The sequence below is a fragment of the Gluconobacter cerinus genome (genome assembly GCF_002723935.1).
Classification (GTDB): Bacteria; Pseudomonadota; Alphaproteobacteria; order Acetobacterales; family Acetobacteraceae; genus Gluconobacter; species Gluconobacter cerinus.
The window spans coordinates 288,358-346,028 of record NZ_BEWM01000004.1; the positions used below are offsets into that span (position 1 = coordinate 288,358).

44 protein-coding genes and 1 tRNA gene (2 of these 45 only partly in view) are annotated in these 57,671 nt (G+C 52.9%); 17 read left to right on the forward strand and 28 right to left on the reverse strand.

Features of this window, described 5'->3' with window-relative positions:
• Positions 1–642, reverse strand: the beginning of a protein-coding gene (locus GCE01_RS11125) for a phosphocholine-specific phospholipase C (protein ID WP_099212914.1). It extends 1,437 nt beyond the left edge of the window; the window shows 642 of its 2,079 coding nt (coding positions 1–642); its start codon is at positions 640–642; its stop codon lies beyond the left edge, outside the window.
• Positions 643–885: 243 nt separating this feature from the next.
• Between GCE01_RS11125 and petA the strand changes: the two genes are divergently transcribed.
• Genes petA through GCE01_RS11140 form a run of 3 tightly spaced genes read left to right on the forward strand, consistent with a single transcriptional unit; the run spans position 886 to position 3,430 of the window.
• Positions 886–1,542: a ubiquinol-cytochrome c reductase iron-sulfur subunit gene (gene petA, locus GCE01_RS11130; protein WP_046901850.1), complete on the forward strand. Its 657-nt coding sequence runs from the start codon at positions 886–888 to the stop codon at positions 1,540–1,542.
• 8 nt (positions 1,543–1,550) lie between these two features.
• A complete protein-coding gene (locus GCE01_RS11135; protein WP_099212915.1) occupies positions 1,551–2,747 on the forward strand; it encodes a cytochrome b in 1,197 nt (398 codons plus the stop codon).
• Positions 2,744–3,430, forward strand: coding sequence for a cytochrome c1 (locus GCE01_RS11140; protein WP_099212916.1), 687 nt, complete (start codon positions 2,744–2,746; stop codon positions 3,428–3,430). The genes GCE01_RS11135 and GCE01_RS11140 overlap by 4 nt, the downstream gene beginning before the upstream one ends.
• A 70-nt stretch (positions 3,431–3,500) precedes the next feature.
• On the opposite strand, the gene GCE01_RS11145 is transcribed toward GCE01_RS11140, so the two are convergent.
• The 4 genes from GCE01_RS11145 to ypfJ all read right to left on the reverse strand — a co-directional run bounded on the left by GCE01_RS11145 (position 3,501) and on the right by ypfJ (position 6,538).
• Positions 3,501–3,959 (reverse strand): c-type cytochrome, encoded by a 459-nt coding sequence (locus GCE01_RS11145; protein ID WP_099212917.1) that lies wholly within the window; start codon positions 3,957–3,959, stop codon positions 3,501–3,503.
• Between the two features lie 151 nt (positions 3,960–4,110).
• A complete protein-coding gene (locus GCE01_RS11150; RefSeq protein WP_099212918.1) occupies positions 4,111–5,007 on the reverse strand; it encodes a cytochrome-c peroxidase in 897 nt (298 codons plus the stop codon).
• A complete protein-coding gene (locus GCE01_RS11155) occupies positions 5,007–5,525 on the reverse strand; it encodes a hypothetical protein (RefSeq protein ID WP_099212919.1) in 519 nt (172 codons plus the stop codon). The genes GCE01_RS11150 and GCE01_RS11155 overlap by 1 nt, the downstream gene beginning before the upstream one ends.
• Positions 5,526–5,680: 155 nt before the next feature.
• Positions 5,681–6,538: a KPN_02809 family neutral zinc metallopeptidase gene (gene ypfJ, locus GCE01_RS11160; RefSeq protein ID WP_099212920.1), complete on the reverse strand. Its 858-nt coding sequence runs from the start codon at positions 6,536–6,538 to the stop codon at positions 5,681–5,683.
• A gap of 168 nt (positions 6,539–6,706) precedes the next feature.
• Here ypfJ and GCE01_RS11165 point away from each other — a divergent pair, with 168 nt between their 5' ends.
• The 3 genes from GCE01_RS11165 to GCE01_RS11175 all read left to right on the forward strand — a co-directional run bounded on the left by GCE01_RS11165 (position 6,707) and on the right by GCE01_RS11175 (position 8,611).
• Entirely contained in the window at positions 6,707–7,489 is a 783-nt protein-coding gene (locus tag GCE01_RS11165; RefSeq protein ID WP_099212921.1) for a class I SAM-dependent methyltransferase, read from the forward strand.
• Positions 7,490–7,594: 105 nt separating this feature from the next.
• Positions 7,595–7,679, forward strand: a tRNA-Leu gene (locus GCE01_RS11170).
• A 65-nt stretch (positions 7,680–7,744) separates the two neighbouring features.
• Positions 7,745–8,611, forward strand: coding sequence for a DNA/RNA non-specific endonuclease (locus GCE01_RS11175; RefSeq protein WP_086633889.1), 867 nt, complete (start codon positions 7,745–7,747; stop codon positions 8,609–8,611).
• 25 nt (positions 8,612–8,636) lie between these two features.
• Here the strand turns inward: GCE01_RS11175 and purU are convergent, their stop codons facing one another.
• Positions 8,637–9,515 (reverse strand): formyltetrahydrofolate deformylase, encoded by an 879-nt coding sequence (gene purU / locus GCE01_RS11180; RefSeq protein ID WP_086633890.1) that lies wholly within the window; start codon positions 9,513–9,515, stop codon positions 8,637–8,639.
• 105 nt (positions 9,516–9,620) lie between these two features.
• Here purU and GCE01_RS11185 point away from each other — a divergent pair, with 105 nt between their 5' ends.
• Complete coding sequence (locus tag GCE01_RS11185) at positions 9,621–10,079, forward strand: hypothetical protein (RefSeq protein WP_099212922.1); 459 nt, start codon at positions 9,621–9,623, stop codon at positions 10,077–10,079.
• A gap of 9 nt (positions 10,080–10,088) precedes the next feature.
• Here GCE01_RS11185 and GCE01_RS11190 read toward each other — a convergent pair whose 3' ends face one another.
• The 3 genes from GCE01_RS11190 to rfaE1 form a co-directional block, all read right to left on the reverse strand.
• The gene (locus GCE01_RS11190) at positions 10,089–11,492 is read right to left on the reverse strand and encodes a DUF2252 domain-containing protein (protein ID WP_099212923.1); all 1,404 of its coding nucleotides are present in this window, start codon (positions 11,490–11,492) and stop codon (positions 10,089–10,091) included.
• Positions 11,493–11,583: 91 nt separating this feature from the next.
• Positions 11,584–12,405, reverse strand: a complete 822-nt coding sequence (locus GCE01_RS11195) for an SDR family NAD(P)-dependent oxidoreductase (protein WP_099212924.1) — start codon at positions 12,403–12,405, stop codon at positions 11,584–11,586.
• 222 nt (positions 12,406–12,627) lie between these two features.
• The gene (rfaE1, locus tag GCE01_RS11200) at positions 12,628–14,058 is read right to left on the reverse strand and encodes a D-glycero-beta-D-manno-heptose-7-phosphate kinase (RefSeq protein ID WP_099212925.1); all 1,431 of its coding nucleotides are present in this window, start codon (positions 14,056–14,058) and stop codon (positions 12,628–12,630) included.
• Positions 14,059–14,453: 395 nt separating this feature from the next.
• On the opposite strand from rfaE1, the gene GCE01_RS11205 reads away from it, so the two are divergent.
• On the forward strand, positions 14,454–15,725 hold the full coding sequence (locus GCE01_RS11205) for an MFS transporter (RefSeq protein WP_099212926.1): 1,272 nt from the start codon (positions 14,454–14,456) through the stop codon (positions 15,723–15,725).
• A gap of 280 nt (positions 15,726–16,005) precedes the next feature.
• Here GCE01_RS11205 and GCE01_RS11215 read toward each other — a convergent pair whose 3' ends face one another.
• The 3 genes from GCE01_RS11215 to GCE01_RS11225 all read right to left on the reverse strand — a co-directional run bounded on the left by GCE01_RS11215 (position 16,006) and on the right by GCE01_RS11225 (position 18,857).
• Positions 16,006–17,472, reverse strand: a complete 1,467-nt coding sequence (locus GCE01_RS11215; RefSeq protein ID WP_099212928.1) for a PepSY-associated TM helix domain-containing protein — start codon at positions 17,470–17,472, stop codon at positions 16,006–16,008.
• Positions 17,472–17,771 carry a hypothetical protein gene (locus tag GCE01_RS11220; RefSeq protein ID WP_244591184.1) on the reverse strand — a complete coding sequence of 100 codons (300 nt, stop codon included), beginning with the start codon at positions 17,769–17,771 and terminating at the stop codon, positions 17,472–17,474. The genes GCE01_RS11215 and GCE01_RS11220 overlap by 1 nt, the downstream gene beginning before the upstream one ends.
• 189 nt (positions 17,772–17,960) lie before the next feature.
• Positions 17,961–18,857 carry a LysR family transcriptional regulator gene (locus GCE01_RS11225; protein ID WP_099212929.1) on the reverse strand — a complete coding sequence of 299 codons (897 nt, stop codon included), beginning with the start codon at positions 18,855–18,857 and terminating at the stop codon, positions 17,961–17,963.
• 99 nt (positions 18,858–18,956) lie between these two features.
• Between GCE01_RS11225 and GCE01_RS11230 the strand changes: the two genes are divergently transcribed.
• A complete protein-coding gene (locus GCE01_RS11230; protein WP_099212930.1) occupies positions 18,957–20,648 on the forward strand; it encodes an alpha-keto acid decarboxylase family protein in 1,692 nt (563 codons plus the stop codon).
• Positions 20,649–20,733: 85 nt separating this feature from the next.
• Here the strand turns inward: GCE01_RS11230 and GCE01_RS11235 are convergent, their stop codons facing one another.
• From GCE01_RS11235 to GCE01_RS11260, 6 genes are read right to left on the reverse strand one after another with little or no spacing between them, the layout of a single operon-like run.
• Positions 20,734–21,396, reverse strand: a complete 663-nt coding sequence (locus tag GCE01_RS11235; protein ID WP_099212931.1) for a phosphoribosyltransferase — start codon at positions 21,394–21,396, stop codon at positions 20,734–20,736.
• Positions 21,393–22,655, reverse strand: a complete 1,263-nt coding sequence (locus GCE01_RS11240) for an amidohydrolase (protein ID WP_099212932.1) — start codon at positions 22,653–22,655, stop codon at positions 21,393–21,395. Before GCE01_RS11240 ends, GCE01_RS11235 begins: the two co-directional genes overlap by 4 nt.
• Positions 22,655–24,430, reverse strand: a complete 1,776-nt coding sequence (locus tag GCE01_RS11245) for an adenine deaminase (RefSeq protein ID WP_099212933.1) — start codon at positions 24,428–24,430, stop codon at positions 22,655–22,657. Before GCE01_RS11245 ends, GCE01_RS11240 begins: the two co-directional genes overlap by 1 nt.
• A complete protein-coding gene (locus GCE01_RS11250; RefSeq protein ID WP_099212934.1) occupies positions 24,423–25,499 on the reverse strand; it encodes a nucleoside hydrolase in 1,077 nt (358 codons plus the stop codon). Before GCE01_RS11250 ends, GCE01_RS11245 begins: the two co-directional genes overlap by 8 nt.
• Before the next feature lie 13 nt (positions 25,500–25,512).
• On the reverse strand, positions 25,513–26,865 hold the full coding sequence (locus GCE01_RS11255; RefSeq protein WP_099213047.1) for an NCS2 family permease: 1,353 nt from the start codon (positions 26,863–26,865) through the stop codon (positions 25,513–25,515).
• Positions 26,866–26,869: 4 nt separating this feature from the next.
• Entirely contained in the window at positions 26,870–29,221 is a 2,352-nt protein-coding gene (locus tag GCE01_RS11260) for a TonB-dependent receptor (RefSeq protein ID WP_099212935.1), read from the reverse strand.
• Positions 29,222–29,397: 176 nt separating this feature from the next.
• Between GCE01_RS11260 and GCE01_RS11265 the strand changes: the two genes are divergently transcribed.
• On the forward strand, positions 29,398–30,162 hold the full coding sequence (locus GCE01_RS11265; protein ID WP_099212936.1) for a GntR family transcriptional regulator: 765 nt from the start codon (positions 29,398–29,400) through the stop codon (positions 30,160–30,162).
• Positions 30,163–30,232: 70 nt separating this feature from the next.
• A complete protein-coding gene (locus GCE01_RS11270; protein WP_099212937.1) occupies positions 30,233–30,877 on the forward strand; it encodes an SCO family protein in 645 nt (214 codons plus the stop codon).
• Here GCE01_RS11270 and GCE01_RS11275 read toward each other — a convergent pair.
• From GCE01_RS11275 to GCE01_RS11290, 3 genes are all read right to left on the reverse strand, one after another.
• A complete protein-coding gene (locus GCE01_RS11275) occupies positions 30,857–32,212 on the reverse strand; it encodes a PepSY-associated TM helix domain-containing protein (RefSeq protein ID WP_099212938.1) in 1,356 nt (451 codons plus the stop codon). The genes GCE01_RS11270 and GCE01_RS11275 overlap by 21 nt on opposite strands.
• Entirely contained in the window at positions 32,212–34,551 is a 2,340-nt protein-coding gene (locus tag GCE01_RS11280; RefSeq protein ID WP_174694835.1) for a TonB-dependent receptor family protein, read from the reverse strand. Before GCE01_RS11280 ends, GCE01_RS11275 begins: the two co-directional genes overlap by 1 nt.
• 513 nt (positions 34,552–35,064) lie before the next feature.
• The gene (locus GCE01_RS11290; protein ID WP_099212940.1) at positions 35,065–36,393 is read right to left on the reverse strand and encodes a lipopolysaccharide biosynthesis protein; all 1,329 of its coding nucleotides are present in this window, start codon (positions 36,391–36,393) and stop codon (positions 35,065–35,067) included.
• Between the two features lie 51 nt (positions 36,394–36,444).
• Here GCE01_RS11290 and GCE01_RS11295 point away from each other — a divergent pair, with 51 nt between their 5' ends.
• Positions 36,445–37,557 (forward strand): CDP-glycerol glycerophosphotransferase family protein, encoded by a 1,113-nt coding sequence (locus GCE01_RS11295; protein ID WP_099212941.1) that lies wholly within the window; start codon positions 36,445–36,447, stop codon positions 37,555–37,557.
• A gap of 9 nt (positions 37,558–37,566) precedes the next feature.
• On the opposite strand, the gene GCE01_RS11300 is transcribed toward GCE01_RS11295, so the two are convergent.
• Positions 37,567–38,859 carry an NAD(P)/FAD-dependent oxidoreductase gene (locus tag GCE01_RS11300; protein ID WP_099212942.1) on the reverse strand — a complete coding sequence of 431 codons (1,293 nt, stop codon included), beginning with the start codon at positions 38,857–38,859 and terminating at the stop codon, positions 37,567–37,569.
• A 912-nt stretch (positions 38,860–39,771) separates the two neighbouring features.
• Here GCE01_RS11300 and GCE01_RS11305 point away from each other — a divergent pair.
• Entirely contained in the window at positions 39,772–41,988 is a 2,217-nt protein-coding gene (locus tag GCE01_RS11305) for a beta-N-acetylhexosaminidase (RefSeq protein ID WP_099212943.1), read from the forward strand.
• 126 nt (positions 41,989–42,114) lie between these two features.
• Here GCE01_RS11305 and nagB read toward each other — a convergent pair whose 3' ends face one another.
• From nagB to GCE01_RS11325, 4 genes are all read right to left on the reverse strand, one after another.
• Positions 42,115–42,912: a glucosamine-6-phosphate deaminase gene (gene nagB, locus GCE01_RS11310; RefSeq protein ID WP_099212944.1), complete on the reverse strand. Its 798-nt coding sequence runs from the start codon at positions 42,910–42,912 to the stop codon at positions 42,115–42,117.
• Positions 42,909–44,159: a glucose/galactose MFS transporter gene (gene gluP, locus GCE01_RS11315; RefSeq protein WP_099212945.1), complete on the reverse strand. Its 1,251-nt coding sequence runs from the start codon at positions 44,157–44,159 to the stop codon at positions 42,909–42,911. Before gluP ends, nagB begins: the two co-directional genes overlap by 4 nt.
• Before the next feature lie 122 nt (positions 44,160–44,281).
• Positions 44,282–46,702 (reverse strand): TonB-dependent receptor, encoded by a 2,421-nt coding sequence (locus GCE01_RS11320; protein WP_099212946.1) that lies wholly within the window; start codon positions 46,700–46,702, stop codon positions 44,282–44,284.
• Positions 46,703–46,908: 206 nt separating this feature from the next.
• Positions 46,909–48,048, reverse strand: a complete 1,140-nt coding sequence (locus tag GCE01_RS11325) for an ROK family transcriptional regulator (protein ID WP_099212947.1) — start codon at positions 48,046–48,048, stop codon at positions 46,909–46,911.
• A gap of 216 nt (positions 48,049–48,264) precedes the next feature.
• Here GCE01_RS11325 and GCE01_RS11330 point away from each other — a divergent pair, with 216 nt between their 5' ends.
• The 4 genes from GCE01_RS11330 (at position 48,265) to GCE01_RS11345 (ending at position 53,487) form a co-directional block, all read left to right on the forward strand.
• A complete protein-coding gene (locus GCE01_RS11330) occupies positions 48,265–49,173 on the forward strand; it encodes an ROK family protein (RefSeq protein WP_099212948.1) in 909 nt (302 codons plus the stop codon).
• 312 nt (positions 49,174–49,485) lie between these two features.
• The gene (locus GCE01_RS11335; protein WP_099212949.1) at positions 49,486–50,430 is read left to right on the forward strand and encodes a sugar phosphate isomerase/epimerase family protein; all 945 of its coding nucleotides are present in this window, start codon (positions 49,486–49,488) and stop codon (positions 50,428–50,430) included.
• A complete protein-coding gene (locus tag GCE01_RS11340) occupies positions 50,427–52,094 on the forward strand; it encodes an FAD-dependent oxidoreductase (RefSeq protein ID WP_099212950.1) in 1,668 nt (555 codons plus the stop codon). Before GCE01_RS11335 ends, GCE01_RS11340 begins: the two co-directional genes overlap by 4 nt.
• A 52-nt stretch (positions 52,095–52,146) precedes the next feature.
• Positions 52,147–53,487: an MFS transporter gene (locus tag GCE01_RS11345; protein ID WP_099212951.1), complete on the forward strand. Its 1,341-nt coding sequence runs from the start codon at positions 52,147–52,149 to the stop codon at positions 53,485–53,487.
• Between the two features lie 178 nt (positions 53,488–53,665).
• Here GCE01_RS11345 and GCE01_RS11350 read toward each other — a convergent pair whose 3' ends face one another.
• Both GCE01_RS11350 and GCE01_RS11355 read right to left on the reverse strand, forming a co-directional pair.
• Positions 53,666–56,758 (reverse strand): efflux RND transporter permease subunit, encoded by a 3,093-nt coding sequence (locus tag GCE01_RS11350; RefSeq protein ID WP_099212952.1) that lies wholly within the window; start codon positions 56,756–56,758, stop codon positions 53,666–53,668.
• A gap of 3 nt (positions 56,759–56,761) precedes the next feature.
• A protein-coding gene (locus tag GCE01_RS11355) for an efflux RND transporter periplasmic adaptor subunit (RefSeq protein ID WP_244591185.1) crosses the window boundary here: on the reverse strand, positions 56,762–57,671 show its 3' portion. It continues 248 nt past the right edge of the window; the window shows 910 of its 1,158 coding nt (coding positions 249–1,158); its start codon lies beyond the right edge, outside the window; its stop codon occupies positions 56,762–56,764.

The window sequence follows — 57,671 nt, forward strand, 5'->3', positions numbered from 1 at the left end:
TTCAGGCACCTTGGGATAAAAATCTCTGTCTACCCAATCCACATTATCGAGGATCGGGCCACCGCCTGTCGCATTGGGATCAACGGTGCCAGACATGAGGTAAAAACGGTTGGGGTGTGTCTGTGTCGGCGTGGAGCAGAAATAGTGATCGCAGACCGTGAACGCGTCAGCCAGAGCGTAATGGAAGGGAATATCTTCCCGTGTGTAATAGCCCATCGTCATATCTTTCTTGTGACGAGGCCATTGGTTGTTCCAGCCTTTGTTGATCGCTGCGTGCGTAGGAGCCCAGCTGTGGTCCAGATCAATCACGCATTCTGCACTGGTAGTTTGTGTCGGGAGATGGAACGGCGTGATCCAGCCATTTTCGGCTTTCTGCCGTTGCTGCCACCAGATCGGTTCGCGGTTTGGACCACGCACGACATGCCGGTCTCCATACCCTCGAACGCCTGACAGATGACCAAGATAGTGATCGAAAGATCGGTTTTCCTGCATCAGCACAACGATATGCTGGACGTCTTCGATCGTTCCTGTGTCCCGACGGGCAGGGATGGCACGGGCACGCTGAATGGATGAAAGAAGCGCACTGAGGGAAAAACCTGCTCCCAGACCTAGTACGCCGCGACGGTTCAGTTTTGTTGCCACCGTTGATCTCTTCCATACACTCAATTGTGATAAGACGCTTATCAGCCCCGGCGGATGAAATCATCAAGGAATTTCAAGAGTTTCATGTCATTTTTATGACTGGGTATGGTGTCGAAAAGAGAGGGTTGGCCCTTGGAGGTGCATGATGAGAAACAGAGGCTCCGTTTCGTGCAGCCTATCTTTAAGATTGACTTCACCCATATGGGCTTGAATGATTTGAGCTGGTTATTTGAGTAGGACACCATGACACAGGATGATGCACCTCCTTCCTCGTCCCAACAGGGATTGGAAGAGGAAAACCACCCCCGGCGACGCGATGTGCTCGCGACAGTTACGCTGGGGATGGGCTGTGCAGGGGCCTGCGCGCTGGCATATCCGTTTCTCAACAGTTTGAATGGTACGCAGAGCAGTCGCATTGGCGAAGATGACACTGTTGAGGTTGATTGCTCGAAGCTGTCGCCGGGGCAGCAGCTTGTGGTGACGTGGCGTGGATGGCCGGTGTTCGTTCAGCGGCGCACACCAGAAATGCTGGCTTCGCTCCGTGTTCCTGAACTAGCGCATCGGCTGCGTGACCCAGAGTCCAAAATGCACCAGCAACCTCAGGATGCGATCAACTGGCATCGCTCTGTTGTGCCTGAAATTGGCGTCCTGATCGGAATCTGCACACATCTGGGGTGTGTGCCATCTTTTGACGCGCCATCGTCAGGCGATCGATCCGGGAAATATGCTTGTCCCTGCCATGGGTCACAATTCGATATCGCAGGGCGGGCATATAAGGATGCGCCAGCGCCCTATAATCTTCCTGTTCCGCCCGTGACGATAATTTCTGATCAGCACCTGCTCATTGGGAAGAGTAAAGGCGATCCAGATTTTGATATCGCGACGATCCAGCAGATCTGATTGCCCTTATGACCGATAAATCTCAAGACCTCTCCAGGTGGGTAGAGAAACGTCTCCCGATTGTTTCTTCTTTTCGGCGTGAATATGTTGACTTTGCGATGCCGAAAAACCTCAATTATCTATGGAATTTCGGTGCCTTTGCCACGATTTCGCTCGGGATGCTTTTGCTGAGCGGGATCTTTCTTGCTCTTAATTACAGTCCGACAGTGTCAGATGCGTTTTCCAGCATAGAGACCATGGATCGGCAGGTCGCATCGGGCTGGCTGGTTCGATCCATTCATATGGGCGGCGTTTCCATGCTGTTTGCCGCTCTCTACGTCCATGTCGCAAGAGGGCTCTATTACGGATCCTACAAAGCGCCTCGCGAACTGATCTGGCTCACTGGGCTGGGACTGCTTTTAATGGTCATGATAACGGCTTTCGCGGGGTACATTCTCCCGTGGGGGCAGATGTCCTATTGGGGCGCTACAGTTGTCGTGAATGCGTTCAATACTGTGCCATTGATCGGGAAAGCCCTGACGTCCTGGCTAATGGGAGGGGAGGGCCTTGGTAATGCTGCTTTACACAGGATTTACGTTCTTCATTTCCTGACAGCATTTTCTATTATAGGCGTCGTTGCGCTTCATATTGCAACATTGCATGTTGCGGGATCAAATAACCCGACAGGAATAGATCCTGAATCTTCTGATGAAACAGTCCCATTTCATCCCTATTATACGTCCAAGGATGGATTGGGGCTTTGTTTTTTTCTTATCGTCTATGCAGTAATTGTTTTTTTTGCTCCTGATTTTCTGACTCTTGCAGAGAATTACGTACAGGCCAACCCACTTGTGACGCCTCAGGACATTACGCCGGAATGGTATTTTGCGCCTTTTTATGCGATTTTAAGGGCGGTTCCTTCCAAACTTGGAGGCCTCATCCTTGCGACAGGAAGTATAGGCGTATTATTTGCGGTACCATGGCTGGATAAGTCCCCTGTCAGATCGGCAAAGTCTCGGCCTCTCCTCCGACCAGCGCTTTTAATGCTTTTCTTCTCGTTTATGGCTTTGGGTTTTGCTGGAATGCATCCACCCGCAGGAGGGTGGCTCTGGCTTAGCCGCGTTGCTGTTTTCTATTGGTATTTATATTTTTTGATACTTTTGCCACTTCAATCGCGTGGCGAAACAGCATCTTCCTTGGGCTTCGCAAAAGAGGGCAGGGAATGAAATATCCTTTTTTAGTTTTACTTGCCATTTTTTCTTTCAAAGCAGGCGCATCTACGCCTGAGCAGCGCGGGCTCCAGGTATTCAGGCAGGTTTGCAGTAGTTGCCACAGCTTGAACTATGTTGCTTATTCAGATCTTTCGGACCTCGGTCTGTCTGTGGTGGCCATTAAAGATTACGCTTCACAGCATCAGGTTGCCGATGGTCTTGACGATGATGGCGATCCTAAAACACGGCCAGCCCACCCGTCAGATCGAATTGGATCGCCTTATCCAAGTGAAAACTTGGCCAGACTAGCCAACCACGGTGGTCTTCCTCCAGATTTTTCACGACTTGCTCTGACCCAACAAGGAGGCACGGCGCGCATTATTCAGATTCTGCAGTCTTATGCATCCGCCCCGGAAGGGACGGTGTTGCCTAAAGGCTCGTACTACAATCTGGCGATGAAGCATCGCCACATCGCGATGCCTCAGCCTCTACATGATGGTCAGGTCCAATACTCAGACGGAACGTCATCAACTATCCCCCAGATGTCGCAGGATGTAGGTGCGTTTCTGGAATGGGCGGCCCATCCACATCTTCACACCAGACGTAAGGTAGGCGTTTTTACTCTGCTGTACCTGATCGCGATGAGTATTCTGGTCTTTTTTCTCAAGAAGAGAATATGGAAAAAGGTTAAGAATTAGCCTGTGACATCCCATATTTTCTTTAATGGGAAGTCACAGAAAATAGCTTTGGCTCTCTAAAAATGAGTTTTTATGGGAGTGGGTGGATGGCATTGAGCGCTGCTCGTTCCGAAACGATTTCTTTCGCTTTTTTTGGAGTGCTACGGGAAGCCTTGATTTCATCTTCAGAAAAAGCTGGGGCCTTTCCAGGCGTATTCAGGGACGAGACATACGTAAGAACCGCGGCAATCTGGCTGTCTGTCAGCGAATTGAAAGACGGCATAAAGCCCACGTATGTCTCGTCTGAGACGTCAATCGCGCCATGCAGGCCATTCAGAAGAACGTCTTTCAGATAAGCCTTTCCTTCAGGAGACGAGGCGATTTTTCCAACTCTTCCGCTTAGGGGAGGAAACTGCCCTGGCGATCCAATTCCAGCGGCCTGATGGCATACGCTGCACTTGCTGCTGTAGAGAGCCTGACCATCTTCTGCGTAAGCTATCGATGTAGACCCGAACAGAAGTCCTATAACAAGAGCTGTAAGTTTGGTCATGAATGGTTCCCGACAGATCATCTGAGTGGAGCGGAGACCAACGATGTATCAGTATCGAGGCTTCGTACCAAGCCATCGCTCCGGTTCAATTGAAAAGCGCGATCGGATTTGTATGACGTGTGTGCAGATTAGCTACGTTATCCAGAACTGATTATTGCGTGCTTATTGGGCATTCTTCAGATGGCAACCCCAAGCTGGCATCAGAAAGAAAATTCTGATCCGTCAACAGCTTAAGATACGCGGCCAGATCTATCAGTTCGTTTTGCGAAAGCAGCGTGCCTTTCGGATGCGCCAGAATAGCGTCTCTGAGAGTGGGGGCAGAACCATCATGCAAATAAGGAGCGGTTACTTCGACATTCCGAAGAGAAGGCGTCCTGATGGGTTCGGAATAAGATGTCGACAGTGCATGGAATTCCTGATCAGTGAATAGGGGTGGTTGGTGACATGAGCTGCACTTTCCCTTGCCAAAGAATATCTTTTTTCCGTTTGTTTGTGACTGCGTCGCCCCGGACAGCCCAAGATCCCACGGTGACTTATCGGAAATTAACTCTCGCTCGAAGGCCGACACGGCCTGGGCTACAGAACGGGCATCAATCGGAATATTTTTTTGAGGAAAGGCTTTTGAAAACAGAACGCGATAGCAAGGGTTTGCGGAGAGCCGACGAGCGAGCTCGGGCATGTCTGTCATGCCCATTTCCACTGGGTGATGGCCACTCAGCGGAATAAAGAACTGATCTTCAAGTGTTGTAACGTGTTGGTTGATCCAAGTGAGCGTATGAAATTGCCCGACATTCGCTAAGGGTGGAACATTCCGGATTCCGTCCTCATCTGTTACTCCCGGATGGGTCGGGTTCCCATCTGAGAAGGCATGACGCTGTTCATGACAGGTTGCACACGACATGCTTCCGTCACGAGAGAGGTCCGCGTCATAGAAAAGTCTGTGCCCCAGTTCGATTTTCGCACCATTTGGGGAAATATTCGCGGCTATCGCAGGAAATGCTGCTCCAGTCGTAAGAAAGCCCAGAAACAGCATTATGGGATAGCGCATCACGGCAAGGCAGACACCATGACGGGCATATCCTGCAGACCGCTTCCTGCAAGTTGAAGCGTGTATTGCCCAGCTGGTAGCTGAAAATCTATCATTTTGCGGATACCCGAACAGTCGGGACCATGTTGATGATGCGTCGAAACGACTGGTGTCCCCTGTCCAAGAACGTCAATCCACGTCTTGTTTGGCAGCATGATGCGATAAGTTCCCGATTTGGGAGCTTCGAAAGCAATCATCCCTCCATAGCTGACGCTTCCGCCTGGTTCAGCGGGCCTCTGCAGGAAGTGAATGTCGGGAGTGTGTGCCAGATGAACGGCAGACGCGTGATTGAGTGTTAGATGACTTGTAGAAAGACCAGTTTTGTCTGTGGCTGCGGTCAAAGGAGTGGGGTTGCTCCAGCCCTCATACCCAGCAGGTAACGAGGTCGTTCCAGGCGCACAAGATGCAGGTTCGGCCAGTGCTGTACCGGCGCTACAAAGCAGGGCTAGGGAGAGAACACTGGGCAGGATGTGCTTCATGGTCATGGTTTCCAGCAGACGCTTTAAGATGCGCCTATTGAAGCACCAGAATATGGAAATTTTCCAGAGGTATGACGGCATCGAAACGTGTCAGATGTCTGGCCTCCTGGTATAGCAGGCACATTTGAGTTCGCCATACCCTGAGGCCAGAAAAATTAGAGCGCGGGGGCGTTAAACGTATCGCAGCGTTTGATATCGCCGCTTTCCAGCCCGCGCTTAAACCACGCGACTCTTTGGGCAGATGTCCCGTGGGTGAAGCTGTCCGGGACAACATAACCTTGAGCTTTGCGCTCCAGGCGATCGTCACCAACGGCTGAGGCTGCGTTCATGCCCTCTTCAATATCTCCCGTCTCAAGGAAGTGGCGGGTATCGTTCGCGCGCTTGGCCCAGACCCCTGCGAAACAGTCCGCCTGCAACTCAACACGGACAGAAAGGCCATTCGCCCCTTTTTGGGCAGCGCTGCCCTGTTGATTGACCTGCTGCATAATGCCCAGCTCATTCTGGACATGGTGCCCGACTTCATGAGCCACGACGTACGCCTTGGCAAAGTCACCACTTGCTCCCAGACGGTCCTGCAATTCCTGAAAGAACTGCAGATCCAGATAGACCTTATGGTCGGCAGGGCAATAGAACGGGCCTACGGACGTTTGTGCATAACCGCAGCCAGATTGTGTCCCGCCAGAAAAGAGAACCAGACCGGGATCATGATAGGTTCGGCCCATTTGCTGAAAGGTGCTGCTCCAGACATCTTCGGTTGAGCCTAGAATACGGGCGATGAATTTTCTGCCGGGGTCGTCTTTTGCTGCCTGGGTTTGGGTGGCCGCCGGTGTATTTGCTGTCGGTCCGTTTTCCAAAAGGCTCAGGACTACACGGGGGTCTACGCCGAAGTACAGCGCCCCTATGACAAGGATGACACCGCCAATCCCTCCGATCCTCAAAGGGCCGCGTCCTCCGCCTCCGGAACCGCGTCGATCATCAATGTTGGTGCTTTCCCGTTGGTCGTCGAGACGCATGTGTGCTTTGCCCTGTTGCCGTTTCCCGGATGGGATGATTGTTAAATTATCCTTTATCAGATTTCGCGATTGTAAAGCACCGTTTGGGCACCAGGCTTCGAAGAAGTGTGAAGACAGCCTCTACAACCTCGTGTCACAGTCATGACATCTGCAACAGGAGTCATTATCATGCTGTCGAGATCCGGTTTTCTGTTGGCCTTGTCATGTTTGACAGCCACGCCAGCATTGGCTGGCCCAAGTTTGGATCAAGCTCTCAAACTTTCAGAGCGAACGCCGGCCTTCGTCGCCCGTGACAGTGTTCGGCACCCGCTGGAAGAGCTGCAGTTTTTCGGGATAACTCCTACGTCCAATGTCGTAGAGATCTGGCCTGCGGGAGGGTACTGGACCCAAATTCTCGCGCCGTATCTTCATGATCAAGGCACTTATACGGTTGCTCTCGGGCCGGCAGATATCAAAAAGCAGAGTATTGCCAAGCTTCAGGCGACGCATCCGGATATCTACGGAGCCGTCAAAACCACTCGTTTTGATGCAGAGAATTTGAATTTCGCACCGGCAGACAGTGCGGATCTCGTCATGACATTCCGGAATATGCACAACTGGATGGAAGCTGGAAATGCCCCGCAGATGCTGGAGGCAATCCACAAAGTGCTGAAGCCTGGCGGTATTCTGGGTATTGAAGACCATCGCGGGAACACCAGCGCTCCGCAGGACCCGCAGGCAAAAGATGGCTATGTGAGACAGGCCTACGCTATTCAGATGATTGAAAAGGCGGGTTTCAAGCTTGTTGGAAGCTCCGAAATCAACGCCAATCCCCGGGATACGGCACAGTGGCCCAAAGGGATCTGGACCCTTCCTCCCACATACGCTCTGGGCCAGGTTGATCGCGCCAAATATGCCGCCATCGGGGAAGGGGACAATTTTGTTCTGAAATTCCAGAAGGTTGGAAATTAACTCCTAAAATCATTTTCTTTCTGTGAGGTGTGATTTTTCAGTCATTTAGGTCGTTGATAGCCATTGCAAGAGCCGTGGAGATCGTCTAGACCCACTTCACAGTCTGCGGGCATGGTGGAATTGGTAGACACGCCAGATTTAGGTTCTGGTGGCGCAAGCTGTGGGGGTTCAAGTCCCTCTGCCCGTACCAGTCATTTTCAATATCCTCGTTGTTCCAGCAGGCAAGATTGTCTGGCTTTAGGTCTGTGAGGGGCGTTGAAATATCTTCCGCTTGGTTTCGTCGGGTTTCTGGTTGCCGCATGTCCCGCACATGCGGCTTCATGCCCGGCCTTATTTGCCAAAGGCGTTCCCCCCGCACTTCTGTCAGAGACCGCGCGCTCAGGCACTGTTCAGCTCTGTAATGACCATTATGCCGTTCTGGTTTCAGAAGCGACAAAGGGTCCGCTCTGGTCTGCTGAAGACCTGACCGAAGAAAATCTTGAAATTGCCGATGACACGAACCGGCAAGGAAAATTCTTCCCTGATATGAGGCTGCCCGCCTCAATGCGTGCATCACTGACCGACTACAGAGCCTCAGGCTATGACCGGGGACATATGACACCGAGCGGTAATGAGCCGGGTCTTGCGTCTCAGCAGCAGTCTTTCCTGCTGTCCAATATTGTTCCCCAAACGGGTGAGTTGAACCGTGGACCTTGGGAAGGTGTTGAAAGCGCTGTCAGAGGGTGGGCACGTCAGGAAGGCGAAATATTCGTCGTTACCGGCCCAGGATACGATCCCGAGCACACGGCAAAGATTGGAAGAGGGCGTATTCCGGTTCCCGCTGTGACATGGAAAGCCATATACGATCCTGCTTCCAACGGGACGGGCGCCTATGTGTGCCTGAATACTCGCAAGCCAACCTGTAAGATCATAGCCGTTGCACTTTTAATGCAGCTCGTGAACGTGGACCCGTTTCCTGCTCTTCCACAATCCATGAAGGAACAGGTTGTAGGCATGCCGCCCATCAGGGAAAGTCCTTATGCACTTTCCAAACGTCCTCGTAGCAACAGGCTACTTAAGGAGTGGGGGTCCAAAGCGGCACAGAAGGCGATCAAGGCTCTCGTCAAGGCGCTTGTTCAATAAGCGCCTTGGTCGGCCGTCGTCTCGCTCAGGGTGTGAAAACAATCGTCTTGTTTCCATTCAGAATGGCTCGCCGCTCTATGTGATACCGTACAGCGCGAGCGAGCACGCGACGCTCGATATCACGTCCCTTACGGATCAGGTCTTCCGGGTCGTCAGCGTGAGAGATCCGCTCAACGTCCTGCTCGATGATCGGTCCTTCATCCAGATCGCTGGTGACATAATGGGCCGTTGCACCAATAAGCTTTACGCCACGGCTGAACGCCTGATGATAGGGGCGAGCGCCTTTGAAGCCTGGTAGAAAGGAATGGTGAATGTTGATGCAACGTCCAGAAAGGCGGGTGGCCATTTCGTTGGAAAGCACCTGCATATATCGCGCCAGAACAGCCAGTTCAGCCCCGCTCTCCTGAAAAACAGTCCAGATGCGCTGTTCCTGTTCCGCCTTGGTATCTTTGGTAATGGGAAGATGGTGAAATGGAACACCATGGAAATCCAGATCAGCATAGGTTTCCCGAGCATGATTGGAGATGATTCCCACCGGATCTATCTGTAGTTCACCGATACGCCAGCGATAGAGAAGGTCCACAAGGCAATGATCAAAGCGGGACACAAAAAGAAGAACTTTCTGGCGCTTTGAAATGTCACTAATTTGCCAGTCCATTGAGAAATTTTCCGCCAGACGGGAAAATTCTGTTTTCAACTGGGTTTCGGATAACGCCTCTTTTGCCACATCGAAAACAATTCGCATGAAGAACTGCGTACTGCCTGTGTCATCAAACTGCTGTGCTTCCGTGATGTTGGCACCAAGTTCGTAAAGGCGCTGGCTGATTGCCGCTACAATGCCAGGTCGGTTAGGGCAGCTTAGGGTGACTACGAACGTTGTAAGCGTAGATGACTGACGGATCATGAAAGGCGGGGTCCAGGGTTGAGTTGCTACTTGGCAGGGTGACGGCTTAGTCCCACCCTATACGCTTGGGATCAGAGACAAGCAAAGCACGGTGCAGGGGACTTTATGAAAATCTATGATTATCTGCTAGCGGGATCGTTTCTGTTCTTCGTTGCTTTGTCCGGGACTGCAACCGCGGCCGCCCAGAAAGAGGCTGCTCCGTCACCCGCAGAGCAAAAACTTATTTCGCGTCAGATCGCCTCTATTCGTGATCCTCAAGAGAGGAATGCCGTGGCGACGCAAGGAACGGCATGGCTTATGACAACCTATCTCTGTCAGTCTGCTGCCAGACGTGCACTCGTAAGGCTGGGAAGTTCAAGTAGTCGCTTTTTTCTTCAAGACGACAAGCCTGAGAGCCAGAGAGTGATCAACGCGTCTCTGATACAAGGGCGAGGACAATATCAGACGAAGACCAACCCGATTGAGTGGGTGACATTCACATGGGAATGTCACCTAGACCCCAGCACCGGGAAAGTCCGAAAGTTCGACGTGAAGACGACAAATTCGGTCTGGACCATACCATAATGCGTATCTTTAGGCAGATTTTTGACTAAGTTCACTTCTTTCCAGAGCTGAACAAAACGTCTTCCAGTCCTTGTGAGTCTGGTCCGCATATGTCTCAGAGAACTCCGCTACGGCCGCAGCAAACGAAGCTCCTTTGCCCAGATATCCAGAGATCATACTGACATTTCCAGAGCGTGCATGGGCTCTAGCTAACGTACGACCGCATAATTTTGCGTAGTCCGCCAAACCATCCTGAGCAACGTCTGAACCAATTGCCGCTAATCGGCTGTCTTTCACGCGACGAACGTAAAACTGCCGTCCGCTTCCGGATAGATCTGGTGTGTCACTGGAGGTCGAGGCGTTACTGTGCGTCCATCCGAGGAAGGTGTCAGAGACAGCCTGCATGATCCTTTGGCCTGTTACGACACGTTCGCCCTGATTGGCGAATGGTGAGGTCCGCGTATCAGCCTGTAGAACGGAAACCTGAGCTTCCTTGATCTGCAGGAGCATAGTTTCACCATCGGCAGTTGAGAACAGTCCGATCGCGCAGAATGTTCCGACGCTTCCGATCCCGACTACCTTGAAAATAACGTCTTTAAGGGTGTAGCGACGTAGCAGAATGGCGCGTTCTAACGGCTGCGTTTCAACGTATCGGTTGAAGGCAAGACGAATGGTTTCTTCCTGCTCTGGCAGCCGCATGACGAGCGGTGGCTTTTCTTTGAAGGAGGGATTTTTTCCGTCGCTGGCGATCAGGCCGAAATGCCCCTTCGCCGCTTCCAACCGGTCGGACAAAAGTTTTTCGGCGCGGGCCCGAACTTTCTGATCGTCGAAGCCGGCAATAGCAGCGGTCAGGTCAATTCGCTCTGACCAGATCTGAAGTGGGGTCATCGCGGCTAGCCGCGTCATTTGCTCGCAATATGAAAGGGACATATTGGCGGCTAGATCTCTGGCCGCCTTGCTGGATAACCCATTTTCCTGACCTGCAAGAACCAGAGACGTTCCCAGGCGCTTGATATCCCATTCGAATGGCGCCTTCAGGGTTTCATCAAAATCATTGATATCAAAGACTGGCACGCCTTCCGGAGACGAATAACTGCCGAAATTAGCAAGATGGCAGTCTCCACAAGACTGAACATCAATGCCGGATGCTGGGGTTGATGCGAGGTCTTGAGCCATAACAATCGCTGCGCCGCGGAGGAACGTGAAGGGAGACACCTTCATTCGGTCATAGCGCACAGGCAAAAGAGACGGGATCCGGTCCTTACCCTGTTGAGATAGAAGGCTTACAGGGCTTTGCCGGGTCGAAGGAGAACTCCACTCGGCATGAGCTCCACGCGGAATTTTCTTTCTAAGCTTGGCCCCCTGACAATGGCTTTCTTTGCGCGTCAAAAGATCAGAGGCATGAGCAGTTATCTTTGGCGACGTATTCTGCATGGATATTCTGCCTTCCTATAGATCAGTTTTGAGAGACGGATTGTAGGGTCAGGAGGTCGAGCTTTCGGCTCCGGTGTGAAGGTTGCCCGAGTTACTGCTGGCTTGTCTGTTTCCGGAGAAACTTCTGAAAGCCCCGTTTTCCAAAGAACGTGAGCGCTGGCATGCTAAGACGCAGGAGCGTAGGCATCAGCAGGCAAAGGCCACCGAAAATTCCGTCGAGTGTCGGAAGAAAACGCTCCAGTTTTGGTTTGCGAATGAGCTTCAGAATTTCACACGCAACGTCTTCTGGCTTCGCGGGATCACTAACGAAATTGAGAACCGAGCCACCGTTTTCCATTTCCTGGCGTAGCATCCCGGTTTCCACAGCGCCCGGGAAGATAGAGGAAACAGAAATACCCTTGGAACGCACTTCCTGAGCTAATGATAATGCAAAGTTACGCAATCCTGCCTTTGTGGCGCCGTAGACACTACTTCCGGCCAAAGGAATTGTTGCAGCCATTGAGTTTACCAGAATGATCCGCCCACCAGCCGGAATTTTTGGCAGTAGAAGAGACGTCAGAGTAATGGGCGCAGTCAGGTTAATCGATATTTGCCGGATTATATCTTCTGGTGGGGAATTTTCTATCGTGCTTGGATTTATGACTGCGGCGCAATGAAGTAAAACGTCAATATGAGAAAATTTTTCCGAAATTTTCTTATTGATCTGACCTATATCGTGCAAGTTCACAGCATCGTATCGGATATGTGTCAGTGCCTCATGCGATATATCCGGGGCGGTGCGGGACAGCGCGACGACAACGTGCCCTTGGTCCAACAGTTTTTGGGTAACGATCGTCCCGATGCCTCCAGACGCGCCCGTAAGAACGATGGTTTTAGAGGCGGAGACCGGCCTGCAGTGTGACTTGAAAGGCATCTAGGAAACAATCGTTGTGAGCATGGAGAAAACGTCAGGCGAGAAGAATTTGAAAGCGACGATACTCATACTCCTATTTCCCATAAATTAAATCTAGAGGGATCAGGCATATTCTGAAATAAATTAATTTTACTTTCGAGATGGTCTCCTGCAGAAAGATTTTATCTGCCTTATTGTAACGTTATTCAGGTAATTTGGTGTATATTTCATAAAATAATAATTTCAATTACTTATTTTTTTAACGATGCTCGTCGTCGAGTGTCCATTGACAATATCGACCAAAGCTACCCGGCCACCATGTTCCTTTACGAAATCGCCTCCAACAACAGCATCCTCCGTGTAGTCGGCACCCTTTACGACAACATTCGGCTTTAATGCTCTTATGATGTCCAGAGGCGTATCCTCATCGAAAATCACAACCATGTCGACGTCCCGTAATGCACCGATCACTGTTGAGCGTGCGATTTCATTTTGAACGGGGCGTGCCTCGCCTTTGAGTCTCTTGACGGACGCATCGCTGTTGATCGCGACGATGAGCTTATCGCCCTCGGCGGCCGCGCCTTTGATCAAAGCGATATGTCCGGGGTGGAGAAGGTCGAAACATCCATTTGTAAAAACGACAGAAGCCCCATGTTTGCGCCAGTTTTCGACAGTTCGCGCCGCGCTCTCCCAAGACGCCAGCAACCCGGCCTCTGGAACGTCTTTAAGGAGTTGCTGGCTCAGCTCTTCTCGCGAAATCGCCGCAGTACCCAATTTTCTGACGACTATGGAGGCAGCAACGGTTGCGACCATCACCGCTGTATCAAGGTCCTGACCAGCCGAGAGCATGCTCGCCACTGTTGCGAGAACGGTATCTCCTGCACCTGAAACGTCATATACCTCTAATTGGTGGGCAGCCTCATGATGAACGTGGCCGTTTCTCTGCCAGAGTGTCATGCCCTTTTCAGAACGCGTAAGAAGAACATCTCCGCCGAATTGTTCGGAGAGTGTCGCGGCCACCTTGAGAACTTCTTCATCCGTATTTACGGGGAGGTTGGTAGCAAGGGCCGCTTCGGTACGGTTCGGGGTAACCAAGGTCGCCCCCGAATAGGCCGTGAAATCTTTGCGTTTCGGATCTACGATAACAGGAATATTTTTTCCGCGTGCATACCTTATGATTGCTTCAAGAACGTCATCAGCCAGTACACCTTTGGCATAGTCTGAACAGACAAGAACGTCCGAGTTATCGATCGCGACCTGTGCATTGGAGATCAGCCTTTGCCGAGTTTGCTTGGTAAAGCCCGTTACCTCTTCCTCATCAATGCGGACGATCTGCTGTTGGCCGCTCAGAACGCGGGTTTTAGAAATGGTAGACCATTCAGGCTCTTCAACTAACCCGCTGACGTTAATGCTTTTATGTTTTCCCAGAATTGTCCGTAGGATATCAGCATTGGCGTCCGGCCCGACGACACCAACAAGATTGACAGTACACCCCAGAGAGGCAGCGTTGACAGCCACATTGGCGGCTCCACCAGGGACAACAGAATGCTTTGAGCGCAACAGGACAGGAACAGGTGCTTCAGGCGAAATGCGATTTACTGTTCCAACAATGTATTGGTCGAGAAGAATATCGCCGATAACCGTGAGACGACCAAAATCAAAGTTTTCTATCATGTCATTTACATCGCATTTGAATACTCCTTAGAAAATTTTCTAAAAAATCTTCGAAATGCTGTTCCTGTCGTTTGATTACTAGAGTTTGTTGCCTCAAAAACCTTGAGAGCTATCTTACCCGTTTTCAACGAACGGTCTAGATGCACCTGCTGCGTGTTCCTTCTGATCCTATGGACAGAGGAATGATCGGTATAACCTAGCCATCCTTGCTAAAATGCCGCTCGCTTCAAGGTAAAATGGAAGGTTATAGAGACTGAAAGTGCAAACTTTCGGTTTTTGTATGGTATATTATTCCAAAAAACATGGACGGTTTGAAACAAGCGCGATTATAAGATCCAATCCTTTTGTTCCAGCCTCTCTGCTGAAACCTTTCCGTGCGCAGGAAACACTTCTTCATGTCGTCTAACCCGGCAGCTTCGCCTCTCAGTTTATCTCAGCTTCGGATTTTAGCTCTTGCTTCGCTGGGAGGGGCACTGGAGTTCTATGATTTTGTTATTTTTGCGTTCCTTGCAAAGCTGATTGCCGCGCACTTCTTCCCGGACAGTCAGGCTGAATGGTTGCGACAGGCGGAGGCATTCGGCCTTTTTGGAGCCGGCTATCTGGCACGTCCTGTAGGTGGGCTTATTATGGCCCATTTTGGAGATGTCGCAGGAAGAAAAAAGGTCTTTACGCTCAGCGTGCTCCTGATGGCGTTCCCGACCTTGTTGATGGGGTTGCTGCCTGGCTACCAGACACTTGGCATCATGGCTCCGCTCACATTGCTTATCCTGCGTATCATGCAGGGTGCGGCAATTGGTGGAGAAGCCCCTGGAGGTTGGGTGTTCGTCTCCGAGCATGCTTCCAGCCGCCGTGTTGGTCTGGCCACGGGCCTTCTCACCGGAGGGCTGACGGGCGGAATCCTTCTTGGGTCCATCGTCATTCTATTGCTGCATGCAGTCTTGGCGCCTGATGTGGTGTCAAACTGGGGTTGGCGTATTCCTTTCATTCTGGGCGGTGTTTTCGGCTTTGGAGCGATGTTCCTTCGGCGTTGGCTAGAAGAAACCCCTGTATTCCGGGAGATGCATGCGACGGCTAAAACTGCCGAGGGCATGCCCGCAAAGCTTTTGTTACGTGACCATCGCCGCGCCATTCTTTGCTCAATGATGACGACATGGACATTAACAGCAGCCATTGTAGTGCTTGTTCTCATGATGCCTCCGCTGATGCAGACGCTCCATCATGTGTCACCTTCCCAAACCATGCTGGCGAGCCTTGCCGCGACGTTTTGCCTCACAGTTTCAGTAGTTCTGGTGAGCGCGCTAACAGACGTTTTCTCTCTCAGAGCGCTAAGCGTGGCCTGCGGTCTCATGCTTGCTTTAGGAGGTTTCGGGCTTTACGCGCTCTTTCCGTTGTTCTCAGGCACGCTCGTGCCTTGGGCCGCATTGAGTGGGCTTTGCTGTGGGTTTGTCGGGCTCGTTCCTATTGGGATGCTGCGCGCATTTCCGGCTCAGGTTCGCTTTTCCGGCCTGTCTCTGTCCTATAATATTTCCTACGCAATCTTTGGTGGCCTCACACCCGCAATCATTTCAGCCCTGACGCCTCATACGCCAGTTGCGCCCGCTATTTACGTTGCATTCACGGCGCTGATTGGTGGTGTTGGTCTTTGGTTTTCACCCGAAAAGGCCTAGGGAGAAATCTGTTATCGTCGGGATTCAAGCACGCGAGCTAATGAGGCCCAGACAATCGCGACGATGACAGCAGCCAATGAAAATGTGCCTGCCCAGACAAAAATTGCCACAACCGGGTTGCTCCAAAAAACGATAACGAGGCCTAGTAGTGGGAAAATGAAGCGTCCCCACCGAACTGACGGGGGCAATGTCAGATCAGGCAGACGTGCGAACCGAAGCATCTTTGGTTCGCACGCAGCCTGAAGGCCAAGGCCAAGTAGCCAAAAGACCAAACATAAAATTAGCATCTCAGACGGCGCACCATCTGAAGAGAGGCAAGTCCCAAGAGTAAGGCGCAGATGTCCGTTGCCGCAAAAACCGTAGGGGCGTGCAGCATGGAGGCGCCGGGACGTGTCAGAAAGTCAAGCGGCGTTAGAAGAACACCCAAAAATGCGAGAGCACTTAACTGTATCTTCCATCCCGGTAGAGCCCGATGCAGCAGAGACCAGAGCATCCCGGCAGTGCTACTCAGGCACCACGCGGCAAAAAAGCAGTGGACTTCCGCCAGATGGCGCGCTGGGAGAGATGTCGGCAAAAGCCGGTTTGCCCAGAAAAAAGCCAATGTTGCCAAAAGGAAGCCTGGAATACAGCCAATCGTGAGTCCCTCAGCGACGCGAAACATGACGCGCTTTCCAGAGACTTTGCGGCGCTTCATAAGAAAAATGATAGCTCCGCTGGCAAACATGATGGCTCCCATGGCACCAGATAGAAAATACAGCCATCTTAAGCCTGTGCCTGTCCAGCGGGCATAATGAATGCCTTCCATAAGCTGCTGCGTCTGGGTGACAGGAGTTGAAAGCAGGACATGCCGTAGAAAATGCCCATCAACCGGACTGAAATCGACGTGTTCCCGTGTCAGCAGCGGCCCAGACATATCGGTTCGGCTAAAAAGAACGCTGTTGGGCAGAAAGAGGATGAACCCGGTCTGCCCTTTACCGAGCGTCTTCTCTGCGACATCGAGCAGGGGCGGCAGAGAGGGACCGATCGGAATGTCTCGTTTTGTTTCTGGTGGTTCGGCTTCTGTGGCGCGATGAGGCGAAACAAAATTCTGAATGGAACTGATATAAGACACGGGCGGGAACAGCGTGCGTGTGCGGATGAACGTGCCCGTATAGGCCATCATGATAACGAACGGGATAAAAGGAACGCTGGCGAGAATATGCACGTCCAGCCATGCGCGCAGTCGTGCGGCGAAAGGTCGCACCAGAAGCAGATCCGAAATCAGTCCCCGCAGGTGAATGATGATTCCGGATCCGACTGTTACAAGAAGAGCCAGGCCGGCTGCGGCAATAAGTGTTTCTCCGTAAAGCCCAGTTCGGAGGGTATAGTGCAGGTCATAGAAAAACTTTCCGCCCGCAGTATCGCGTGCCTGTAGCTGCTCTCCAGTCTGCGGATTATACGGCACCGTCAGGAATTCATATCCATCATGGTGCTGGACGCGCACGAAAGGGTCCCGCGACGACGGGAGAGTTATGAACGGCTTTTCTCCTTGCTGGAGCAGTTCACGGACGGTCGGAAGGGTGCGATCCAGAACCTGCGGAGAAAAAGCGGGCGCTTGGGGCGGGACTTCAGGCTGGAGCCACCGCGTCAGTTCGGTATCGAACACCGAGAGGCTTCCCGTCACGAAAACACAGAAGAGAAGCAGTCCGGCGATGAAGCCAACCCAGGCATGGAGCCAGCCCATGCGTGTACGAAGATTATCTTGCATCAGGCGTGAAACAGTAAACCGAGCGCAGCAAGGATACAGGCGGTCCCCGCGATAAGTGCTCCATGCAAGGGCTTCTGTGTTCCAAAGGCAATGAGCAGAAGCACAGGAAACGCGGCAATCGCAATCATCTGGCCGAAAACGACAGAGTCATGTCGGGCTCCGGGCCCCCATTGCGGAGATCCAACAGTAATGAGGTGAGCGCAGGTCCATGCGAGACCAAGGGCCAGAAGCCCCCTCAACATCCATCGCGATGTGGGTGAAGCTTTCTGCCGAGGAGACGAAATCTGTTTCACTGTCATCAGGCGTCGTGTGTCAACGGCAACATGGTGTCTCTTGGTTCGTAAAACGAATGGGTCAGGCGTTCTGCGTTCTTGTCATAGCGGGTCGTAACGAGATTGTTGAGGCTAGAAAGTATACGTCTTGTTGCTACCGCTTAATGAAGACCTTTGTGCTTTTCCGAAAACGCAAGATCAGTAAGCTGATCGTTCTCACTTGCCTTCAGATGTCGCCAGTTTCAGCAATATTTTATGGAAGTTGGCGCTTGGCCCGGATAGCTCTGGCGTGCGTGATGCGAGAGAGATGCTGGCACGAGGCGAGGGGCCTTCGATGCGATGAAAAGTGGCTCCGTCAACATGGATCTGGCTGAGATAAGCTGGAACGATTGAAACCCCGAGGCCTGCGGCAACCATGGGAACCGTGGCTGCAATCTGTGGTGCGGATTGCCCGAAATGCGGGGTGAACCCGGCCTGTTGGCAGGCTGAAATAATGGCGTCGTAAAAGCCGGGCCCCAGAGTGCGATCAAAGATCAGAAAGGGCTCATTGGCGACATCCGTCAGTCTGAGTGTTCCGCGTTGAGAGAGCGGGTGCCCCTTCGGGACCGCGATCAATGTTGGTTCATCAAAGAGCGGATGGAGCGAAATCCCAGGGTCCGGAGCCGGAGGCCGCACAATCGCAATATCAACGCGGCTCTCGTTTAACGCTTCGCACAATGCTGGCGTGTTGCTCTCCTCCAGCGTGATCTGAATCTCGGGCCACTTTTCCCGGAAGGCGCGAATAGCCTGAGGAATGAGAGGAAGGAGCGACACGGCACCAGCCATTCCAATGCGCAATCGCCCCTGTTCACCGCGTGCAAGACCCGTTGCCAGAAGCCGAAACTGGTGTTCGAGCGTGAGGATTGTGCGAGCCTGCTCAACAAGTTGCTCGCCAGCATCCGTCAGAACCGCCCCACGTCGTGATCGCTCGAACAGTTTGAGCCCGAGTTCAGTCTCAAGACTTTTGATCTGCTGGCTCAGAGGAGGCTGCTCGATATGCAGAACCTCGGCAGCGCGCGTAAAGCTTCCGTGATCTGCAATGGCGATAAAGTAGCGAAGGTGGCGGAGATCCATAAATCCATACTAATTAGATATGGTATAGAGCTCAACTATATATTGGACGTCCGAAGCCTGAACGCGCACCCTCTGGGTTAACGAACTCCGGAGGATCTCATGGTTTTCACTGTTGGACATTACCTTGCAGAACGGCTGACGCAGATCGGCCTCAAGCACCATTTCGCAGTTGCGGGCGACTATAATCTGATCTTGCTGGACCAGCTGATTGAGCATGGCGGTATGAAGCAGATCTATGACTGCAACGAGCTGAACTGTAGCTTTGCTGCAGAAGGCTACGCCCGCGCCAATGGAGCCGCCGCTGCGATCGTCACGTTCAGTGTGGGGGCGATCTCGGCCATGAACGGCCTTGGTGGTGCTTATGCCGAAAACCTGCCGGTTATTCTGATCTCTGGCGCGCCAAACTCCAATGACCATGGTTCAGGACGTGTGCTGCATCACACGATTGGAACCACGGACTACAACTATCAGATGGAGATGGTGAAGCACGTCACCTGTGCTGCTGAGAGCATCACGTCCGCTGATAACGCCCCCGAGAAAATTGACCACGTCATTCGGACGGCACTGCGTGAGAAGAAGCCGGCTTATCTGGAAATCGCCTGTAATGTGGCGAATGCTCCCTGTGCGCGCCCAGGTCCGGTCTCGTCTCTGTTGGCTCACCTGACCCCAGACACGGACAGTCTGAACGCAGCTCTCGATGAGAGTGCAGCTTTTGTGGAGAAGGCCAACAAGGTTGTCATTTTGGTCGGCAGCAAGCTTCGGGCCAGCGAGGCATTGGACGAAACGATTGCGCTGGCTGACAAGCTGGGTTGCGCTGTCACCGTTATGGCTGCAGCCAAAAGCTTCTTTCCCGAAACGCATCCGGGGTTCCGGGGTGTTTACTGGGGTGAAGTCAGCAGCCCTGGTGTCGAAGACGTAGTCAAGAGCGCGGATGTCGTTATTACGCTTGCTCCCGTCTGGAATGACTACTCCTCTGTTGGTTGGCGCGATCTGGTGCGCGGAGAGCGTGTCCTTGAAGTCGACCCTCATCGTGTCACGGTTGCAGGGAAAACCTTCGAAGGCTTCCGCCTGAAGGAATTCGTCACCGCCCTTACGGAGCGTGTTTCCAGCAAGCCTGCGTCTCTTGCAGCAGGGTATGCGCCTGTGAAGCTGCCATTGGCCGATCAGGCAAAGCCACTGACGAACGATGAAATGACTCGCCAGATCAACGAACTTGTTGACGGCAAGACAACCCTCTTCGCTGAAACAGGCGACTCATGGTTCAACGCCATTCGCATGAACCTGCCTGCAGGGGCCAAGGTAGAGTCCGAAATGCAGTGGGGCCATATCGGGTGGTCTGTCCCGTCCATGTTCGGAAATGCCATGGGCTCGCCGGAGAGGCAGCATGTCCTGATGGTGGGTGACGGCTCATTCCAGCTTACCGCGCAGGAAGTCGCGCAGATGGTGCGCTATGAGCTTCCGGTTATCATTTTCCTTATCAACAACTACGGTTACGTCATTGAGATCAAGATCCATGACGGGCCGTACAATTACATCCAGAACTGGGATTATGCTGCTCTGATCAACTGCTTCAATCAGGGGGTACCCGGTGAAGAAAGCGGAAAGTACGGCCTCGGTCTGCATGCCACGACCGGTGCTGAACTCGCCGAGGCAATTGAGAAGGCCAAGAAAAACACACGTGGCCCGACCCTGATCGAGTGCAAACTTGATCGGACGGACTGCACAGAGACGCTGGTAGAATGGGGAAAATTTGTCGCTGCTGCGAATTCCCGCAAGCCTACGCTGAGCTGAAGAGTAGCGTTTGCTCAGTTAGTATTGAATGCCGTGGGATCTGGAGTACTTCTTCAGATCCCACGGTTTTTTGGGAGAAGCTGCTCTAGGAAGCAGATTTCTGTTCAAGCCACCCATCTTGAACCCGCTCAAAGAGCGGAGACGAAAAGCAACTTAGGACAGGAAAAGAAAAACGATCTTTCCAGCGATTGCTTTGGGTCATGACACAAAGGGCTGCACAGGGGGAAACTCCCGTCGCAGCAAGAACATTCACGCCAGCCGCGAGTGATTGTCCGGTGCTGACCACGTCATCAACAACGATGATCTTTTGTGCTGACTTTAGAAGTGGTAGCAGATTGGGGTCCAGATAAAGATTTTTGACGTTATCCGGGCTGGTAATGGACGAAAGTGGCGCAGACAGCGCGTCGTCGTACCAGAATTTTCGAGACGTGCTTAATGGAACGTATCGCGCCAACCCGCATCCTCGGGCAACAGCGGCGGCCAGACCCAGGCCCAAGGTCGGCATGCCCACAATCAGATCCGGCTCCAGCGAACGAGCGATAGCCACCAGTTCACCACAGAGAACCTCCATGACTTCGAAGGATGTCTGGTTCACCAGCAGCGATGAGACTGCCTGGTCCTTGCTCGGAAGAACCCGCAGGGGAAGATCGAGGTGCCGATTTCCTACCTGAACTCTGTAGCGATCTGTGTATGGGGGCTTCAGCGCTACATCAGGAGCAAAAGTCTGCCAGAAAGGGAGCGTGCTCATGATGATAGCTCCACAAACCGAGAAAGCACCATCACCGCTGTCTGCAGAACGGTTTCATCGAAGTCAAACAGGCTGGCATGATGAGGCGCGGTAATATCCGAACCAAAAAGACAATATCCAGCCTTGCCGCCCCGGTCCTGAACACGTTGCATCATGAACGTCGCGTCATCTCCGCCACCAATAGGCCAGCTTTGAACAATACTGCCGCCTTTGGTGAAGCAGACAGCGTCTCGCAAGCGTTCCATTATTTCCGGGTCAGAGGCGGCACTGATGGCAGTCCCGTAAACGTCGATTGTGGCTTCAACGCCCTGTGTCAGTGCTGCGCCCTGCAAGGTTCGCCTCGCGCTCGCAGTAAGGCGGCTAAGACCTTCATGAGTTGACGCCCGCAATTCAAGCTCGAGATAGGCATGGTCCGCAATGACGTTCCGCGTTCGGCCGGCCTGCAAAAGCCCCACGTTAATTCGCGTGTCCGACTGGCCATCTCGGGGCAGGGCATAGAGACCGGGAATGGCTATTGCCGCAGCGAGAAGGGCGTTACGACCTTCTTCCGGACACATGGCCGCATGCGCAGCTTGCCCCGTGAAGGTTACGTTCCATTTTTCGGCCCAGAGAAAGCCGTCTGCTGTCAAAGCAATCTGCCCACTCGGTAACTGACAGCCGACATGGGTTGCGAGAAAAATGTCTACATCATCCAGAAGGCCGCTTGAGACTACAGGCTGCGCTCCTCGGCCACCTTCCTCTGCAGGCTGGAAAATAAGCCTGAGTGTTCCTTTCCATTCGGCATTGGGATGCGACAGTTTTTCCGCAACTGCCAAGCCAATTGCCGTATGGCCATCGTGCCCGCATGCGTGCATCCGACCTTCGCATTCGGATGCGAAGCCATCCACAACAGGACGATGGTTCCCGGATGCACTTTCGTGAACAGGGAGAGCATCCATGTCAAAGCGAAGGGCCAGAACGGGGCCTGCACCACGCTTGATTTCTCCACAGACAGCGGTCTGCCCATCTGGCATTTTTTCGAGCCAGCAAGGGGCGGCCCCATTTGCTAATGCTGCATTTTGGGCGGAATGAATATCCTCTTGCGACGGAAGTCCACGCACATCATCCATGCACATGATTTCGGGACCTACTCTGACAGAATATCCCAGTTCTGTCAGACGCGCTGCGACGATCGAGGCAGTACGGTATTCCAGGAATGCCGTTTCAGGAAAGCTATGAAGATCGCGCCGCATGGCTATGACTTCAGAGGGAAATGTCATCAAATGGTCTCCATGACCATGTTCGTGATGATTTCGCCTGTCATGCCGTCTGTAATGCCGAGATCTGTGACATGCGGTCCAGGATTACAGGCGAGGGAAGCACCAGTCACAAGTTTGATCATGGCGGTCGGGCCGTCCCATGTCGTCGCTGCTGCGGCTGCATCACGTACTGCCGCAAATTGCTGACTGACAACATCCAGTTTTTCCGGAGATAGCAGCCCGCAGACAGGAAGTGGAACATGAGCGACAATTTGGCCATTTCGTGCAACGGCCATACCGCCGCCACTCGCTATAAGAGTATTGGCCACAAGCGCCATATCCTCGGGGTTTCGACCGAAAACTGCGAGGTTGTGACTGTCATGCAGGATGGTCGTTCCGATTGTAGCTGACCAGTCTCCCCACCCTTCAAGAACTCCAAGCCCGGGGGCACTATTTTCTCCGTAACGATTAAAAACAGCCATCAGAGCGGTATCGGGCGGCAGCGTGATGTGACCGTCTTTCACAGCGACGTCACGTTCTCCCCACTGGGTCGTCCGTGGAGTACGAACGGTCCGAATGCGGGCTTTGGAAGCATCAGGTACGGGCACTTGAAAATCTTCAGCTGTGACTAAAGAATGCTTCACGGTCTTGAGCGGGAGACCTGAAAGTTCGGCAGGAAGATCTGCCAGAAGTGTTCCGTGGGAGGCCGCATGGACGCCTGATGTGAACACTTCTAGCGGCGTGAAATCAGACAGGTTGTCGAAAATAACCAGATCAGCGCGGCGCCCAGCTGCCACCAAGCCGAGATCCCTACGTTCAAGGCGCATTGCTGCGTTAAGGGTGGCGCATCGCAGCACATCCAGCGGACGCATTCCCAGAGACACAAGGCATCTCAGGTGATGGACCATTCCGCCGCGGCGTGCCAAGTCATCCGGGAAGACATCGTCTGTGCAGAGGGTAACGGTTTGAGGAACGCAGCCCAGTTCCTGAAAAGCAGCAACGGCTTCAGGCAAAATATTTTCATGCGAAACACGCAGTTCCAGCGTCATGCCAGACCGGAGCTTTTCCAGAATATCGGCTTTGCTTGTCAGTTCGTGATCTGACTCAATGCCTGCCGCCATGAAAGCTTGGAGATCCTGGCCCTTGAGGTTCCGGGCATGACCACACACAAATTTTTTACTGCTAAGGCCAGCACTGACGATGCTGCTCATACGGGGTGAGCCATTGATGACGCCGCGCATGTCCATCACTTCAGCAACGCCAATAACTTCGGGCCAGGACAGCATTTCTGTCATGGCCGTAGCGTCAAAGGCTGCGCCTGACCGTTCCAGTCCCGGCGCAGATGGAACACAGGAGGGAGCTTCAACCAGAATGCGCAGAGGCAGGCCTTTGGTGGCTTCAATAGCCCACCTGACCCCGGCCAGGCCGCTCACATTCCCGATTTCGTGCGGGTCCCAGCAAATGGTTGTCGTTCCTTGCGGAACTACGGTTTGCGCATAGACCCGGGGCGTGACCATCGAGCTCTCGATGTGCATGTGAGAGTCAATGAGGCCAGGCGCAATAACCGCGCCTGCGAGATCAAAAATTTTGAGAGCGTCGTTCCGCTGGCCAGTTGGATGGGTGCTGGCAATCAGCGGACCCACTAATCCAACATCGGCGTCACGAAGCTCTCCGGTAGCCACATCAGCAATTTTGCCATTCCGGAGCAGAACATCAAATGGAGCCCGACCAGCTGCGGCATCCACCGCGCGTCTGCGCAACTCAGGTGAGGTGAGAGGTACCGTTACATCAACCATGCGTATTCATCCGGTTGGCTGCATCGACAAACGTCTGAATGAAACGCGGCGTATCGACTGCTGTGACAATCTTGACGGGGCGCTCACCAATATGGGGGCGCGTGCTGTCAGGCCACACATGGGCATACCCGTAATTGGGGCCATGCGTCAGATCAACCGTCATGTAAGCCGTAACGCTTTGTGTAATCAGAGCGGGATCTACAGCGATCGCGGCAGCCAGTTCGTCCCACATGGGCTGCGGGTGGAAATAGTGCTTCAGGTAGTCTGACAGCGGTCCCGGACGCTGGGTCGCGCGATCGCGGATTTCTGGTGTCATACGAATGGGGTTGGCGACCGAACCCACGGAGATGACTTCCGGAAAGGGAGCTTCCAACGCGATGCTGGCAGCTTCAGGGTCAAACATGAAGTTAAAGTCGGTGTAGTAATCGGCGCTCTCTGTCACTTGGGAAAGATTGCCGTCCACGATGGCTCCCATGAAGACCAGCCTGCGGCAGAGCGATGCGAATTCAGGATCAAGCTTGATGGCCAGAGCAATGTTTGTCATGGGACCAGCCGCAAGGACTGTGACCTCATGAGGATGTTCATGCACCTGTTTAATCAGGAAAAGTGCGGCAGTTTCCCGGGAGACAGCACGGGTCGGCTGTCCTTCTTTCAGGACTTTGACCGGAGGCTGGAGATCAGGAGCATTCCCGCGCCATGCACCTTTCCATGGCATTTTCCCGTTGGATTTCTCCCATGCCAGAAGGCGTGGACGTGAATTAACCAACGGTTGGGTCGCACCCGGTACGACCGGGAGCTCTGCTGGAGCGGAGGCGACTTCCAGAAAGCGGGACAGATGGGCAACGGCCTCATTTTCCCAGCCATCTCCCACGACAACCGTAAACCCTAGAAGGGTTACTTTATCCGGCTGACCCAGTAGCGGAATGACCGACTGGATATTTGTTCCGCCTGGTCCGGCAAAATCATTGTCGATAATGACGTAATTCGGAGCAGATGCAGCGTGCGCGTGAATAGGTGCCAAGGCGGAGAGGCCAGCCAGAAGAACTGAAAGGCAAAGTCTGGGAAACATGGGAGTTATCCTCTCAGCCATGGTGGCCGTGCATCTGGGCGGAAACGACGAAGAACATGATGAAAATTACGCAAAGCCCCCACACAACTGGCGAAACGGCTCGGCCCCGGCCTGTGGCGAGAGCCATGGTCGCGTAGGAAAAGGTCCCTATGGCCATGCCGTTGATGAGGTTGCCTGTCAGGAGGGCAATGATGAACGTCAAAGCAGCAGGAGCGCTTTCTTTGAGATCTGACAGGTCCAGATGACGAACGCCCTGGAACATCATCATTCCCACCATAAGAAGCGATGGCGCTGTTGCCTGCGGCGGAATGATCATGAACAGGGGCCAAAGGAAAAGTGCGGTGAAGAACCCTCCTGCTATCACCAATGCCGTCAGGCCTGTTCGGCCCCCGGCATGAACCCCTGTGATGGACTCTGAGTATACCGTTACGATGGACGTCCCCAGCATGGGGGCCAGAATACTGCCTGCTGCGTCCGTTATGAACGCCTCTCTGGCTCGAGGAATGCGACCGTCTTCGGACACCATTCCTGTAGCCGTAACAACACCCAGCAGGTTGGCAAGCGTTCCAAAGAGTTCAGTGCACAGGAAAAAGAACAGCATCGGCAGCACGTAGAAAATGTGATGCAGAAGGTAGAGCGGCTCAAGCTGAAACGCTGTCTCATGGGGCCAGCGAGGCAAGGCAAAAATATGCGCTGGCCAGGTGGTGATGGTTCCACCTTTCCCGTTGGGGAGGAATAGGCCCACAATCGTTAGCGCAATGATCGAAATGATCAGAGATCCCGGTACCCGTCTGGCAACAAGGACAGGCGTGAGGATAAACCCAGCCAGTGTCATAAGCACTTTAGGGCTGGTAATCGGACCCATTGTGACGAACGTCGATGGGCTCGGCACGACAAACCCAGAGTTGCGCATTCCGATGAACATAATCACCAGACCGACCGCAACCTGAATACCGATCCGAAGGGTGTCAGGAATGTCGTGGGCAATACGCTCGCGGATGCGCGTCAGGCTCATGACCATGAAAATCAGGCCGGTCAGGCAGACGAGGGCGAGGGCAGCCTGCCAGGGAACGCCCATCTGTTTGACCAGAATGATTGCGAAGACGACGTTTGATCCCATGGCGGGCGCTACACCAAGGGGCAGATTTGCCAGAAGGCCCATCAACGTCGTGCTGAAGACTGCAATCAGACATGTGGCACTCAGGACGCTTGCGCGGTCCATGCCAGCTTCTGCCATGATCATGGGATTGACTGCGACACAGTAGACCATGGCAGCGAAGGTTGTCAGGCCAGCGATGATCTCACGGCCAGCAGTTGTACCGCTGGCCGTGAGCCCGAAAAAACGATCCAGACGGGCTTGAAGCATCAGATCAAAGGTCAATCTTGGCCGTGACCAGAGCCGCAAAGCTTCCGGCGACGTAGTATGTCGGTGAACCCTGCGATGCGATGGTGCTGCCATAGATCCCACGCGCTGCGCGTGAGGATGCGGCGACCCCGGCGACACCTGACAGGTACTTGTTATCGCCAACATTCATGAGGTTCAGCCTGATTTCCGGGTGTGTATGGAAGATCTTCGGAGCCCGATAGCCGAAGTTCATGTCTGCGTTGACATACCCTGGCATGGCCTGGTCATTCATGAAAGTTGAGAACTGTCGGCCTACGTACTTGACGGCAAATCCTGCGAAATATGTGCCGTCATCATAATCCAGTCCGACGGAAGCCTGCACACTTGGGCTACGCACAGCGGTTTTTCCGGCAGTGGGCAAGTAATCCGATCCCACCTGATAGTTGTTATCGATCGTCGCGTGCAGATATTCCGCCGAAACATATGGCCGCAGATGATGCCACGGGCGCAGTCCAAGTTCGATGTCTACACCGCGGGACGTTTGGCCGCCCGCGTTGATGTTCTGGGTGATCTGCGCGTTGTTAATCGTAACCTGCGTAGAAACCTGACGGTTGGTGAAGTTGTAATTGAAAAAGGTGATAGACCCACTCAGGATATCACCCTGATAACGGTATCCCAGCTCTTCCGAGATCGAATATTCGGTCTTCTGGGCAGGGTTCGCCTGCGTCGCCACTTTGCCGGTTGATGCACTGTACGTGTTGTAAAGCGCATTTAACGTCGGTGTACGGAAATTGGTCGCGACATCTGCAAAGATCTGGTTGTGACTGTCGATGCGATAACGCGCGCCAAGGTTTGGCGTTGCGACTGCCGCATTCATGCTGGTGCGATACTGCGCTCCGGGGAGGTAATTGTAACCAATACGGGTTACCATGGACTCCTTGATCCCCGCTTCAACGCGCAAACGGTTGTGCAGTGCGTTAAACGTGTCGCCGAAGAACAAGGTATTGACGCGGGTGATGGTCAGGTTGTCATAGCTGGCAAGACGCGTGCCATCGGATAGCTTCACATTCCCCAGATATCCCCAGACATTCGCCGGGCCACCATTTTCTCCCACCGCGCTGTAGGGATTGACCATGCGCTGTCTGGACCAGTCAAACCAGTATCCAAAGACAAGAGTGTGCTTGCCCACCGTATAGTGCACTTTGGAAACAAGGCCCGGACGATAGACGTAAGGCGTGCCGAATGGCGTATACATCATCACCTTGTCATTGGTGGTGCCGTTACCATTGAGGTCGATGCTGTATCTCTGCGTGCCGGAATAGATGGCGTTCTCAGACAGAAGAGATGCTGAGGCGATCGTGCCTGAGTTCCAGTAAAAATATGGGGTGAAATCAAAGCCAAGCTTGTCATTAACCACAATATTCTGTGGCGCACTCAGGATCAGGACCCGATATGGGCTCTGATGGAGTTTCCAGTATTTGGTGTCGGTCGGTGAAAAATCTTCGGTGTAGTTGGCACCACGCCCATACTGCTGCCAAGCAGCCAAAGACGGGCTCAGATAAGCAACCTTCATGGAATCATCGAATGTCAGCGCCACGGTGCTGCGGCTTCCATTGACCCAGTCTTTGACCAGTTTTGCATCAATGTGCTGCTTGTGATCGTCACCGGCGCCGCGGAAGTGCGGTTCTTCAAGATGAGACCAGGCCACGAAAGCCCGCATACCAGTGTTGCCAATGTCACCGCTCTGAAGCCGGACATATTCGCGGTGCGTATTGTAGGAGCCGAACGAGCCCGCAATCGTTGCACCCATTTTGTGTGACGGATCGATCAGGTTCATCGTCACGATCCCCCCAGATGCACCAATGACCGGGGAGTCCAGATTGGCAGAGCCCTGCTGCATCGTCACTTCATTGAGGTTCTCGGAATCTACCCATTCCGTTGGGAACGCCATGTAAGACCCGATGTCGTTCAGAGGCGCGCCCTCAACAGTGAAGCCGATCTGGTCACTGTTCATGCCACGGATCGTCATGTTGCCGCTGACCATGCCAAAGGGGTCAGCGCTTGCGACATTGGCGCCTGGCAAGTTACCCAGCAGTTTGAAGACGTTGGGAGTAGGAGCCTGCTTGGCGATGTAAGCCTGTGTGATCTCGCTGCGTGATTTCGTGCCGTTCTGAGGAACCATGCGGCCACCAGCAACGGACTCTGCCGCCACCCGGATGACTTCAGGTCGGGAAGGAGCGGCTTTTACAGTCTTGCGCGTGGCTGGAGAATGGCGCTTCTCCCCGTCGTGTTTTGTATCTGCAACAGGAGCAGCGTAGGCTGCAACATAGAACATGTTGCCGATAAGGGCTGTACTCAGGAAGGTTGAAGCACGCATGGAAGAAGCTCTCAAACACTGCGGAGACGCCAGAAAGGCACGAAAATCCTGCAGACTGGCCACAAAACAGTGACTGAATCGGCAAAGACGTATTAGGTTGTTATAAGACGTCTTGGTATCGGGTTTTGATGCGCTCTTCAATCCAAAAGTGAAACGTTTTCTGGAATTTTTTCTCTATGCGTAACGCCGTCTTCTCGTCAGCCCTCGATACGAATGGCCCGACGCCGCTTTATCTTCAGGTCGGGCATCATATTTCCGGGCTGATTGGCAAGGACAGCCGTTTCATGGAGCGGCTTCCGTCCGAGGCTGAGCTGTGTCTGATGTATGGCGTAAGTCGCATCACCATTCGGCAGGCGTTATCCTATCTTGCGGAGAGGGATGTTGTTGTCCGCCAGCACGGGCGCGGGACTTTTGTGGGGGCTTTGCATCGTCCGGGACGCCAGAAAACCATCCATTCCTTTTTCGAAATTCTGGCTGGCAAAGGCCTAAGCCCCGAGATGACGCTTCTGGACTATCAGATGCGTCGCCCACCAGAAGAGGTTGCCTCGGCTTTGTCGGTCAATGACGAGACATTGTTCATCCGGCGCGGCTATCGTTCTGACGAAGGGCCTCTAGGCGTGACAGAAGTTTTTTACCCGGGACGGCTTGCACCACTCGTAACGCCAGAACTCGCAGCTTCCCTGACATCGACAGCAATCCTGCGGGATATTTTCAAGTTCCAGATTGCTCATGCAGATATTTCCATCGGTCTGTCTTACGCGTCTCCGGATGTCGCTCAATGGCTCGATGTTTCCGAGAAATCCGCGCTGATGCGTATCAAGCGTGTGACAACATGCCTTGGAGAAGGTGTCTGTGAGTATAGCCGACTGCTCGTGACGGAAGGGACTGCGGATTTTCGTATCGGTGCGGATGGTGAGATGCTGAGCGAAGGCGTGCTGTGAGGGCAGGCCGAGGTCTGCTACGTAACAAACATATTGTGCATAGCGCATTGGCATTTGCTATGAATGTCTCATGAAACGGCGTCCGACCCGCAAGAAAATTCCTGCCAAGAGAGCTGCCGCCCCTTTGCGGCAGGACAGAAAAGCTCTTGTCCTGATGGTCAGCATTACATTCGCGTTGCTCGTGGGCGCTGCAGCATTCAGGACCTTCCTGACCTCACATCATACGACAGCAGTTGGCGGCCCTTATGCATTGTTTGATGGGCAAGGGCGGCGCATTAGTCAGTTAGATTTTGCAGGGCGTTATACCCTGATTTATTTTGGCTACACGCATTGTGTAGATGTCTGCCCTTTGACGCTTGAAACAGTTTCATCAGCTTTCGATGAACTCAGCGTGCAGGGTGAATCTGTAACTCCCATTTTCATCTCCGTTGATCCGACACGCGATACCCCGAAAGTCGTTGAGGATTACGTAGAGAATTTTTCCCCCAGGATTATCGGGCTGACAGGCACGGCTGACCAGCTTCAGCCTGTTATGGAAGCCTTTCACGTAAAGATGCAGCATCATTCTGGCATGGGGCCTAAATACCTTATTGACCACAGCTCGTTGCTCTACCTGATGGATGGTCGGAACCATCTGGTCGGAATGATACCGGTTGATTCCAGCGCACATCAGATAGCGAGAGATTTAAAGCGTCTATTGCCTGCTCACTCGTGATGCTTTCAAACGCGAGAGCTTTCCAGCCACTGCTATGCAGATCAGAGATATGCCCAACTCGGGTAACAGAATGCCAAGGATGCAGAGTACCCCGATTGCAATCAGACCCATTTTGGACGATGGAAGAACGGGCGGCGCTCCAAATTTCTCCTCGGGCCGACGTTTGAGCCACAGGACCGTTGCGGCACAACTCATCAGCAGGAGGCCGAGGGCGACCAGAAGGTTGAGTAACTGGTTTGCCCAACCGAACAGATGCCCCTCATGCGCTGCAACGCCATATCCTATGACACGGTCAATGGCTGCCTTGTGAGAGAACGGTTCTTTCACAATAATATGCCCGTCTCCCATCACTTTCACACTTTCTCTGAGAGGCCGGTTTTGGGCGTCCGATCTAATGGTCCAGACATCATCAGAGTTAGCCGGGGGCGTGATAAGAACAGGAGCAGCAAGGGACAGCTTTTCTGCTGTTCGGGTCACATTATTCAGGCCATCCAAGTTCACCTGTGACGGCATATCCTCTGACATGTCCATTCCGGGCATATCTTCATGATGTGAGACCATTGGGTGACCGGCTATCGTCTCTTGGGCTGGCACCGCTCCAATTTCCCAGTCTTTCACTGATGTGATGTGGCCGACAGTATTCTCGACAGAAAGAAGGGCATGTCCCCAGACATAAGACCAGGGAAGACCCGATACCAGAAACAGTGTCAGCACAATGGAAACCCAGACGCCCGTCACAGCATGAAGATCCCTCCAGCGTGCCCGCCCAGTCTGGGTAAGGCGGGGATATAGCACACCAGCTAGGCCACGTTGATTTCTCGGCCACCATAACCAGAGGCCCGATACCACAAGCACGATCGTCCATGACGCAACCATCTCCATGATAACTGAGCCCAGATTGCCCAGTAAAAGCTGCCCATGGAGTTTAAAAACCAATCGCTCAAATCGATCCTCTTCGAGCACGGTTTTCAGGACGGCATGGTGGTTCTGTTCCACATAAACTCGCACGGCCTCACCATTGGCACCATTGACCAGAACGCGGGCAGCACTGTGTGGGGATGTAGGAAGTTCATATGCGAGAAAACTGCCACCGGGCACAGCTTTCAGAGCAGAATTGACGTCCTCCTGAGGCGACGAGGATATTGCTGCTGGAAGGTGATCGTATTTCCAGTCAATCCATCCCTCAATTTGTGGTTTGAACAGGTAAACGCTTCCTGTGAGACACAAAAGAGCGACAAAGGGCAGACAAAACAGTCCCGCAAAGAAATGCCATCGCCATACTGTAAGGCGGTCTGGCCCAAGGGAAGCCAGATAATGTTTTATATTCGTGCGCATCACAGTTTTATCCGTACGCCGCCGAAATATGCCCGGGGGGAGCCCGCATAAATCGATCCAGTGCTATTCATCAGTGTGGCTGCCGTCGCTTCTTGCCCGTTTGCTTGTAACTGATCGCTGATATTTGTAGCACCTGACACATAGGTCTGGTTCGTGACGTTCTGTACTTCGAAATACCAGTGCAGGCGATGCGCCCATCCCATCCGCGCGGGGGGATCGTAATGCATCTCCAGATTTAGAAGGGCATATCCAGGCGCTTTCAGGCGGTTGGCATTGTCTAGCCAATAGGCATCACGCCAGGTGACTTCTGCATATCCCCCAACGCCTTCTAAAGGGCCAGAAGGCTGATCGTAAAGAAAACGGGCGTTTAGGAAGTTAGGAATGACGCCCGGGATGTATTTTCCACTCCGGCTGAAACGCTTTGAGGCAGTGCTATTGGAAAGAACTTCCGTGTAGTTTGTGTAGACCTGATTATCATAGGTATAGCTGAGCGAGATCCGTCCACCCGGCAGGGTATGGGGAAGAGGCGCCCAGTCAGCCCCCAAAACAATGCCGCGATGCTGTGAGGCAGGAGCGTTGAATGTGTAGGCCCCAACGGCGTTGACGCCTGCAGACTGATTGACGAGTTCATTGTTATAAAACTCGTAAAATCCCGTGACCTGAAGATGTGTTGTGGCCGTAGGGCGCCAGTCCGCGCCGAGGTCAACTCCGACACTCGTCTGGCTCTTCAGTTGCGTATTATTTCCATATTGCCCTTGGGGCGTGATAAAGAAATTGGAAGATGACGGTGTGCCATAAGCCGTGCCAACGCGTGTATGGAAAGTCCAGTGTTCGCTCGGATCATAAATCAGAGCACCTTCAGGCGCGAGATTGAAGTAGAACCGGTTGGCGGTGACGTATTGGCTGTTCATGCCAGATGCTGAATATCCGTATAACGTCTCAGTGGCACCGATATCTGAGTATGTACCTCCTAGTCCAACAACAGCATGCCAACCGGGCGCAAAGTGCCAGTCTTCCTGGAAACGTGCGCCGATATTTGACTGATGTCCGTAGGAAGCAGAACTCATGGCACCTCGCGTGGCACCGCCTAACGGCATGATGTTGTACGTCTGATATCCATAGTCGAGATAATCAAAACTCAGTCCGCCGAATGTATCGAGGGATGTTGCCCCGATCCGGGCGTGATTGGTGACGTCGCTGCTGACGTTATAGGAGTTGTAGGGGCCAACGAAAGACGTTGGTGAAGTGGGTTGGTCTACGTGGCGCTGATCGTATGTGAACTGGTTGCGCCAGGTCGTCTGCTTGTTAAAATCATGCTCCCAACGGAGGCCTGTAACGGTACGGCGATCAAAGCGACCCAGACCAGCAGCCTCGGGACTCATGGCAACTTTACTGCCATACCGGCCATTCACCAGCAGGTTGACGGAAGCGCACCCAGCGCGGGAATTGGATGTATTGTAACACCCATTCTGATAAGGATTTGCGCTATACTGGTTCAAAGACAGGCGAACAGGTAGGGACGCGTCTGTCACGTTGTTGACGAACTTCAGGATGAGACGGTCTGAAGACGTCAGATTGACCCGAAGTCGGACGTTTTCTGTTGACGTATTGTAGCGACTGTTAGCGATGAACCCATTTCCACGGACATCGCTCGCGAATACCATAAGGTCATAACGCTGGTTACCAAGTCCGAGCGTTGCGTAGTTGTTAAACATACCGAAGCTGCCGAAATCCGATCCTAATTCCAGCCCGTGCATGTCCGTGCCCTTGCGGGTTCGGAAATTGATTGCACCATTGATCGCATAATTTCCGTAAAGGGTAGACGCTGGCCCTTCAAACACGTCCACCCCCTGATAAGCATGAGGGTCAATCAGATCGGCTCTTGCTGTGCCGTCTGGTTGCGTCATGGGAAAGCCGTCTTCCAGCACCTGCAGGTTTTTTAGCCCATAGGATTGTCGATCTCCCGACCCGCGGACAGAAACGACTGTATCACGCGGGCCATTGCCTTGGGTGAAACTGACGCCTGGAATGGTAACCACCATGTCTGCGACGCTTTGTCCCACCTGATTACCAAAGTTGCTGCGGTCTGAACTGTAAGTCGTCTGCCCGGCCGGATGGCTCGTCGCCGGCGCATGATTGGTTGCCGTGACGGTAATAACTTCTGGTTTGGTAAGAGGTGAGGATTGTTTGGGGGGAGAGTGAGGTTTGCGGCGATTGTCTTTGAGAGACGTACCTCTCTCATGCCGGAAGGGGGCAGATATGGCAGGAGAGAAGCAGAGGACGGCGCAGGTCATCACGCCTGCAAGCAGGTGAGAAGAGCGATACATAGAGTGAGGCATTGGTCTGAACCTGGATAGACAGCACGAAAACCCGCGTGCGTTTTGCAGGCGAGTGGCTTTTGCAGTTCAGATCAGACGGGAGGGCCCTGGGGGCATTGAGAGGTGCGTTCGGGAGCAGGTGGCCCGCGAATTGGCGCAAACATCCAGACGCGGTGAACGAATGCCATGCTCAACGCTATGAGCGTGCAGAAAGCGATTGTTAGCTGGAAAAGATCCAGAGCATCAGACAGCAGGAACGCATCGTCCTGTTGATTGTTCTGATGATGTGTGTCTGGATCGGACGAGGCATCCTGCGGCGCACAGAAAATGCTTAATTTTTTGAGTTCGTTTAAGGAATCGTCAACGACTGACGACGTTGTAACAAGGCTACCAAACGTTAGGCGTGCCAATAAGGCAAGCAGCACCAAGGGCCAAAAGCCCAATAGATATGCTGAGTTCCTGATCCGGCGATCCATACCGGATGTGCTACTCTCTCTTTCCGGCTCTGACCAGATGGCTGAGTAAGATTTCCGTTCAAGGCCTGTTGGTGAGCGTATCAGAGAGTTTCTGAGCCTTTGCCAGCGCCTTTCTGGTTGTAATGGCAGAAAGCCCAAGGCCAAGAATTGCTGAAGCCACCATGCCCAAGGCGGCGCCCATAGTGCCAAGATATGGCATCAGAATAGCAAGCGTTGCGAACAAAACCCCTGTTCGGGCAATGCGAACCTGAAGTGCCCGGCCTGCGTGGCCAGTCGCAATAAGGGCGGGTTCAAAGCTTACGCCTATAAGGTCCAGCGAGGCGGCAATGCCAAGGGTCACGAGTAGAGGGAACGCCGTTAAATAAGCATGTCCGGCCACTAACTGCAGAACCGGACGCCCGCCGGCCGCTAGAGCTACTGCTATAACCACCGTTACGACGATTGCGAGACCCGTCGAACGGCGAAGTAATAGTCTTATATTATCAGCTTCCTGACTGGCATGAGCACGGGCAAGCTCTGGCAATACCGCTCGGGAGAACATTTCTGATACGCGGACAAGTGCCTGGCTGAGCTGATAAGCCAAGCGGTAATGGCCTGCGTCAGTGGCACCTGTAAAAATACCAACAAGCAGTAATACGATATTATTGCAGCCTGTCCCGATGATTGAATTCAGATTTGTAAGCCAGGTGAAACGCCAAATCCCCGGGTTCTCTCGCGGGGCTTGCCACCCTTGCCGGAGATCACTCATGCGAAGAGATCGTGGCATGGTCCACAGGACGCACACCCAGTAAGCAATCGCTGTAATAATATCGGCGATAGCCCAAGCGATAAGAAAGCCTGTGACTGTTGGATTCCACAAGGTTGCGGCAATCGCACCAATAAACCGTGCGATCGGGGTAACAGCATCAGCCATGGCTCCTACACCGAAACGGTCGTGCAGCCGCAACAGACCAACAGCGGTGGACCGGACTGACAGTAGGATAACAAAGCAGAACGCAAGTGCGGCATTGGACAGGGCGTTGGACCAACCAAGCAGTGGGCCCAGAAGAGTAACCCCGCCCCATGAAATGAGGCATCCGGCTATGCCCCCAGACACATCAAGGCCGATACAGAACCCTGTAAGGCGCGAAAGGGCGCTTTCATCCTGTGCCGTTACATGACGCACACCATACCGGATAATAATTTGCCACGTCTGAAAACTGACGAACGCAGCGATGGCCTGGGCTGTGCTGAACACGAGGGTGAACTGGCCAAAACCTTCGCTCTTCAGCGTTCGAACGGCCAGTCCTAGATAAATCAGACTCAGAACTGCGCCAACGCCTTTGCCTGCCAGGAGCCATGCAAGATTTGACAGCGTACGTTTCAGTAATCCGTTTTCTCGTGACATGGTATTCAATGGTGCTTGCTTACCAAATGAGAGAAAACTATATATTTAGACATGAAGAACGTTGCATTTCTGTACATTGCTGAATCTTATCAGTGTTATCACGCTGCGGCAATTGCGCTGGAATTAGCTCAATCTGACAAAGTCAATATTACAAACTTTTACAACGATCCGGAAACGCCTTATCACCTAGAAAGAGTTCGTTACGCTGCTGGAGCTCCTGAAATGGAGTATCGGCCACTTCGTCGATCGTTGCCGACTGCAGCGATGCAGTCCATCCGCATCCTAGGAATGTTCAAGGATATGGTGCTGCGCGATAATGCTGCAGAGCTGGATCGATACGATGCCATTGTAACGGTTGAGGATACTGTCGCTTCCGCGAGGCGACTTGGCATTTCGTCTCCTCAATTGATCTATATTCCACATGGCTGCGGTGATCGCGCGCGTGGCTTCACCAGCGAAGTCAAAGCATTTGATCATGTTCTTCTCTCGGGCCAAAAATCGGCTCAAAGAATGCTGGATAACGCACTGATCAAGCCTGAAAATCATTCAGTGATCGGATCAGTCAAGCTTGAGACCTGCAAGCTCTTCCCGGATGTAACACGGTTCTTTTCCATTCAACGCCCAACGGTGCTTTACAATGCTCATAAGGCGAGGGGGCTGTCGTCCTGGAAACGGTTTATTGAGCCTCTGCTTGAGCAGTTTTCCAAGCAGTCTGATTTTAATTTGATTGTTGCACCGCATACAAAGATGTTCAGGCGGCGCAGACAATTAGTTCGAGATGGCTGGAACGGGCGAAGCAATTCTCAAATACTGATCGACACCGGATCTGAGCGGTGTGTCGATATGACGTACACGTCTGCCGCTGATATTTACGTAGGAGATGTGAGTAGTCAGGTTTACGAATTTTTGGAAACACCTCGGCCGTGTGTTTTCCTGAATGCTCATCAGATTGATTGGCGAAACAACCCTGATTTTGCGCACTGGCACTTCGGAGATGTCGTTGATGACCCTAGGGATCTTTTGAATATCATCCGCGCCGCGCCCGAGCGCCATATACTGTACCGTGACCGACAGAAAGAAATGGCTGACAAGTCGCTCGGCGATCGTTCTCCGGGGGCAGCGCGTCGTGGCGCAAATGTTATCCGAGGGCTCTTGAACCGCTAATGGCGGCGTTTAGTCCAGTCGCACAGAAGGTCGTACGAAACCCTCCACCCAATCCGAATAACAAGAGATCAGACCGCGATAGAGGCCAAAAATTTCGACTTGATGCTTTCTGTAGAGCATCAGGTGTCCAAGCCTAGCTGACAAACCATGAGACACACCGCCACCCCACACGGTGCCTCCGGGGAGCGCTGCCCAGCCGTTGTATTTCCCCAAGGCGACAATGGCGCCCTTATTATGAAAAATACAGGCTGGAACCTTCTGGCCCTTTTCGATCCAGGCAGGCAGATAACGTGCGAGATGCCGAGCCTGCTGTCTGGCAACCTGCGCGGTTGCGGGAAGGGGATCATTCTCGATGAATGAGCAGTCTCCCATGGCAAAAATTCTGTCATCTGCGATTGAAGACAGGTTTGGATTGACCAGGATCTGCCCAGTTTTATTCAGAGCAAGCCCACCATAAGTTGTCGTAACTTCGGGAGCCTTTACACCTGCAGCCCAGACCCGAAGTTTTGCCGAGACTTGAGAGCCGTCTTTCAGGATAAATCCTGTTGAGTTTGCTCCCGCAACGCGAGCTGATGTTCGAACCGTTACCCCAATCCGTTCCAGTTCCTGTTGGGCGGCTGCGGACACGGATTCCGGAAAGGCCGGAAGAATACGTGGCCCTGACTGGAGGAGAGTTACACGCAGTTTTGGTGGCGGTTTGCCAAAAGCATGGAGGTTATAGGGCCCGACTATTTCGAGCGCTTTGTGTAATTCTGCGGCGAGTTGGGTGCCCGTTGCGCCGCCGCCAACAATTGCAATATCCAGTTCCGAATTGTTCGCGAATGATCGCAGAAGCTCCATTCGAAATTTTTCATTGAAAGCATTTGCTTCGACTAGGTTATCAATGGAAAGACAGTGTTCCTTGACGCCTGGTGTGCCGAAATCATTGGCGCAACTGCCAATAGCGATGACTATGGTGTCATACTTAATGGTTCGGCTTTCCAATACCACCGTCCCATCGGAAGCATGAAGAGGGCTGAGGACAACTTCATGCTTTTCTCGATCAAGTGATACAACTTCTCCCGGCCAGAACTCGAAATGATGACCGCTGGCCTGAGTGATGAAATTGATACGATCGTTTTCGTTTCCCACCGTGCCTGACGCAAAGCAGTGGAGCATTGGCTTCCAAACATGGGAAAAGCTTTTGTCGATCAGCGTGATGCGGGCTTTTCCCGGTTTTCCCATGGCTTTTCCAAGCCGCGTCGCCAGAGCCAGGCCTGCAACGCCACCACCAACAATCAGAATTTCAGATTTAGACGCCATTGATTTTCTCGCCCCCTTTATAGGAGTCAGGCACAAGGAAGTGATACAGAACATTTCCGGGGAGAGTAGAAGCCGGATGAACTGGCCACGAACGTTGTGCTGGACATTAGAATTTTTTGAAATTCTAGAAAGTAATATTCTGGTGATTTCATATTTATGGCGTGAGGCTTATTGCGGATACACAATTATTTACTTTGCTTAAGTCAAAATATAAACCAATTTTTTTGGTAAAATATATGTGAAATTAGAATATATATTTCTATTATTTGCGATTATTTTTGTGCAAATTCATCGTGGGTGATTGTTTTATCGATAAAAGGCAGCATTCTTTTCCATCTTTGACTGTGCAAAGGGTTGCCTGTCTTTCCTTCCAAAGGAAACATGTCGCGAGAATGATTTCCCTGATTCAAAAATCATACATCTTCGTTTTTCTACAGGCAGCGCTCTCATGCTGAAGCGAGGAGGATTATCTTTTGAGTGGAGCAAACGACTAATGAAAAACGATGGATGCATCGTTTTCTAAGTCATCCACGAGCTTCAAAATTGTGGTGTGTGTGTGAACCTAAATAGGGCTTTGAGAGAGGCTTTATCCGCTCTTGATTAAGTTTTTCGCCTAAACAATCTTGGCATCGTTAATGCAACATGAAAATCTATTGACAGAGATTTAATTCCTATCCCGTAATAAGAATACAAAAAATCTTTCGGGGGAGTAGTGAAGAGATGACGTCGAATGAGAGACTTTGCTCTGAATTATGGCCGAAGTTTTTCCCTTTTTAAGCCCCCCCGACTGCATCGATGAGCCTGACGCATTGATGCAGTTATGACGTCTTCGGATCACCGCCCCGAGACCCTGTCTCATGAAGTTTTATGTGAACCGCGAAAATCTCTCCTAACTGATCAGGATAACAGTTTGTGAAAAAACGCCTTCAGCACGCTCTCGCACTTTCTGGGGTCTTGCTCAGTAGTGTCTGCGCATTTTCCTTGTCTCAGGCGCATGCGCAATCCCAGGAGGCATTGTCTTCCAGCCCGGTTTTGCTGCCTGTTCCCGCCCACGTGAGTTTGAGCAGTCGATCCGTTCCCTTCCAAGGCGTGAAGGTCGTTTGGGACGGAAAAGCCACAGCTCTTGAGCAGCGAGCCGTGGCCCGGTTTCTCGGTCGGCTGGAAAAATTACAGGGCGGTTCAGATAACACTGAACCCAAAACCGTCCTGCATATTCGAGCCGGGCAGGACCCTGCTTATCTGACGGTAAATGAACGGGAAGGATACAGTCTGTCCGTAAAAGGCCAGAATATTCAACTTGAGGCAGGTGGGCCGGCAGGGGTAATCCACGGCCTCGCTACTCTTCTGCAACTTGTGCACGCAGGTCCGTCAGGTCGCCAGATTGCTGAGGGTGATATTCAGGATGCCCCGCGGTTCTCCTGGCGTGGTCTCATGATTGATGTCTCCCGACATTTCATGTCTGTCGAGACTATGGAGCGCCAGCTTGATGCGATGGAGCTCACAAAGCTCAACGTTCTACACTGGCATCTGAGTGATGGAACCGGCTTCCGGATCCAGAGCCTTCGTTACCCGAAGCTTCAGGATGTTGGCGCGCATCACCAGTATTATACGCAATCCCAGGTCCGGAGCATTGTTCAATATGCTGCCGATCGTGGGATCAGGGTGGTTCCTGAGATCGATATTCCCGGCCATACGCTTTCTCTCTTGCAAGCCTACCCAGAGCTAGCCGCGCAGCAACCCGTGCTCGTGACTGATGCTGCGGGCAGAGCATGTACGACGAATTCGGCAGATGGGCAGACAACGACGAACTGTAGCCGCAGGCCCAATCTGAATAACGCGGCACTGAACCCGGTTAGCCCGCAGGTCATTGATTTTGCGGCAAATCTCTATGCCGAAATCGGAAGGCTTTTTCCGGATCGCTACATCCATTCGGGTGGGGACGAGGTTCAGGATCAGCAGTGGCTGGATAACCCGGCGATCGTCTCTTACATGAAGGCCAATGGCTATAAGGATGTCCCGGCGCTTCAGGCAGCCTTCACGGCCAAGATTGAAAAGGCTTTGGCCGCGCAAGGCAAGATCATGATGGGTTGGGACGAAGTTAGCGAAGCGCCCATTCCGAAAGATGTTGTGGTTGAAGTCTGGCGAAACGCGAAATGGACCGGATCTGCCACGAAGGCTGGTCATCCGGTAGTAGTGTCTGCCGGATACTATCTGGATCTTCTGTACTCCTCAGCCAATCACTATGCCGTCGATCCGGATGCGACGCGCCCGGCTAATATAAGCGCTGAAGATGCCGAGCGGCTGCGTCATCAAACGTTGGATCGCCTAGAACGTGCTTTTGCTCCAGATCCGGATATGGCGCCTCTGGACGAAGCCCAACGCAAGCTGGTCCTCGGCGGGGAAGCGCCGTTGTGGGCGGAAATTGTCTCTGATGAGATGCTGGATGCACGGCTATGGCCGCGTTCGGCAGCGATTGCTGAGCGCTTCTGGTCGCCGGAAACAGTTCAGGATGTTGACGATCTGTATCGTAGGCTTCCCGTTGTCATGAATGAACTCGAGAGCACGGGCCTTCTCGCGCGCGAGCATACGGACCGGATGATTGCAGAACTTACGCCCAGCAACATTACTCCACTTACGGTGCTAACGTCCGTAACCGTGCCGGTACAGAACTACGCGTTGAACCATTTGGCAGGCCCCACAGGGGATGCGATGCTCAAAAGTCCAGCCGCTATTGCTTCGCCGGATAGCTTCAGCGCCATAGAATTCAACGCTCTGGCGAAGCGCTATGCCGCAGGCGACAAGAGTGCCGCCGCTCAGCTTCGAGCTTCCTTGAGTGTCTGGGCAGCTAATGATGCAGCTTATACACAAGTTGCGACGACGCCTCAGCTCCAGTTGGCTGAGCCTGTCTCCAAGCAGCTCTCTCAATTGGCACAGATCGGGCTGGAGGCAATGGAACCTGGAGCTCATAATCGTGCCTGGCACAAAAAGGCTCAGCAGTTGCTGGCGGAACAGGATTTGACGTTGATCGACCCGACAAGCTTTGCAGGAAAGGAACGCGTTATTCCGCCGAGCGGTTTGCTGATTGCTATCGTTCCAGGAATTCACGCACTGGTTCAAAGCGCAAGGTAAGGTTTGCTATTTCCGGCGCAACGGGGCTCATACCCAGCGCCGGATATAATTATTCTATTTCTATTATGGTCGAGAACCTGATGAAAATTGACGGGGCAGAGAACAAAAATCTTGCCCCGCTATGACTTATAAACAGTCCATCAAAGCCATCAGTTCAGGATCGTGCTTCATTTGCCAATCGATTGCTTCTCGCAAAGCGAGCGCGGATGCAGCGTCCTCATCTAAAATGACCAGGCACGATGGATGGTATTGCAATGCTGATCCTGGCACAGCTGCAGTAACCGGCCCTTCAATCATTTGTGCTGCAATTTGCGCTTTAGCTGGGCCAGTGACGACCATGAGAGCCATATGTGACTCAAGGATGGTTGCTGTTCCCATCGTGATGGCCCGAGAGGGAACGCTGTCTGGGTTGCCCCCGAACATCTCGGCGTTCTGCTCAAGCGTGGTCTGAGCAAGAGTGATGGCGCGTGTTCGGCAGTTCAGTGAAGAAAGTGGTTCATTAAACCCGATATGCCCGTTTTGGCCTAACCCAAGAAGTTGAAGGTCGATACCTCCAGCCCGAGCAATAGCGGCTTCGTAATTTTTGGCTTCTGCATCTACGTCACTTGCCGCACCATTAGGAACGTGCGTGCTGTTCGGCGAAACATTAACTTTCGAAAACAAATGCTCTTGCATATAGTAATGGTAAGACTGCTCGTTCGCAGCATCTAGCCCGATATATTCATCCAGATTGAATGTTGTTACGGACGAAAAATCCAAATTGCTTTCACGGTGTTCCGTGACAAGAAGCTTATAGATTGCTTCCATTGTGCGCCCAGTTGCGAGCCCAAGGACGGATGCGGGTTTCTTTACTATCTGACGCTTCAAAACATGGGCGGCGACAGTTCGAGCGGATGCCGCATCCGGGCGAATCAAGATTTTCATGCCTCGGGAGCTCCTGCAGGCGTTTTGACAAGGTTAGCGAGCGTTGGTTGAGTTTTTATCAGGATAACAGTCATCCAAAGCCCGATGAAGAGGTAGGATGGGATTACTAGTCCCATAAAGGCCGATGTTGTTCCGAGTTCTGGGATCAGATGAACAAAGATCTGAGGGAGCACAGCGCCTCCGGAAAAAGCCATGACAAGGAAGGCTGTTGCCTTTGCGCCGTCAGCACCGGCTTCCGCGAGTACAATGGGGAAGAGGGCGGGTAGGATCATGGCGTTGGTGAAGCCCAGTAATGCTACACACAACACTGGTGCAATCCCATGTGTTGTTAGCGCTATCAGGCAGATAAGGATCCCAACAATGCAAGACACAATCATGTAGCGTTCCTGGCTAATAAACCGCGGAACGACGACCATACCAACAAGATATCCAGCCATCATTGATGCGAGGGTCATAGCCGTCAGGTACTTGGTTACATCGAGAGAGAGACCATGAGAACGCCCAAAAAGCCCAATCGCATCCCCTGCCAAAACCTCGATACCCACGTAGAGGAACATGGCGAGTACCCCAGTGGCTAGTCTCAGCGAATTCCTGCGACGCCCTGAACTTTGTGCCAGAACGTCTTGCTCCATCGTAATTTCAGGGAGAGGGGATCGCGCAACAAGAAATGCCAACAGCGCCAGCAGGCCAGCCATCACGCGGTAAGGCGTGTGTACGGCATTGGTAAAGCCTGTAAGTATAGCGTCGCGTTCCGGTCCGGCAGGTGTGTTATGGATGCTTGCTGCAACGTCTCCGACGTGCGGCATGACAATAATCGCGAACAGGGCAGGGGCTACAATGCCTGCGAACTTGTTCGCCACCCCCATAATGGCAATTCGCTGAGCCGCACGGTCGTGATCGCCAAGGAAGCTGACATAGGGATTGATTGTGATTTGAAGGAGGGAGAGACCTGCGCCAATCACAGTCAGCCCACTGAGCGCCCCTGCATACCAACGTGCGTTAACACACTCCCCGAACAGGCCGGTGCCAACGGCCATGATGGCCAGCGATACAACCAGGCCATGTCTCAAGCCAATCCGCTTGGATAGCAAGGTCGCCGGAAGGGGAAAGACAAAATATGCAAGATAAAAACACACGGGAACAAGAAAGGACGCCACGTCACTAAGGTTGAAAGCAACCTGTACAAAAGTGATAAGGGGCCCATTCAGCCAGGTAACAAACCCTATGCTGAAAAAAAGGGCGGCCATGATAAGAACAGGCCGCCATCCATAAGCCCCGGCAGGGCTCGATATGGGAAACTTGAACAAAAGATCGCCCTCTCAATAGGCTGCTGACCAATATTGATGTGATCAGCAGCCTGTCGTGGGAATTAGAAGCCTGTGGAAAGCGAGACCATCGCCGCGAATACGCCACCAACATAATAAACTGGCGCGCTAGCATTTGCGGTCGCACCTGTGGAGGTCAGGTGGGCCTTGGCGTTGGAGGTGTAGCTCGAACCGGATAGATAATGGTTGTCGCCAAGATTGGTGAGGTTCAACTGAATCTGTGGGTGCTTGATACGCCCATAAGAGTTCATACGGTAGCCAAGTGCGATGTTTGACGTAATGTACGATGGCATCTTCTGGTCGTTCATGAATGTCGTGTACTGGGAGTCCACATATCGCAGATCAAAATTGCCGAAGAAGTGCCCGTCATCATAGTTCAGGCCGACTGCAGCGGTGAACTTCGGGGCGCCAACTGCAATCTTGCCAGCCGTCGGTAGGAGGCCGCTGCCTGTGTTGAAGTCATTATCGAACGTTGAGTGCAGGAACTGACCAGATACATAGGGGCTGAAGTGATGCCAGCGCGCCAGTCCAAATTCGGCCTGAACACCACGAGACGTCTGGCCACCGATATTGATCGGGGACGCAACCATCATGTTCGTACCCGGGATGTAGCCCGTTGATGTAACCTGATGGTTCGTGATGTTGATGTTAAACAGTGACATCGCAAAGTTGTAGAGTTTGTCCTGATGACGATAGCCAATTTCTTCGCTGATCGAATATTCAGGTTTCAGGCTCTGCGGCTGCATCACAGCGTGGGCGGAGTTCGGATCGAAAATCTGGGAATAGGCTTCAACAGATTCTGGCGCACGGAAAGATGTGGTGCCGTTGATATAGATCTGGTCCTGCTTGGTGATCTGATAGCTGGCAGAGAACTGCGGCAGCGGCTCGAAATAGTTGCCCTGCATCTTGTAAGGATCAGCGCCTGGGATCAGGTTGGTACCCTGACGTGACACCATAGCAACCCGGAAGCCTGCGCTAAGCGTGAGCTTATCGTTCAGAAGCTTCTGGGTGTCAGCAATAAACAGCGTGTTAACCTGCTGCATGAAATTCAGGTCGTAACCGGACAAGATCTTGCCGTTCAGTCGGATTACGCCACCTGAGAGACCCACACCGTTTGCGTTGACAGGCGTGAAATCTGAAAGCTCTTCATGTGTTGTATACGCGTACCACCAGCCGAACGAGAACGTATTGCTTCTGCTGATGTTCCAGTCTGCAGAAGTATTGAGGCCACCAGTTTTCTGATTCCAGGGGTCACGGCTGGACGTCAGAATGTTGCCATTCACAACCGTCCCACGGTCAAGATTACCGTATTGCTGTGTTCCGTAATATCCGCCACTCGCAGGAATGTTCTCGCCACCAAGAGAGGGGCCGAACTGGTGCACATAGTAGGGTGTTACCTGGAGATGCAGGTGATCTGAGAGTGTGAAGTGCATCGGCACGACGACGAGCTGCTGATTCAGGTTCTGCTGGTTCAGCTTGTAATAAGAGGCATTTCCCGGAGAGAAAGTCGGGGAGTAGGCAAAGCCGACGCCGTATTGCTTCCACTGCGCCATCGTTGGCGACCGCCATGATGTTGCCTGCTGACGGTTATAGGAGAACATTGCAGAAATACTGTTTCCGTCGCCCCATTCTTTTACGAATTTTGAATCGACGTGATACCGGAATAGGCCACCGGGTCCACGGGCACCATTATTATAGCTGGTGTGAGAGAACGACACGAACCCACGGATGCCCGAGTTTCCAATATTGCCTGTTTCGAGGCGAAGAAATTCTTTGTTAAAGCTGTGCGTACCACCAGCAACGTCGATGAAGCCACCAGCCTTCCTGGAAGGATTAAGGGCTGACGCCGTGATCTGGCCACCAACGGCATTGTAAAACGGAGCATTCAGGTCAGGCGAGCCCTGAGAAACCGTAACAGCCCCAAGGTTCTCTGTATCAACCAGCGTACTGGTATAAGGCGCGTAGTTAATCGGATCGGCGAGGGGGGCGCCTTCGAACAGATAACCGATCTGCGTCTCATTCAATCCGCGCATCTGGATATGATCGCCAGTCATGCCATAAGGATCCTGACTCGAGACTGTAACGCCAGGAAGATCCGCAACCAGTGACGTAATATTGGAAGACGGCGACTGCTTGGCGATGAAGTCACGCGTGACACCACTCTGCGACCGCGGAGCCGTCTGGTGCGGCATGAGACCGCCGCCAGGAGTGCGGTTCGTAACGCCCGTTGCTGACAGAGAATGGGTTGTAACGGAAATCTCTTCTACCGACGGGGTGAATTGCCCCAGAACGGAAGGGCCTGGGCTTGAAGAGTTGGAATGTCGCGACGTGGCAGAAGCCTTGGTTGTTGAGGAGCCCTTGGATGAGGCGGGGGCAGCTTTGTTATCCTGTGCATTTGCACTTACGCTCACGAGGCTGGCCATCGTGACACAGGAAACCAAAAGCTGACGGAATGTTATGCGCATTGTGACAACTCCACTCTACGGCCCGTCTCAGCGCCGATCTTTCGTTTCTTTATGGCAATCATCATGCAGAGCCGTGTTTTAGTACGCAATAGGTCTCAAAGAAGCGAAACTTAATTCATAATGCGAACAAAACAATTTTCGATCTGCATTCAAAACTGTTGCTAAAAAAGCACGAATTTTGGTGGTTTCTTTTGTCTAGGGTGGCTTCAAACGTCGTCTTGGCCAAAAATGAAATATCGCGCGGCCAAACTTGCTGCCCCTCTCGCAAAGCTATCTGGCTCAAAATCGCGGAAATGGATCATGGTCCGAGCGCCAACGCGGTTCAGAATGTGGGATTCTGCTTCGTGGAGAAGTGCATGCCCGTAGACCCCGTTTCTCAGTGCTGTGTCGAGCATGACCACAACGTGGCTTGGATCCAGCATCTGGATGAGTTGCGCTGTCGCGATACCCATGGCCGATCCTGCGCGATGCAGAATTGTCAGTGCTTCAGGGTTGCCGCTTGTAGCCAAGGTTGTGAGCTCCTGAGCGGTGGTTGGAAGCCCGATCTTTCGCGCTGAATTGGAGATGGCGAGCAGGGAAGCAACTGTCTCAAGGCACCCTTTGTTACCGCATCGACAGGGAAGGGCATCAGAATTTTCCAGCGTTACCGGGGCGTGTGAGATTTCTCCGGCTCCTCCTGAGTTGCCCCAGAGTAGTTTCCCGTTGACGATATGCGCGCAGCCGATGCCATGGCTGACGAAAACCATGCTGAAATCGGGGCTCCCTCTAAGCGGCCCAAAGAGTTCCTCACCAAGAATCAGGGCCTTGGCATCGTTTTCAACCCATGTCGGTAGCCCGGTCTTCTCTGCCATGGCTGTGCCGATGTTGACGTCCCTCCACCCCAGGGCAGTGCAAGCGACGCAGGTATGTCTGTCTCGAGAGACGAACCCGGGAAGCGCAATTCCAATCCCGGAAAGCTTGTCTCCGGCTTCTCCCATGGTCTGCCGTAGTTGCTCAGTTGCTCTGGCAAGGGCATTGATGCACTCATCTGGATCTGTAGGCCGAGGCAGTTCTACACGTGCATGTACTGTGCCGTGTAGATCGGTCAGCACGAGCACCATCGGGTCGTCCTGCATGGAAATGCCTATGAACCATGCAGCATCCGCTCTGACGGCGAGGGAGACAGACGGCCGACCTACTCCGAAAACGAGTTCCCGTTCGGAAAGAATGTCTTTGTCGAGGAGATCTCGGACCAATCCGGAAATAGTCGCTTTGCTGAGCCCCAGGAATTGAGCCAGCTCGGTTCGACTTTTTGAGCCTTCACGACTGAGAGTGCTAAGGATCTGGTAGTGGCCAGCTGAAAGCATTGGTTTTCCTGCTCGTCTCGCAGGAGACGCTAGGTGTGAGATAATTTTTTATCTAAATTATAAACCGTAGAATTACATCAACATATTTACAAAGAACGTCTCGCTCTTTAACCGGATAACGAACGTGGTGAATCTGCCTCACTAAAATCGCTTCGCCGACGAGACTGCTACTGCACGTTTCAGACGGGGCTGCCTCATTCTTAAGCGGACGCATATATGATTCTCTGTGCAGACATAGGTGGTTCATTCATCGATTTTGCCGCTGTGAGGCCAGGGGGTAAACTAGAGTATAGAACCGCGGTGCCGACGCCAGTTAATGACCTGACCGCGTTTGTAGACGCTCTCGTCGAACTATGTCGGCCATGGCCGGGAGTTCCCCTGCATATCGCTATTGCAGGTGTTGAAAATCCTGAAACTGGCATTGTTCACGCTGCCAATATTCCCTGCCTTAAGCAGGCGTCTCTAGGGGAGTTTTTACAAGCCAAGGCCAATAGGCGAGTTCTGATTGCCAATGATGCAGATTGTTTTGCTCTTGCGGAAGCAAGATTTGGTGTCGCGAAGGGGCATCAAAACGTATTCGGCATTATTCTGGGAACGGGTATTGGTGGCGGCCATATACTCAGCGGGAAAATCGTAACTGGCCTGGGCGGAATCACAGGTGAATGGGGGCATTCTCCTACTGTGCTGCCACCGCCATTCATGAATTGTGAGCCTGATCATTCAAATATTGTTCCACTCTTTAAGTGTGGATGTGGGCAGGCAGGGTGCCTGGACACAATAGCAGGAGCCCGCGCGCTTGAGCGCCTGCACCTCTGGGCTGGAGGAGACGTTTCCGATAGCCGCAGCATTCTGACCGCGTGGGAAGGAGGAGACCTTCAAGCTGAAAGGACGATGACGGTTTACCTGTCTTACGTTTCTGCTGCTCTCGCGCATGTCGTTAACATTACGGGATGCACGATCATTCCGGTGGGAGGCGGCTTGGGCAACTCCAAGAGCCTTATAGCGGCGATCGATCGTGCTGTGAGAGAGAAAATTCTTTACCCGACTGAAGCGCCACTTCTCATTCAGGCAACACTCGGGACGGAAGCCGGATTGCTGGGGGCAGCCTGCCTCGCGGACGTGTAGGCGAACCCCCATTACCTATAAGGGCTTGTCTCTTGTATTCGAGGAATCTCATCATGGTTCATTCTCGCCTGATTATGTGCGGCGGAAGACCAGTTGAGTTTTTGGTATAGACAAAAGACACGATTGCGCGCCCAAGCCACTAAACCCAGTTAGACCCGCCCTGACTTTCAGCTCATTGTGTCCGCAAAATTGCAGTGACGTGCCTTATGGCAAACGATTGCACACAGTCCGTTCCTTCTTCATAATGAACTTCACCTCAAGTGCGTCTATTCCTATCCTCAGCTTTAGAGAGCGGCAACAGAAAGAGCCTGTATGAAAACCGGGACTGATCTGATCACGTTTTATAATCCCGAGTTCTGGGGGGTAAATTCCGAAGACGAAATCGCACGTCTCGCAGAAAAAGACCCTTTCGTCTTCTGGACAAAAATTCTGGATACTCAGGCAGGAACGGGTGTAAGCGGGATAGAGCTGACATTTCCTCCATTTGACTGGAAAAGTGCGACTAAAGCCTTCGGCTCCAAAAAAAATCTGGCGCAGGAACTAAAAAATAGAGGTCTTTCTATATGGTCCAGCTTTTTCGCAGACCTCGACCGTATTCCACTGTCCGAACACCGCGCGGCAGAAGAGCAAATTCTCACATCGGTTGCCGAAGCAGCAGAATTCCTGTCTTCCGTTGGCGGAAAAGTGCTGGTTGTCGGACTTCCTTGCCGTACGACATGGCTTTCTGAGCCGGTTCAGTTTGTCGATATGGCACTTGCCCAGCCTATGGCGGATCTGTTGAATCGTATGGGGGCTGTGACTGCTCGTTCAGGCGTAACTCTCGCATTGCACACCGAAGCAAATTCCGTCTTTTGCGCTCCACGGGATGTGGATCTGTTTATGCTTCTAACTGACCCACGCTATGTTTCTCTCTGTCTGGACCCGGCGCACATTACCATTGAGGGTGGAGATCCGGTTAAACTCCTGGAGCGACATCTTGAGCGTGTGGTAGCGATGCATTGGAAAGATGCGTCAGGTTTGATGCCGATCTCAGTTGAAATCAATGAGACCATTTATGCCCAGCATCGACCGTATTTTCGTCCAATAGGACAGGGAAGCGTCAATTTTGCAGAGTTGGCCACTCGGTTAAAAAAATCTCCCCTAAAATGTGGCCCAATTCTGGAGATGGATTCCTGCGCTAATCCTGAAGAAGCGCTGAAAGACGGCGCTCAATTCATCAACACGATTTATGACGGCCTTGAAGGGGCGTCTGCATGACCCGCACCGCGTATGATGTGATCGTTGTGGGATCCGGTGCAGCCGGAAGTTTGGCCGCGAAAGAGCTCGCCGAACAGGGTCTATCGGTGTTGGTTTTGGAGGCTGGCCAGCGGCTTAGGCAATCTGATGTCGAGCCACGTTCTGGTCGAAACTGGTCTCATACAGCTCTTTTTCCTCGTGTGAAGGCAACGCTCTTGGGGCAGCCTATTCAGGCCCGCGTTGCATTTTTCAAAGAGCAGCTCCGGCATCTTTTCGTCAATGATTGGGCACATGGCTACACGACACCAAAAGGCAGGCCGTTTCTCTGGATCCGCGGCAGGCAGACAGGGGGGCGATTACACGTCTTTGGGCGCGTTTTATTTCGTTGGTCCGATACCGACTTTAAAGGGCGAAGTCTTGGAACGGGACCTGAAGACTGGCCATTGTCCTACGCTGACATTGCGCCGTTCTATGAGAAGGTTGAGCGTTTCCTTGGAATTTGCGGGAATGATGACGGTGTAGAGACCGCGCCCGACGGAATCATGGCAGAGCCTGCGATCCTAACGCCGGAAGAAAAAGGATTTCGAGCTGCTCTGAAGGCACGGTGGGCAGATCGACACACAGTGGCGTGGCGGTTCAACCGTTACAAAAGCTCTCCTCTGCCTGCTGGCGTGGAAGCAGCTCTCGCGAGTGGCCGCACGACACTTCAGTCTGAAGCGATTGTGGAGAAGATTGAAAGCGATTTAGACAGCGGAAGAGCGACAGGCGTAACATTTGTCCATCGCCGCACTCGCAAACGGCACACGATCTCCGCAAAAGCCGTCGTTGTTTGCGCATCCCCCATTGAAAGTGTCCGGCTGCTTCTGAATTCCCGTAGTGCACGACATCCTTCCGGGCTCGGAAACAGTTCAGGCGTCCTGGGCCGATATTTTATGGATCAATGTGCCAGCCTGATGTTCGGGCGCTGGCCTGCGATCGCGCGTGAAGGGCAGCCGGAAACTCTTCCAGAACATCCGCTATTTGGCGCGACCGGGGGAATGTATGTGCCTCGATATGAAAATACTGCCAATCATCACGATGCTTCTTTCACCGGTGGCTATACCTATCAGGGGTCGATTGGGCGTTATGCTGGACCGGATGCACAGGGATATCTGCCTGTCACCATGATGTGCTTCGGTGAAATGCTTCCTTATGAAGACAATCGGATTACGCTGAATTATTCCAGAGAGGATCGATGGGGTATTCCTCTCCCTCACATCAGTTGCGGCATCCATTCCAACGAGCGGGCGATGTTAAAGCGCCAAATCCAGGATAGTGTCGACATGATAGAAAGTGGCGGCGGATTGGTTGATTTCTGGGCTTCCCCCTTAGGTTTGGGGCAGAAAGGCACTGGGATGTATCCTGCACAGGTTTGGCCAATCCGGTGGTTCATGCGCAAGATGTTTCCAAAAAGTCTGGTAGTGGGGGCTGCCATACATGAAAGTGGTGGCGCAAGAATGGGAAGCGACCCAGCGACTTCATATCTGAATCCGTATGGGCAATGCTGGGAAGTCCCCAACCTGTATGTCACGGATGCATCCAGCTTCCCGACAGGCGGATCACTCGGCACTACGTTAACAGTTATGGCGCTCAGTATTCGGGCGTGTGAGCATCTGGCTACAGAATTAAAAGCGGGGCGGCTCTAAAACAGAGTTCTGCAACACATTCAGAGTTTCTTTCTGCCATTGGAGAGTCGTGATGACAGGCCAGCTAAACGAGATCTCTCGTCGTGAAAAAGTGGCCTATGGCTGTGGAGACCTGTCTTCCAATCTGATGTGGGGTCTGACGTCAGCATATCTGATGTTTTACTACACCGATATCTACGGTATTCCGGCAGCCTCTGTCGCCTGGATCCTACTCATTGCACGCGTGTTCGATGCATTCTGCGATCCAGCAATCGGCTGGGTGGTGGATCGAAAAGGTGGACTTTTTATCCGGCCACTGATCCGGAATTTGGCAATTCCGCTCGGTATTGCTGATTTTTTTTGTTTCCTGCCGTTACCGCTTTCGCCCACGGGAAAAATACTGTGGGCAGGGGGAACGTATATTATATTCGGCGCCGTATATTCCTGTATCAACACGCCTTATGGTGCGCTCGCTCCCATGATGACCAAATCAGCGCGCGAACGGGTTGATCTGAATTCGTTCAGAATGATGGGCTGTCAGGTTGGGCAGTTCTGTATTGCCGCGTTAACCATTCCCGCCATTACGTGGCTGGGCGGGGGGAGCAGCATAGCTCATCGGCAGCGGGGAATTACGATATTCGTCCTGCTACTTTCCTGCGTAGGTATTGTTCTATGGCGGATGGTATCCACAAATTGTGTCGCGCGTTATCCGACAACTCCTGCGCACCATGACATCCGTAAGACCTTGAGATTACTGTTTAAAAACAGACTTTGGCTCATTTGCAACACTATCGTATTTCAACAGTTTATTGTCATTGCCGCACTCTATGGGTTTGCAATTTACTATGTGAAATGTGTGCTCGGTGGAACTGATGCCTTGGGCGGAGCGATCCTGACGCTTGCAAGCGTCTGCAGCTTTACAGGAGCATCATTCTGTCCAATGAGCTCGCGCCGTTTCGGAATCATGAAGACAGCTTTCGCGGCAACAGTTGTCCAGGGCCTAGCTTATGTAGCCATGCTCGTTTGCGGAGTATGGTTGCCGGGATTTTTGATAGCTTTTGTGGCGTTGGCTTTAGGGCAGGGGCTAATGTCCCCCATATCGTATGTTTTTCTCGCAGCAGCAATTGATAATGGCCGTGCGGTCGACGGGACCGGGGCTGCAGGTCTGGCGTATTCGATCAATACATTGATTTCAAAAGTGTCTATGGGCGTCACTGGCTTCGTTCTGGCACTCTGCCTGTCCTATGGTCGTTATGACGCTACATCTCTGGTGCTGAGCCGAAGCACCGCCGCGTGGGTCACCGCAGGATTTGTTATTCTACCGCTGGTGTCCGTCATCATACAGTATGGCCTTTTACTGCTATGGAAATCAGTTCGAGGAACGGAGAACGAGCTTCTTGTTACTTCTCTTTGATCATGTCTTTACGGCAAAAAAACAAAGTTTGTGTCAGAAGCTACGAATTTTCCGTCAGCCGTGATTGATGGTATATGTATGAAATAATCAGATAGTAAAGCAGTGAAGATGCGAAAAGTTAATTCTGCATCTTCACTGCTACTGGGACAGGTCTTCTGATACTGAGCCCCGCCGCAACTCAACCTGCGGAAGACGTAGGTTTCGCGCCTTTCAAATCTGACCGACGGCTGAAAAAGAACGCATAGAGGGACGGAAGGACCAGAAGCGTGAGCAGCGTTGACGACACCAGTCCACCAATCACGACGGTTGCCAGCGGCCGTTCTACTTCAGCTCCGGCACTCCCGGAAAATGCCATGGGAAAAAAGCCCAGGCTCGCCACGGACGCGGTTGCGATAACGGGGCGCAACCGAACCCGAGCAGCCTCGAATGCTGCTTGAGCGGCCTCCATGCCTTCATCCCGATAGGTCCGGATCTGGGACACCAGAACCACACCATTAAGGATGGCAACGCCAAACAGGGCAATGAAACCAATACCGGCTGCAATACTGAAAGGCATACCTCGTATGGCGAGTGCCAGAATGCCGCCTGTTGCGGCTACGGGCAGGTTTACGAACACCAGAGCTGCCGTACCCAAAGAAGAAAGTGCTGCCACCAGAAGGATAAAAATAAGGGCAAGCGCGATTGGCACGACGATAGCAAGCCGTCGGCTGGCGGATTCAAGGTTCCGGAACTGACCTGCCCAGGACATTCGGTAGCCCGGGGGCAGGACAACCTGCTTTTCAACTGCTGTCTGCGCGGCCTTTACAAAGCTCGCGACATCGCGCCCGCGGACGTTAGCCTGTACAATGATACGTCTGCGCAGGCTGTCACGATCTATGCGGGACGTCCCATCAACGAGCGAAATATGGGCAACTTCGTTGAGCAGAACCCAGCCGGCTCCATCTGCGCGTCGTACTTGGAGCCTGCCCACGCGATCCATGGATTTTACAGCGTCGCTCGCAAACTGGACCTGAGCCGGAATAATGGCGTTTTCCAGAGTAATGAACGTGCCTGTATGGCCGCCAATGGCCTCTATGGTTTGAAGAATGTCCGAGACATTCACACCCAGACGAGCCGCTGAATCCCGATCTACGTCAACATGCATGTAGGACATCGTGCCCTCACTGGCGGAGTTCACATCCGCTGCACCCGGAACGCTGTTGATTGCCTTGATCGTTGTATTGGCCAGCCGTGACAGTGTCTCCAGATCATCTCCGTAGATTGAAATTGCAAGCTGCGTTCTAACGCCGGAGAGGAGGTCGTCCATTCGCATCTGGATAGGCTGCGTCCAGGAGTAATCTGCGTCTGGCAGGCGCTCATTCAGGGCGGCGCTCATCTTTTTGACAAGTCCAGCTTCAGTCCCGGCCGTCGTCCATTCCGATCTGGGCTTGAGAAACACGAACGTATCTGTTTCAGCGGTACCCATAGGATCTGTGGGAATGGCCGAGGTTCCCGTGTTGCTGACCACAGTCGCAACGTCAGGGAAGCTCTTGAGAATACGCTCTTCCTCAGTCACGCCCCGTAAAACTGTATCCAGCGAGGCGCTCGGAAGCCGTAGCGATGTGACGAGGAGAGACCCTTCATCAAGCTGGGGAACAAACTCACCGCCAAGGCGTGACGCAACAAGTACAGCTATGGCGAATGTTGTGAGTGTAATGCCAGTCAGGAGTTTTGCGTGGTGTTCGCTCCAGGCAAGTGCGGGTTCGTAGTAGCGGCGTACAAATCGCACAAAGCGCGTTTCCCGATCAACCAGACCAAACCGCATGACCAATGCCGCGAGTGTCGGGATGCAGATGACGCAGTAAAGAAGGGACGCAACCAGCGCCATGATGACCGTCTGGGCCATTGGCCTGAACATCTTTCCCTCAATTCCCTGAAGGGTAAGGATGGGAAGATAGACGATAATGATGATGAAAATTGCGAAGCTGACAGGACGGATAACACTCAGAAGTGCATGATGAGCGAGTGTTTTGAAGTCGTTCTTGTTGGTGGCTTTGTCCCGGGTGGCCAGAAGATGCTCCACGACAACGAGCGAACTGTCGACGATCATCCCGAAATCTATCGCACCGAGGCTCAGCAGATTGGCAGAGACGCCAAACCACCGCATACCCGCCATGGCGAATATCAGGGCTGCCGGGATAACAGACGCAATGACAAAAGCAGCTCGCCAGTCGCCCAGGACAACAATCAGAACGCCAATTACCAGAATGGCGCCGATCACCAGGTTTTCCTTGACCGTTCCGATTGTTTCAGAGGTCAGGCTGGCCCGCGTATAAAACGGGTCAAGCTTGATGCCGGGTGGAAGAGACTGCCGAATTTCTGGAAGGGCTGCATTGATCGCGTCCAGAGTGGCATTTGAGCTGGCCCCATTCTGCATCAGAACGACGCCATTGACGATCTCGCCCTTACCGTCACGCGTCACGGCACCCAGACGCGTACGGGAGCCGAGAGCAACTTTCCCCATATCGCGGATCCGAATGACATGGCCACGGGGGCCCGTTTTGACGGGTATCAGGCCGAATGCGTCGAGGCCCGTCACCCGCGCACGAGCGACGATCACCTGCTGCTCATCATGATGAGCAATCCAGCCTCCGCCGGACGATGCGTTATTGGTCTCGATAGCCTGATCGATGTCCTGGATAGATACGCCGTATGCAACCATTCTGGACGGGTCGAGCGTCAGTTCGAAGGTCTCTTCCGCGCCACCATTGACATTGACGTCAACGACGCCCGGAACGAGCTTCAGCTGGGGCACAACGGTCCACGTCATGATCCGATTCAGATCAGTGAGAGAATAGCCTGCTCCCATGATCTGAATCTGCATGATCTCGCCCATACCGGTGGCAAGAGGGCCCATCGTGATGGATATTCCGGGAACCGAGATCGTATCCCGCGCCTGCTGCAGACGCTGACTGACGCGTGTCCGATCCAGATCAATGTCTGTTGCATCCGAGAACTGCAGATAGACAGCGGACACACCCGTACGAGACACAGACCGAAGATCAGTGACCCCGGGTATTCCTGTGAGGTTTGTCTCAAGCGGGAAGGTGATAAGTTTTTCAACTTCCTCCGTTGCGAGACCCGGTGCCGTGACAGAAACCATGACCTGACGAGGAGAGATGTCTGGCACTGGTTCCACGGGCAAACCGGGAATAGTGAGAAGACCACCGACCAGCATTGCGGCGACAAGGCCGAATAGGAGAAAGGTATTTTTCTGAATGAACGCCAGCATATTTCAGTCGCCGCTCGAAGCTGAAAAAATGGCCGCGCTCTTGAGGGCAAAGCTGCCGCTACTTACAACTTTACTGTCGGGAGGCAGATCGCTCTGTACGACTGCTTCGTCGTCCGTTGAGAGCAGTATGTGCACGTCATGGGGCTGGAAGAGGGTGCCCCCAGAAGGTGTGTAGACCACATCATGGCCATTGAACTGCTGTATGGCGGTGGCCGGTACAATAATTCCTTTGGCGGATTGTGCAGTCTCGAGTGTCGCATCAAGCATTGTGCCGGGTCTGAGATTAACGGAAGGTTTATCAAACGTACCAATAACCCGAAGCAACCCTGTTTCAGCATCCGCCACATCGTTAATAGTGCTGATCTTCGCAAAGACGGGCGGCTGTTTCATATGACCTGACGGTCGAACGGAAAAGCGTCCACCAATAACGAGATCCTGCGCATCCTCTGGTCGAATGCTCGCGACGATCCAGACTGATGAGAGGTCTGTCACATTGGCTACGACATCGCCGCTAGTAACATCGTCAGCAACGGCAACACCAACGTTCTGAACGACGCCATCTACGGGGGAAATCAGCCGGGAGTCTTCACCATGCCCGATCGTCTCTGTTGCAGAGGTGAATTCTTCCTCAAGACGATGCTTGATGGTTTCACTATCAGCGCGCTTTGCGGCCAATGTAGCCTGTGCCTGCTGGAGCATAGCCAGACGGCGCAGGACTTCCCCGGATGAGACGGTGGTGCCGCTCAGGGAGCGCCCTCGTTGATAAGCTTTTTCAGCCTCTGAGACTGCCGCCCGGGCTGAACTTAATGCCGCATTTGTCTGCCCCTGTTCGAGATAGAGTTCATGCAGGGAATGATCAGTGTATGTAATCAGCACTTGCCCTTTCTGGACGCGTGCGCCTGGCGTGACGAGA

Excerpts from the sequence above, each read along its gene's own strand:
- gluP (WP_099212945.1), bottom strand. The coding sequence starts at position 44,159 with ATGGCCGCCCTTTTTTTCAGCATAGGGTTTGTTACCTGGCTGAATGGG.
- GCE01_RS11275 (WP_099212938.1), bottom strand. The coding sequence starts at position 32,212 with ATGCGCACGAATATAAAACATTATCTGGCTTCCCTTGGGCCAGACCGC.
- GCE01_RS11265 (WP_099212936.1), top strand. The coding sequence starts at position 29,398 with ATGCGTAACGCCGTCTTCTCGTCAGCCCTCGATACGAATGGCCCGACG.
- GCE01_RS11320 (WP_099212946.1), bottom strand. The coding sequence starts at position 46,702 with ATGCGCATAACATTCCGTCAGCTTTTGGTTTCCTGTGTCACGATGGCC.
- GCE01_RS11185 (WP_099212922.1), top strand. The coding sequence starts at position 9,621 with ATGAAAATCTATGATTATCTGCTAGCGGGATCGTTTCTGTTCTTCGTT.
- GCE01_RS11335 (WP_099212949.1), top strand. The coding sequence starts at position 49,486 with ATGAAAACCGGGACTGATCTGATCACGTTTTATAATCCCGAGTTCTGG.
- GCE01_RS11340 (WP_099212950.1), top strand. The coding sequence starts at position 50,427 with ATGACCCGCACCGCGTATGATGTGATCGTTGTGGGATCCGGTGCAGCC.
- GCE01_RS11135 (WP_099212915.1), top strand. The coding sequence starts at position 1,551 with ATGACCGATAAATCTCAAGACCTCTCCAGGTGGGTAGAGAAACGTCTC.
- GCE01_RS11150 (WP_099212918.1), bottom strand. The coding sequence starts at position 5,007 with ATGCGCTATCCCATAATGCTGTTTCTGGGCTTTCTTACGACTGGAGCA.
- GCE01_RS11300 (WP_099212942.1), bottom strand. The coding sequence starts at position 38,859 with ATGGCGTCTAAATCTGAAATTCTGATTGTTGGTGGTGGCGTTGCAGGC.
- GCE01_RS11140 (WP_099212916.1), top strand. The coding sequence starts at position 2,744 with ATGAAATATCCTTTTTTAGTTTTACTTGCCATTTTTTCTTTCAAAGCA.
- GCE01_RS11255 (WP_099213047.1), bottom strand. The coding sequence starts at position 26,865 with ATGCTTCAAGCCCGTCTGGATCGTTTTTTCGGGCTCACGGCCAGCGGT.
- GCE01_RS11330 (WP_099212948.1), top strand. The coding sequence starts at position 48,265 with ATGATTCTCTGTGCAGACATAGGTGGTTCATTCATCGATTTTGCCGCT.
- GCE01_RS11235 (WP_099212931.1), bottom strand. The coding sequence starts at position 21,396 with ATGAGCACGCTCCCTTTCTGGCAGACTTTTGCTCCTGATGTAGCGCTG.
- GCE01_RS11250 (WP_099212934.1), bottom strand. The coding sequence starts at position 25,499 with ATGTTTCCCAGACTTTGCCTTTCAGTTCTTCTGGCTGGCCTCTCCGCC.
- GCE01_RS11190 (WP_099212923.1), bottom strand. The coding sequence starts at position 11,492 with ATGCAGAATACGTCGCCAAAGATAACTGCTCATGCCTCTGATCTTTTG.
- GCE01_RS11260 (WP_099212935.1), bottom strand. The coding sequence starts at position 29,221 with ATGCGTGCTTCAACCTTCCTGAGTACAGCCCTTATCGGCAACATGTTC.
- GCE01_RS11220 (WP_244591184.1), bottom strand. The coding sequence starts at position 17,771 with ATGACAGTGAAACAGATTTCGTCTCCTCGGCAGAAAGCTTCACCCACA.
- purU (WP_086633890.1), bottom strand. The coding sequence starts at position 9,515 with ATGATCCGTCAGTCATCTACGCTTACAACGTTCGTAGTCACCCTAAGC.
- GCE01_RS11345 (WP_099212951.1), top strand. The coding sequence starts at position 52,147 with ATGACAGGCCAGCTAAACGAGATCTCTCGTCGTGAAAAAGTGGCCTAT.
- GCE01_RS11215 (WP_099212928.1), bottom strand. The coding sequence starts at position 17,472 with ATGCAAGATAATCTTCGTACACGCATGGGCTGGCTCCATGCCTGGGTT.
- GCE01_RS11325 (WP_099212947.1), bottom strand. The coding sequence starts at position 48,048 with ATGCTTTCAGCTGGCCACTACCAGATCCTTAGCACTCTCAGTCGTGAA.
- GCE01_RS11295 (WP_099212941.1), top strand. The coding sequence starts at position 36,445 with ATGAAGAACGTTGCATTTCTGTACATTGCTGAATCTTATCAGTGTTAT.
- GCE01_RS11290 (WP_099212940.1), bottom strand. The coding sequence starts at position 36,393 with ATGTCACGAGAAAACGGATTACTGAAACGTACGCTGTCAAATCTTGCA.
- GCE01_RS11230 (WP_099212930.1), top strand. The coding sequence starts at position 18,957 with ATGGTTTTCACTGTTGGACATTACCTTGCAGAACGGCTGACGCAGATC.
- GCE01_RS11205 (WP_099212926.1), top strand. The coding sequence starts at position 14,454 with ATGTCGTCTAACCCGGCAGCTTCGCCTCTCAGTTTATCTCAGCTTCGG.
- nagB (WP_099212944.1), bottom strand. The coding sequence starts at position 42,912 with ATGAAAATCTTGATTCGCCCGGATGCGGCATCCGCTCGAACTGTCGCC.
- rfaE1 (WP_099212925.1), bottom strand. The coding sequence starts at position 14,058 with ATGATAGAAAACTTTGATTTTGGTCGTCTCACGGTTATCGGCGATATT.
- GCE01_RS11145 (WP_099212917.1), bottom strand. The coding sequence starts at position 3,959 with ATGACCAAACTTACAGCTCTTGTTATAGGACTTCTGTTCGGGTCTACA.
- ypfJ (WP_099212920.1), bottom strand. The coding sequence starts at position 6,538 with ATGCGTCTCGACGACCAACGGGAAAGCACCAACATTGATGATCGACGC.
- GCE01_RS11225 (WP_099212929.1), bottom strand. The coding sequence starts at position 18,857 with ATGGATCTCCGCCACCTTCGCTACTTTATCGCCATTGCAGATCACGGA.
- GCE01_RS11165 (WP_099212921.1), top strand. The coding sequence starts at position 6,707 with ATGCTGTCGAGATCCGGTTTTCTGTTGGCCTTGTCATGTTTGACAGCC.
- GCE01_RS11240 (WP_099212932.1), bottom strand. The coding sequence starts at position 22,655 with ATGACATTTCCCTCTGAAGTCATAGCCATGCGGCGCGATCTTCATAGC.
- petA (WP_046901850.1), top strand. The coding sequence starts at position 886 with ATGACACAGGATGATGCACCTCCTTCCTCGTCCCAACAGGGATTGGAA.
- GCE01_RS11270 (WP_099212937.1), top strand. The coding sequence starts at position 30,233 with ATGAAACGGCGTCCGACCCGCAAGAAAATTCCTGCCAAGAGAGCTGCC.
- GCE01_RS11245 (WP_099212933.1), bottom strand. The coding sequence starts at position 24,430 with ATGGTTGATGTAACGGTACCTCTCACCTCACCTGAGTTGCGCAGACGC.
- GCE01_RS11350 (WP_099212952.1), bottom strand. The coding sequence starts at position 56,758 with ATGCTGGCGTTCATTCAGAAAAATACCTTTCTCCTATTCGGCCTTGTC.
- GCE01_RS11280 (WP_174694835.1), bottom strand. The coding sequence starts at position 34,551 with ATGCCTCACTCTATGTATCGCTCTTCTCACCTGCTTGCAGGCGTGATG.
- GCE01_RS11155 (WP_099212919.1), bottom strand. The coding sequence starts at position 5,525 with ATGAAGCACATCCTGCCCAGTGTTCTCTCCCTAGCCCTGCTTTGTAGC.
- GCE01_RS11195 (WP_099212924.1), bottom strand. The coding sequence starts at position 12,405 with ATGCCTTTCAAGTCACACTGCAGGCCGGTCTCCGCCTCTAAAACCATC.